This is a genomic window from Micromonospora sp. NBC_00330 (assembly GCF_036136635.1).
Classification (GTDB): domain Bacteria; phylum Actinomycetota; class Actinomycetes; order Mycobacteriales; family Micromonosporaceae; genus Micromonospora; species Micromonospora salmantinae.
In genome coordinates this window covers 5,551,640-5,607,296 of the sequence record NZ_CP108012.1, presented here as the reverse complement: position 1 = coordinate 5,607,296, position 55,657 = coordinate 5,551,640, and the positions used below count along the sequence as shown (strand labels likewise).

At 71.3% G+C, this 55,657-nt stretch carries 57 protein-coding genes and 1 pseudogene (2 of these 58 cut by a window edge); 40 read left to right on the top strand and 18 right to left on the bottom strand.

From position 1 onward, the window contains the following. On the bottom strand, positions 1-71 hold the start of the coding sequence (locus OG598_RS25455; RefSeq protein ID WP_328651396.1) for a hypothetical protein. Its footprint begins 1,291 nt before the window's first position; the window shows 71 of its 1,362 coding nt (coding positions 1-71); the start codon lies at positions 69-71; its stop codon lies off the left edge, out of view. Between the two features lie 349 nt (positions 72-420). On the opposite strand from OG598_RS25455, the gene OG598_RS25450 reads away from it, so the two are divergent. Both OG598_RS25450 and OG598_RS25445 read left to right on the top strand, forming a co-directional pair. Continuing rightward, a complete protein-coding gene (locus OG598_RS25450) occupies positions 421-1,227 on the top strand; it encodes a helix-turn-helix domain-containing protein (protein ID WP_328651395.1) in 807 nt (268 codons plus the stop codon). Beyond that, a complete protein-coding gene (locus OG598_RS25445; RefSeq protein WP_328651394.1) occupies positions 1,218-1,406 on the top strand; it encodes a DUF397 domain-containing protein in 189 nt (62 codons plus the stop codon). The genes OG598_RS25450 and OG598_RS25445 overlap by 10 nt, the downstream gene beginning before the upstream one ends. A gap of 181 nt (positions 1,407-1,587) precedes the next feature. Here the strand turns inward: OG598_RS25445 and OG598_RS25440 are convergent, their stop codons facing one another. Then, positions 1,588-2,064 (bottom strand): MarR family winged helix-turn-helix transcriptional regulator, encoded by a 477-nt coding sequence (locus tag OG598_RS25440; RefSeq protein ID WP_328651393.1) that lies wholly within the window; start codon positions 2,062-2,064, stop codon positions 1,588-1,590. A gap of 83 nt (positions 2,065-2,147) precedes the next feature. Here OG598_RS25440 and OG598_RS25435 point away from each other — a divergent pair, with 83 nt between their 5' ends. Further along, a complete protein-coding gene (locus tag OG598_RS25435) occupies positions 2,148-2,702 on the top strand; it encodes a carboxymuconolactone decarboxylase family protein (RefSeq protein WP_328651392.1) in 555 nt (184 codons plus the stop codon). Positions 2,703-2,725: 23 nt separating this feature from the next. Here the strand turns inward: OG598_RS25435 and OG598_RS25430 are convergent, their stop codons facing one another. Next, a complete protein-coding gene (locus OG598_RS25430; protein ID WP_328651391.1) occupies positions 2,726-3,601 on the bottom strand; it encodes an alpha/beta fold hydrolase in 876 nt (291 codons plus the stop codon). A 265-nt stretch (positions 3,602-3,866) separates the two neighbouring features. On the opposite strand from OG598_RS25430, the gene OG598_RS25425 reads away from it, so the two are divergent. After that, on the top strand, positions 3,867-5,327 hold the full coding sequence (locus tag OG598_RS25425) for a menaquinone biosynthesis decarboxylase (protein ID WP_328651390.1): 1,461 nt from the start codon (positions 3,867-3,869) through the stop codon (positions 5,325-5,327). Then, complete coding sequence (mqnP, locus tag OG598_RS25420; protein ID WP_328651389.1) at positions 5,327-6,238, top strand: menaquinone biosynthesis prenyltransferase MqnP; 912 nt, start codon at positions 5,327-5,329, stop codon at positions 6,236-6,238. The genes OG598_RS25425 and mqnP overlap by 1 nt, the downstream gene beginning before the upstream one ends. 21 nt (positions 6,239-6,259) lie before the next feature. On the opposite strand, the gene OG598_RS25415 is transcribed toward mqnP, so the two are convergent. Further along, positions 6,260-7,246, bottom strand: a complete 987-nt coding sequence (locus OG598_RS25415) for a terpene synthase family protein (RefSeq protein ID WP_328651388.1) — start codon at positions 7,244-7,246, stop codon at positions 6,260-6,262. Positions 7,247-7,398: 152 nt separating this feature from the next. On the opposite strand from OG598_RS25415, the gene OG598_RS25410 reads away from it, so the two are divergent. Next, positions 7,399-8,028, top strand: a complete 630-nt coding sequence (locus OG598_RS25410) for a UbiX family flavin prenyltransferase (protein ID WP_091395700.1) — start codon at positions 7,399-7,401, stop codon at positions 8,026-8,028. A 142-nt stretch (positions 8,029-8,170) separates the two neighbouring features. Here OG598_RS25410 and OG598_RS25405 read toward each other — a convergent pair whose 3' ends face one another. Next, positions 8,171-8,437 (bottom strand): BldC family transcriptional regulator, encoded by a 267-nt coding sequence (locus OG598_RS25405; RefSeq protein ID WP_007454516.1) that lies wholly within the window; start codon positions 8,435-8,437, stop codon positions 8,171-8,173. A gap of 270 nt (positions 8,438-8,707) precedes the next feature. Between OG598_RS25405 and OG598_RS25400 the strand changes: the two genes are divergently transcribed. The 3 genes from OG598_RS25400 to OG598_RS25390 are packed head-to-tail and all read left to right on the top strand — an operon-like array spanning position 8,708 to position 11,171. Further along, on the top strand, positions 8,708-9,166 hold the full coding sequence (locus OG598_RS25400) for an Lrp/AsnC family transcriptional regulator (protein WP_091395696.1): 459 nt from the start codon (positions 8,708-8,710) through the stop codon (positions 9,164-9,166). 50 nt (positions 9,167-9,216) lie between these two features. Next, positions 9,217-10,047, top strand: a complete 831-nt coding sequence (locus tag OG598_RS25395) for an SDR family NAD(P)-dependent oxidoreductase (RefSeq protein ID WP_328651387.1) — start codon at positions 9,217-9,219, stop codon at positions 10,045-10,047. A gap of 32 nt (positions 10,048-10,079) precedes the next feature. Beyond that, positions 10,080-11,171, top strand: coding sequence for a PLP-dependent cysteine synthase family protein (locus tag OG598_RS25390; protein WP_328651386.1), 1,092 nt, complete (start codon positions 10,080-10,082; stop codon positions 11,169-11,171). Positions 11,172-11,207: 36 nt separating this feature from the next. On the opposite strand, the gene OG598_RS25385 is transcribed toward OG598_RS25390, so the two are convergent. The 4 genes from OG598_RS25385 to OG598_RS25370 all read right to left on the bottom strand — a co-directional run bounded on the left by OG598_RS25385 (position 11,208) and on the right by OG598_RS25370 (position 17,380). Then, positions 11,208-11,828, bottom strand: a complete 621-nt coding sequence (locus OG598_RS25385; protein WP_372471488.1) for a putative glycolipid-binding domain-containing protein — start codon at positions 11,826-11,828, stop codon at positions 11,208-11,210. A 102-nt stretch (positions 11,829-11,930) separates the two neighbouring features. After that, positions 11,931-14,003: a DEAD/DEAH box helicase gene (locus tag OG598_RS25380; protein ID WP_442931372.1), complete on the bottom strand. Its 2,073-nt coding sequence runs from the start codon at positions 14,001-14,003 to the stop codon at positions 11,931-11,933. A gap of 197 nt (positions 14,004-14,200) precedes the next feature. Further along, positions 14,201-15,718, bottom strand: coding sequence for a hypothetical protein (locus OG598_RS25375; RefSeq protein WP_328651385.1), 1,518 nt, complete (start codon positions 15,716-15,718; stop codon positions 14,201-14,203). A gap of 114 nt (positions 15,719-15,832) precedes the next feature. Then, entirely contained in the window at positions 15,833-17,380 is a 1,548-nt protein-coding gene (locus OG598_RS25370) for an NlpC/P60 family protein (RefSeq protein ID WP_328651384.1), read from the bottom strand. A 239-nt stretch (positions 17,381-17,619) separates the two neighbouring features. Here OG598_RS25370 and mqnE point away from each other — a divergent pair, with 239 nt between their 5' ends. The 3 genes from mqnE to OG598_RS25355 all read left to right on the top strand — a co-directional run bounded on the left by mqnE (position 17,620) and on the right by OG598_RS25355 (position 19,617). Then, positions 17,620-18,789 (top strand): aminofutalosine synthase MqnE, encoded by a 1,170-nt coding sequence (gene mqnE, locus OG598_RS25365; RefSeq protein WP_210785266.1) that lies wholly within the window; start codon positions 17,620-17,622, stop codon positions 18,787-18,789. Positions 18,790-18,812: 23 nt separating this feature from the next. Continuing rightward, the gene (locus OG598_RS25360; RefSeq protein WP_091395682.1) at positions 18,813-19,250 is read left to right on the top strand and encodes a hypothetical protein; all 438 of its coding nucleotides are present in this window, start codon (positions 18,813-18,815) and stop codon (positions 19,248-19,250) included. Positions 19,251-19,323: 73 nt separating this feature from the next. After that, positions 19,324-19,617 carry a DUF4229 domain-containing protein gene (locus OG598_RS25355; RefSeq protein WP_328651383.1) on the top strand — a complete coding sequence of 98 codons (294 nt, stop codon included), beginning with the start codon at positions 19,324-19,326 and terminating at the stop codon, positions 19,615-19,617. Positions 19,618-19,695: 78 nt separating this feature from the next. On the opposite strand, the gene OG598_RS25350 is transcribed toward OG598_RS25355, so the two are convergent. Then, positions 19,696-21,033, bottom strand: a complete 1,338-nt coding sequence (locus tag OG598_RS25350; protein ID WP_328651382.1) for a C39 family peptidase — start codon at positions 21,031-21,033, stop codon at positions 19,696-19,698. 210 nt (positions 21,034-21,243) lie between these two features. Between OG598_RS25350 and OG598_RS25345 the strand changes: the two genes are divergently transcribed. The 4 genes from OG598_RS25345 to OG598_RS25330 all read left to right on the top strand — a co-directional run bounded on the left by OG598_RS25345 (position 21,244) and on the right by OG598_RS25330 (position 26,389). Further along, the gene (locus OG598_RS25345) at positions 21,244-23,121 is read left to right on the top strand and encodes a M14 family metallopeptidase (protein ID WP_328651381.1); all 1,878 of its coding nucleotides are present in this window, start codon (positions 21,244-21,246) and stop codon (positions 23,119-23,121) included. 355 nt (positions 23,122-23,476) lie between these two features. Further along, on the top strand, positions 23,477-24,406 hold the full coding sequence (locus OG598_RS25340; protein WP_328651380.1) for an ABC transporter substrate-binding protein: 930 nt from the start codon (positions 23,477-23,479) through the stop codon (positions 24,404-24,406). A gap of 154 nt (positions 24,407-24,560) precedes the next feature. After that, positions 24,561-25,589 carry a FecCD family ABC transporter permease gene (locus OG598_RS25335; protein WP_238687154.1) on the top strand — a complete coding sequence of 343 codons (1,029 nt, stop codon included), beginning with the start codon at positions 24,561-24,563 and terminating at the stop codon, positions 25,587-25,589. After that, complete coding sequence (locus OG598_RS25330) at positions 25,586-26,389, top strand: ABC transporter ATP-binding protein (protein WP_328651379.1); 804 nt, start codon at positions 25,586-25,588, stop codon at positions 26,387-26,389. Before OG598_RS25335 ends, OG598_RS25330 begins: the two co-directional genes overlap by 4 nt. 16 nt (positions 26,390-26,405) lie before the next feature. Here the strand turns inward: OG598_RS25330 and OG598_RS25325 are convergent, their stop codons facing one another. The 5 genes from OG598_RS25325 to OG598_RS25305 all read right to left on the bottom strand — a co-directional run bounded on the left by OG598_RS25325 (position 26,406) and on the right by OG598_RS25305 (position 29,918). Beyond that, complete coding sequence (locus OG598_RS25325; RefSeq protein ID WP_091395664.1) at positions 26,406-27,170, bottom strand: VOC family protein; 765 nt, start codon at positions 27,168-27,170, stop codon at positions 26,406-26,408. A gap of 94 nt (positions 27,171-27,264) precedes the next feature. After that, positions 27,265-28,002, bottom strand: a complete 738-nt coding sequence (locus OG598_RS25320) for an ABC transporter permease (protein WP_238679917.1) — start codon at positions 28,000-28,002, stop codon at positions 27,265-27,267. A 10-nt stretch (positions 28,003-28,012) separates the two neighbouring features. Next, the gene (locus OG598_RS25315) at positions 28,013-28,969 is read right to left on the bottom strand and encodes an ABC transporter ATP-binding protein (RefSeq protein WP_328651378.1); all 957 of its coding nucleotides are present in this window, start codon (positions 28,967-28,969) and stop codon (positions 28,013-28,015) included. Next, a complete protein-coding gene (locus tag OG598_RS25310; RefSeq protein WP_328651377.1) occupies positions 28,966-29,277 on the bottom strand; it encodes a transcriptional regulator in 312 nt (103 codons plus the stop codon). Before OG598_RS25310 ends, OG598_RS25315 begins: the two co-directional genes overlap by 4 nt. Next, positions 29,274-29,918, bottom strand: a complete 645-nt coding sequence (locus OG598_RS25305) for a transporter (protein WP_328651376.1) — start codon at positions 29,916-29,918, stop codon at positions 29,274-29,276. Before OG598_RS25305 ends, OG598_RS25310 begins: the two co-directional genes overlap by 4 nt. A gap of 135 nt (positions 29,919-30,053) precedes the next feature. Here OG598_RS25305 and OG598_RS25300 point away from each other — a divergent pair, with 135 nt between their 5' ends. From OG598_RS25300 to OG598_RS25285, 4 genes are read left to right on the top strand one after another with little or no spacing between them, the layout of a single operon-like run. Further along, positions 30,054-30,449, top strand: coding sequence for a type VII secretion target (locus OG598_RS25300; RefSeq protein ID WP_328651375.1), 396 nt, complete (start codon positions 30,054-30,056; stop codon positions 30,447-30,449). Continuing rightward, the gene (locus OG598_RS25295; RefSeq protein ID WP_328651374.1) at positions 30,446-31,372 is read left to right on the top strand and encodes a WXG100 family type VII secretion target; all 927 of its coding nucleotides are present in this window, start codon (positions 30,446-30,448) and stop codon (positions 31,370-31,372) included. The genes OG598_RS25300 and OG598_RS25295 overlap by 4 nt, the downstream gene beginning before the upstream one ends. Before the next feature lie 9 nt (positions 31,373-31,381). Further along, on the top strand, positions 31,382-31,729 hold the full coding sequence (locus OG598_RS25290; RefSeq protein WP_328651373.1) for a YbaB/EbfC family nucleoid-associated protein: 348 nt from the start codon (positions 31,382-31,384) through the stop codon (positions 31,727-31,729). Continuing rightward, a complete protein-coding gene (locus OG598_RS25285) occupies positions 31,726-32,337 on the top strand; it encodes a hypothetical protein (protein ID WP_328651372.1) in 612 nt (203 codons plus the stop codon). Before OG598_RS25290 ends, OG598_RS25285 begins: the two co-directional genes overlap by 4 nt. Here OG598_RS25285 and OG598_RS25280 read toward each other — a convergent pair. After that, on the bottom strand, positions 32,326-34,518 hold the full coding sequence (locus OG598_RS25280; protein WP_328651371.1) for a HelD family protein: 2,193 nt from the start codon (positions 34,516-34,518) through the stop codon (positions 32,326-32,328). The genes OG598_RS25285 and OG598_RS25280 overlap by 12 nt on opposite strands. A 440-nt stretch (positions 34,519-34,958) precedes the next feature. On the opposite strand from OG598_RS25280, the gene OG598_RS25275 reads away from it, so the two are divergent. The 3 genes from OG598_RS25275 (at position 34,959) to OG598_RS25265 (ending at position 37,915) form a co-directional block, all read left to right on the top strand. Beyond that, positions 34,959-35,540 carry a winged helix-turn-helix domain-containing protein gene (locus OG598_RS25275; protein WP_328651370.1) on the top strand — a complete coding sequence of 194 codons (582 nt, stop codon included), beginning with the start codon at positions 34,959-34,961 and terminating at the stop codon, positions 35,538-35,540. Positions 35,541-35,582: 42 nt separating this feature from the next. Further along, the gene (locus OG598_RS25270) at positions 35,583-36,971 is read left to right on the top strand and encodes an MFS transporter (protein ID WP_328651369.1); all 1,389 of its coding nucleotides are present in this window, start codon (positions 35,583-35,585) and stop codon (positions 36,969-36,971) included. Between the two features lie 92 nt (positions 36,972-37,063). Then, positions 37,064-37,915: a menaquinone biosynthetic enzyme MqnA/MqnD family protein gene (locus OG598_RS25265; protein ID WP_328651368.1), complete on the top strand. Its 852-nt coding sequence runs from the start codon at positions 37,064-37,066 to the stop codon at positions 37,913-37,915. A gap of 66 nt (positions 37,916-37,981) precedes the next feature. Here OG598_RS25265 and OG598_RS25260 read toward each other — a convergent pair whose 3' ends face one another. Both OG598_RS25260 and OG598_RS25255 read right to left on the bottom strand, forming a co-directional pair. Further along, the gene (locus OG598_RS25260; protein WP_328651367.1) at positions 37,982-38,944 is read right to left on the bottom strand and encodes a hypothetical protein; all 963 of its coding nucleotides are present in this window, start codon (positions 38,942-38,944) and stop codon (positions 37,982-37,984) included. Then, positions 38,944-39,933 (bottom strand): hypothetical protein, encoded by a 990-nt coding sequence (locus OG598_RS25255; RefSeq protein ID WP_328651366.1) that lies wholly within the window; start codon positions 39,931-39,933, stop codon positions 38,944-38,946. Before OG598_RS25255 ends, OG598_RS25260 begins: the two co-directional genes overlap by 1 nt. A gap of 371 nt (positions 39,934-40,304) precedes the next feature. On the opposite strand from OG598_RS25255, the gene paaA reads away from it, so the two are divergent. From paaA to nuoF, 17 genes and pseudogenes are all read left to right on the top strand, one after another. Next, a complete protein-coding gene (paaA, locus tag OG598_RS25250; protein WP_328651365.1) occupies positions 40,305-41,381 on the top strand; it encodes a 1,2-phenylacetyl-CoA epoxidase subunit PaaA in 1,077 nt (358 codons plus the stop codon). After that, positions 41,378-41,662 carry a 1,2-phenylacetyl-CoA epoxidase subunit PaaB gene (gene paaB, locus OG598_RS25245; protein ID WP_328651364.1) on the top strand — a complete coding sequence of 95 codons (285 nt, stop codon included), beginning with the start codon at positions 41,378-41,380 and terminating at the stop codon, positions 41,660-41,662. The genes paaA and paaB overlap by 4 nt, the downstream gene beginning before the upstream one ends. Continuing rightward, a complete protein-coding gene (gene paaC, locus OG598_RS25240; RefSeq protein ID WP_328651363.1) occupies positions 41,659-42,384 on the top strand; it encodes a 1,2-phenylacetyl-CoA epoxidase subunit PaaC in 726 nt (241 codons plus the stop codon). Before paaB ends, paaC begins: the two co-directional genes overlap by 4 nt. Beyond that, positions 42,378-42,854, top strand: coding sequence for a 1,2-phenylacetyl-CoA epoxidase subunit PaaD (gene paaD / locus OG598_RS25235; protein WP_328651362.1), 477 nt, complete (start codon positions 42,378-42,380; stop codon positions 42,852-42,854). Before paaC ends, paaD begins: the two co-directional genes overlap by 7 nt. Further along, positions 42,851-43,960 carry a 1,2-phenylacetyl-CoA epoxidase subunit PaaE gene (gene paaE / locus OG598_RS25230; protein ID WP_328651361.1) on the top strand — a complete coding sequence of 370 codons (1,110 nt, stop codon included), beginning with the start codon at positions 42,851-42,853 and terminating at the stop codon, positions 43,958-43,960. The genes paaD and paaE overlap by 4 nt, the downstream gene beginning before the upstream one ends. Continuing rightward, positions 43,957-44,358: a hypothetical protein gene (locus OG598_RS25225; RefSeq protein ID WP_328651360.1), complete on the top strand. Its 402-nt coding sequence runs from the start codon at positions 43,957-43,959 to the stop codon at positions 44,356-44,358. The genes paaE and OG598_RS25225 overlap by 4 nt, the downstream gene beginning before the upstream one ends. 73 nt (positions 44,359-44,431) lie before the next feature. Then, a complete protein-coding gene (gene mqnC, locus OG598_RS25220; RefSeq protein WP_328651359.1) occupies positions 44,432-45,622 on the top strand; it encodes a cyclic dehypoxanthinyl futalosine synthase in 1,191 nt (396 codons plus the stop codon). Positions 45,623-45,996: 374 nt separating this feature from the next. After that, positions 45,997-47,052, top strand: a pseudogene (locus OG598_RS33580) (cell wall anchor protein); the annotation flags it as partial. Between the two features lie 780 nt (positions 47,053-47,832). After that, entirely contained in the window at positions 47,833-48,543 is a 711-nt protein-coding gene (locus OG598_RS25210) for a demethylmenaquinone methyltransferase (protein WP_328651357.1), read from the top strand. Between the two features lie 86 nt (positions 48,544-48,629). Beyond that, the gene (locus OG598_RS25205; RefSeq protein ID WP_091395588.1) at positions 48,630-48,854 is read left to right on the top strand and encodes a hypothetical protein; all 225 of its coding nucleotides are present in this window, start codon (positions 48,630-48,632) and stop codon (positions 48,852-48,854) included. 139 nt (positions 48,855-48,993) lie between these two features. After that, positions 48,994-50,271, top strand: a complete 1,278-nt coding sequence (locus OG598_RS25200) for a geranylgeranyl reductase family protein (protein ID WP_328651356.1) — start codon at positions 48,994-48,996, stop codon at positions 50,269-50,271. 135 nt (positions 50,272-50,406) lie between these two features. Then, positions 50,407-50,772: an NADH-quinone oxidoreductase subunit A gene (locus OG598_RS25195; RefSeq protein WP_007454588.1), complete on the top strand. Its 366-nt coding sequence runs from the start codon at positions 50,407-50,409 to the stop codon at positions 50,770-50,772. A gap of 14 nt (positions 50,773-50,786) precedes the next feature. Beyond that, complete coding sequence (locus OG598_RS25190; RefSeq protein WP_124821345.1) at positions 50,787-51,464, top strand: NuoB/complex I 20 kDa subunit family protein; 678 nt, start codon at positions 50,787-50,789, stop codon at positions 51,462-51,464. Beyond that, a complete protein-coding gene (locus OG598_RS25185) occupies positions 51,461-52,198 on the top strand; it encodes an NADH-quinone oxidoreductase subunit C (protein WP_112620361.1) in 738 nt (245 codons plus the stop codon). Before OG598_RS25190 ends, OG598_RS25185 begins: the two co-directional genes overlap by 4 nt. A gap of 55 nt (positions 52,199-52,253) precedes the next feature. Then, on the top strand, positions 52,254-53,579 hold the full coding sequence (locus OG598_RS25180; RefSeq protein WP_210785487.1) for an NADH-quinone oxidoreductase subunit D: 1,326 nt from the start codon (positions 52,254-52,256) through the stop codon (positions 53,577-53,579). Further along, a complete protein-coding gene (gene nuoE, locus OG598_RS25175; RefSeq protein WP_328651355.1) occupies positions 53,576-54,748 on the top strand; it encodes an NADH-quinone oxidoreductase subunit NuoE in 1,173 nt (390 codons plus the stop codon). Before OG598_RS25180 ends, nuoE begins: the two co-directional genes overlap by 4 nt. Beyond that, positions 54,745-55,657, top strand: partial view of an NADH-quinone oxidoreductase subunit NuoF gene (nuoF, locus tag OG598_RS25170; RefSeq protein ID WP_112585688.1) — the 5' portion only. 404 nt of this gene lie beyond the right edge of the window; only the first 913 of its 1,317 coding nucleotides appear in the window; its start codon is at positions 54,745-54,747; its stop codon lies beyond the right edge, outside the window. Before nuoE ends, nuoF begins: the two co-directional genes overlap by 4 nt.

Sequence of the window (55,657 nt, the reverse complement as noted above, 5' to 3'; positions counted from 1 at the left end):
AGTGCGGTGCCGACGACCAGCGCGGTCAGGCCGCGCAAGAGCCTGCCACGCGCAACGTGCACAGATCTCATGGATCTCCTTGGAGAGGGATGAGCCGATCGGAAGAAGCCGGGTTCGCAGCACCCCGACCCGACCGGCATCCATGATCTTAGAGATCACCTGTGACAGTTTTCGATCACGATTTCGGCCGTTGATCGACTCGGCTTTCAGGAAGTCGGGGTGTCGTGCGGCCCCGGACGCCGCGACGTCCTGGAACCCGAGTGGATCTTGTGGTGGCGGCTGTCGAGCCGGAGGGTCAGGCCGGGTCGCGGCTCGCGTTACCGCGATATGCGCGTCACGGCATGACACAGCGTCAGGCGCTCGCTACCGTGCGGCGGACGGGTCGCCTGACCCGACAATCGCGGCGGAAGGTGGGGTGCAGTGACCACAGTGGTGTCCACGGCAGCGCTGATCCGGGAACAGCTCCGGCGGTCCCGGCTCGCGGCCGGGCTGACCCAGGAGGAGTACGGCAAACGGGCGCACTACTCACCGTCCATGGTGTCGGCCGTCGAGCTGGGCCAGACGGCGCCCAACGAGGCGTACCTGATCCGGGCCGACGAGGTGCTCGACACCGGCGGCCTGCTGGTCTCGCTGCGCGAGCTGGGCCGGCGCGACGGCGAGCCGGTCTGGTTCCGCCCCTGGCTGGAGGTCGAACGGGTCGCCACCCAACTGCGCTGCTTCGAGGCGACGATGATTCCCGGGCTGTTGCAGACCGCCGACTACGCGCGGGCGGTGTTCCGGCTCGACCTGGGGCTCACCGCCGACCGGGTGGAGGAGTTGGTGGCGGCGCGGCTGGAGCGGCAGACGATCCTCGACCGGGAGCACCCGCCGCAGCTCACCGCCGTCATCGACGAAGCTGCGTTGCAGCGCTTCGCGGAAAGCTGCGCCGGGGTGCTGGCCGAGCAACTGCGGCACCTGGTGGCGTGCGCCCGCCGCCCGCACATAAGGGTGCACGTGCTGCCGCAGGGCGTGGGCCTGCACGCCGGCCTCTTCGGGCCGTTCATCCTCGGCCGCACCGCCGACGGCAGTTGGCTCGGCTTCCTCGACAACCAGACCGGCGGCACCGCAGTGGACGACATCTTCGAGGTGGCGACCCTGCTCGGAAGGTGGGAGAGTCTGCGCAGTGACGCGCTGCCCCGGCAGCAGTCGATCGACCTGCTCGAGGAGATCGTGAAGCCATGGATCTGACCGGAGCCCGCTGGCACAAGTCCACCCGGAGCGGCAACAACAGTGGCGCGTGCGTCGAGGTCGCCGACAACCTGCCGGGCCGGGTGCACGTCCGCGATTCCAAGGACCGCGACGGCGACCTGCTGACCTTCACCCCGGCCGCGTGGCGGGCCTTCGTCGAGCTGGCCCGCACCCACTGACCGCGCGCTGAACCGGGCAACCGCAAGGTTGTACCGCATCCGGCACGGGTCGCCCGGCAACCGCCACCTCGGCGACATGGCGTCGATCCGGTCCATGACTCGCCACCGGATCATGCCCGCGCAGCAACGACGCGCGCCGAGCCGATCCTGGTCACCACCAGGCCGGAGAGCGGCTCTGGGGTCAGCCGCCGAACCAGCCGGGCACGTCGAGTCGGAACCAGTTGGCCGAGGCCATCGTGCCGAGGTCGTCTTCCATTGCGGCGACCCGTTCCGGGCCGAGCGTCTCGGTCCACTGTGCTCGCAGTCGGTCGAAGATCTCGGCCGAGCGGCGTAGCCCGTCGGCACCGCGCGGGGTCACCCGGACCAGCCTGCGTCGGGCATCGGTGGGGTCGTCGGCCCTCTCCAGGTAGCCGACGGCCACCAACCGGTCGACGGTCTTGCCGGCGGCCTGCTTGGAGATGCCCAGCCGCTGGCCCAGTTCGGTGGCGGTGGTGCCGTCCGCGCCAACGGCCTGGAGCACGAACCCGTGCAGCGGTCGCAGCTCAGGATGCCCCTCCCGGGCCAGCTCGGCGTGCAGGTCGTCGATCAGCGTCCGGAAGCCGGCCAGCAGCAACAGTGGCAGCGCGAAGCCGGGGCGCGCGGGATCAGCGGTTGCCATATTCGACAACCACGTTTACTATTTCGTCAACCACGTTGACTATCGTACCGTCCTCCGCTCCAGGCTCTGGAAAGCAGGTAACCATGTCCGTCTTCACCGCCCACACCGCCGAGACCGCACCCGCCGCCGCCCGTCGGTCCATCGAGGGAGTACGCGGCCGGTTCGGCTGGCTGCCCACCCCGGTGGCGCTGATGGCCGATTCGCCGCAGTTGCTCACCGGCTTCCTCACCGCCAGCACGGGCTTCGAGCAGACCGACCTCGCCCCGCTGGACCAGGAGGTGGTCATCCTGACGGTCTCCACCAGTCACGAATGCCATTTCTGCGTCGCCCTGCACACCGGCAAGCTCACCCGACTCGGCGCGACCCCCGAGCTGATCACCGCGCTGCGTGCCGGCACGGTGCTGCCCGACCCGCGCCTGGAGGCTCTGCGCCGCTTCACGCTGGCCGTGCTCGACCACCGGGGCGCAGTGCCCGACGACGAGCTGGACGACTTCCTGGCCGCCGGCTACCAGCCCCGGCACGCGCTGGACGTGGTGCTCGGCGTCGGCGCGTACACGATGTCCACCTTCGCCAACCGGCTCACCCGGGCACCGCTCGACCCGCCACTGGCCGCTCACGCCTGGACGCCCGCCGCCTGACCGAGGACACCAGCGACCCCTGCTCAGGCCGACTGAAGGAAGTCGCGCAGCAGGGCGAGCATCTCGTCCGGGCGCTCCTCGTACAGCCAGTGCCCGCAGTCCTCGATCACCTCGCCGCGCACCGTGTCGGCGTACCGGCGGACCTGCTCGGCGACCTGCCCGCCGAGGCTGGCCGCCGAGCCGACGGCCAGCACCGGCATGGTCAGCTTGGTGCCCCGGTACGCCGCGTTGTCGGCGACGTCCTGCTCGAACGCCCGGAAGTAGGCGAAGCTGGCCCGCAGGTGCGCGGGGTCGCGCAGGTGGCTGGCGAACTCCTCGATGTCGGGCGCGGCGATGCTGCCCTTTCGCACCATCAGCGCGTCGGTGAACTTGTCCACCCAGAGCGACTCCCGCCCCTTGACCAGCGCCTCCGGGAGCCCGTTGCCGAGGGAGAAGTAGCCGAAGTTCCACACCCCGGGCCCGGCCGAGGTGAGCGCGGGGAACGTGTAGATGCTCTCGTCGGGGATCGGCGCCTCGGTGAGCACCAGCCGACTCACCCGCTGCGGATGGGCGGCGGCGTACGCGTACGCCACCATGGTCCCCAGGTCGTGCCCGACCAGCCGAAGGTCACCGACCAGGCCGAGCTGGTCGAGTAGTCCGTGCAGGTCGGCGGCGACGGTCTTCTTGTCGTACCCCCCGTCCGGGGCGTCGCTGCCGCCGAAGCCGCGCAGGTCGGGCGCTACCACGTCGAAGGAGCGCCCCAACTCGGGCAGCAGGTGCCGCCACATGTACCAGCACTGCGGGTACCCGTGCAGCAGCACCAGCGGCGGGCCGGCCCCGCCACGGACGTAGTTCATGGCGATCTGCCCGACCCGAGCCCGTTGCTCGGTGAACCCCGCCGGAACCCGCTCCCCGCCCATCGCCGCCCCCGTCCGCCGTCCCGACCTCTGCCGCCTGCCCGGCTACCCGCTCAACCGCCCACCATGCCCCTGAGGTGCGCGTTGATCGACTCGCCTTCCTTGAAGTCGCGGTGTCCGGCGGCCTGGGACACCGCGGTTTCCTGAAAGCCGAGTCGATCTCGACCAGCCGCCCGCGCCCGCCGCCGCCACCGCTGCGGCGGCGGGCGGCGGGCGTCACAGCACCCGGCCTGGGCCGTGCGGGAGCCTGTGCGGGAGACTGGGCGACATGGCGGCTCGTGGCTTCCCGTACACCGATCTCAAGGACTTCATCGCGGCGCTGGAGCGCGCGGGGGAGTTGCGCCGGATCGACGTCCCGGTCGATCCGACCCTGGAGATCAGCGAGGTGGTCACCCGCACGGTGCGGGCCGGCGGCCCGGCGCTGCTCTTCGAGCGTCCGACCCGGGGCGAGATGCCGGTGGCGATCAACCTGTTCGGCACCGAGAAGCGGATGGCGATGGCCCTCGGCGTCGACTCGCTGGACGAGATCGGTGCCCGGATCGGCGCGATGATCAAGCCGGAGCTGCCGGTCGGCTGGTCGGGCATCCGGGAGGGCCTCGGCAAGGTCATGCAGCTCAAGTCGCTGCCGCCGCGCAAGGTGAAGACCGCCCCCTGCCAGGAGGTCGTCTACCGGGGTGAGGACGTCGACCTCAACCGGCTGCCGGGGTTGCAGGTCTGGCCCGACGACGGCGGGATCTTCCACAACTACGGGCTGACCCACACCAAGCACCCGGAGACCGGCAAGCGCAACCTCGGCCTGTACCGACTCCAGCAGCACGGCCGCAACACCCTGGGCATGCACTGGCAGATCCACAAGGACTCGACGGCGCACCACGCGGTCGCCGAGCGGCTCGGGCAGCGCCTGCCGGTCGCGATCGCGATCGGCTGCGACCCGGTCGTCTCGTACGCGGCCAGCGCCCCGCTGCCCAGCGACATCGACGAGTACCTGTTCGCCGGGTTCCTGCGCGGCGAGCGGGTGGAGATGGTCGACTGCCTCACAGTGCCGTTGCAGGTGCCGGCGCACGCGCAGATCGTGCTGGAGGGCTACCTGGAGCCGGGTGAGCGGCTGCCCGAGGGGCCGTTCGGCGACCACACCGGCTTCTACACGCCGGTCGAGCCGTTCCCCGTGCTGCACATCGAGGCGATGACCATGCAGCGCAAGCCGGTCTACCACTCGATCGTCACCTCGAAGCCGCCGCAGGAGGACCACGGCCTCGGCAAGGCCACCGAGCGGATCTTCCAGCCGCTGCTCAAGCTGATGATCCCGGACATCGTCGACTACGACCTGCCGGCCGCCGGCGTCTTCCACAACTGCGCGATCGTCTCGATCCGCAAGCGCTACCCGAAGCACGCGCAGAAGGTGATGAACGCGATCTGGGGCGCGCACCTGATGTCGCTGACCAAGCTGATCGTGATCGTCGACGAGGACTGCGACGTGCACGACTACAACGAGGTCGCCTTCCGGGCGTTCGGCAACGTCGACTACGCCCGCGACCTGCTGCTCACCGAGGGCCCGGTGGACCACCTCGACCACTCGTCGTACCAGCAGTTCTGGGGCGGCAAGGCCGGCGTCGACGCGACCCGCAAGCTGCCCACCGAGGGCTACACCCGCGGTTGGCCGGAGGAAATGACCATGAGCCCGGAAGTCGCCGCCCTGGTCGACAAGCGCTGGAAGGAGTACGGCATCTGATGGCCGTCATCGACGCACCGACGGCGAAGCCGGGCCGGACCAAGTCCTTCCTGAAGCTCGTCGCCGTCGAGCATTCCGTCTTCGCGCTGCCGTTCGCGTTCCTCTCCGCGCTGGCCGCGATGCAGGGTTCCGGCGGGCGGGTACGGTGGCTCGACCTGCTGCTGATCACCGTGGCGATGGTCGGGGCGCGGACGTTCGCGATGGCCGCCAACCGGATCCTCGACCGCAAGATCGACGCCCGGAACCCGCGTACCGCCGGTCGGGAACTGGTCACCGGAGCGGTGAGCGTGCGGACGGCCTGGACCGGCGCGGCCGTCGCACTAGTGGTCTTCCTCGTCGCCGCCGCCCTGCTCAACCCGCTCTGCCTGGTGCTCGCGCCGCTCGCAGTGGTGCCGCTGGTCGTCTACCCCTACGCCAAGCGGTTCACCAACTGGCCGCACGCCATCCTCGGGATCGCCCAGGCGGTCGGCCCCGTCGGCGCCTGGCTGGCGGTCACCGGCACCCTGGACGGCTCCGGGCCGGCCTGGCTGCTCGGCGCGGCAGTGGGGCTGTGGATCGGCGGCTTCGACCTGATCTACGCCTGCCAGGACTCCGAGATCGACCGGGAGATCGGCGTGCACAGCGTGCCCGCCCGGTACGGCCGGCGCTTCGCGCTGCACGCCTCCTCTGTCGCGCACGTGGTGACCTTCGCGCTGTTCGTCTGGTTCGGTGCGCTGATCGGTCTCGGCTGGCTCTGGTGGATCGGGCTGGCGCTGACCGCTGTGGCGTTCGCCTACCAGCACCTGGTGGTCACCCCGACCGACCTCAGCAAGGTCAACCGGGCGTTCTTCACCGCGAACGGGTTCGTCGGCATCGCGCTGTTCCTCTTCGCCCTGCTCGACCTGGTGGTCCGGCTCGGCCTACGGCCCTGAGGCTGGGTGGTCTGGCTCGGCCTACGGCCCTGAGGCTGGTGGGCTGGTGCTGACCGGGTAGCGGGCGCTCTCGAAGGTCCAGTCGACGGTCCCGCGCACGGCGTTCGCGATCCCGTCGAGATGGTCGGCGACCGCCTCGTCCAACGACGGGCCGAACGACGGCACCGCGGCTCGCAACGCGACGAAGCGCCGCATCGCCTCCCGCCAGTGCTCGGCAGCCCGTTCGGCCGCCTCCGCCTCGGGAACGCCCAGTTCGGCCTCGATGGCGAGGACCAGGTTGTGCCCGCCGGCGGTCACCCGGTCCCGTTCCAGCGAGGCCAGGTCGTTGTACCAGGAGAGCAGGTCGTTGCCGGTGCGCGCGATCTGACGCAGCAGCGGGTGGTGGTAGACCGGGTCGGGCAGTGGCCGGCCGCTGACGAACTCCACCAGCGGGTACGACACCTCCGCCGCCGAGGTCGACCGACGTAGCTCGACGTACTCGTCCACGCTCGGACGGCGGCCGGCCTCCTTGGTGACGGCCTCCTGCCAGGTGCCGTCGAGGTGGCGGGCCACCGCGTCGGCGAAGCGCTGCCGCCACCGTGCCGGCATCCGGCGGCGCGGCTCCCGCCAGGCCAGCACCAGCAGTCGCCGCAGCGGGCCGGTCAGCCCGGGCTGCCGCAGCCGCGTGCCGTCGTGCAACAGCGCCAGGGTGCCGTTGCGCAGCGCCCGGATCTGCTCGGGCGTCAACCGACTCGGCCCGTCGCAGGCGTCGTCGACAAGGAAGAACCAGGTGAACAGCGCGGCCAGCACCCGCAGGTCGGTTTCGGTCGCCCCCGGGTAGAGCCGCGCGGCGTACCGGGCGAAGGCGCCCCGGGACAGCCGGTGCAGTGCGGCGTCGTCCAGTGGAAGGCCAAGCTCGGGCAGGAGACCGAGCAGCCAGTCCTGCACACGGTCGGCGTGTGGTGGTGGAAGCCGGGGTGGGATCGGACATTCGGCACGCAGCGCCCGGAGGATCTCGCCGGTCGTCACCGATGCCTCCTCTTCGAGATGGTTCCGGTGCGAATCGCCAGCGGCAGCATGTCAGGTCGGTGGGATGCGCGGGTACCCCGTCCGACATGTCGGACCCGACCAACCCGGGGGTGCCCACCAGCGGACCAGCCGGACCAGGCAGGCTTGGGGTCATGCGGGAACCATGGGTGGTCGGGGTCTCCGGTGCCTCCGGTACGCCGTACGCGGCTGCCGTCATCGGCGGACTGCTCGACGCGGGCGAGCCGGTGGACCTGATCGTGTCCCGGGCGGCACGACTCACAGTGCTCGACGAGACCGGCCGACCCTTCCGTGACGGGCACTGGGCCGAGGACCTCGCCGCCTGGCTGGATCGGGACCTGACCACGGCGGATGTGCGGCACTGGCCGGCCGGCGACCTGGCCGCCGGGCCGAGCAGCGGCTCCTACCGGGTACGCGGGATGGCGGTGGTCCCGGCCAGCACGGCCGCCTGCGCGGGCATCGCGATCGGGCTCTCCAAGGACCTGTTGCAGCGCGCCGCTGAGGTCAACCTCAAGGAACGCCGTCCCGTGGTGCTGGTCCCCCGGGAGACACCGGTGACCCGCAGCCATCTGGAGCACCTCATCGCCCTGCACGACGCGGGCGCCGTGGTGCTGCCGGCCAGCCCCGGCTTTTACGGCGCCGGGGCGGCGGCCAGCGCGCAGCAGCTTGTCGACTTCGTGGCCGGCAAGGTGCTGGACGCGCTCGGCGTCCCGCACACCCTGTTCCGGCGGTGGTCCGGCCAGCTCGGCGCAGCCCGAAGCTGAGCCGTCCGCTCGTGCTGAGCCGTCCGCTCGCGCTGGGCACAATTGTGCTGCTCAGCACGAGCGGTGTTGCCGCCCGGCGGTTGGCCGAAGCGGGACGCGGACCGGACTGGTGTCCGGTCCGCGTGGCGTTGTCCGCACCAGTTCAGTACATGCCGGCGTTGGCCGGACCCGGCCCCGTGGATGCCGCCGGCCCCACATTGCGTGGCTTACCGACCTCATCCACCTCGTCCAGCATGCCCTCCCCCTCAAGCAGGGCTCGCACCTCGGATTCCCGAAACCGGCGATGCCCGCCTGGAGTCCGGATGCTTCCTATCCGGCCGGCCGCCGCCCATCTCGTCACAGTTTTCGGGTCTACCCGAAACAGCGCGGCGACCTCACCCGGTGTCAGCAGGCGATCTCCAGTGTCCACAGCCCCCTCCTCGCGTCGACGAAGCCCCCGGCTGAACACACTGCCCCCGGCTGGTGCGTAGCCCAGAGCCGTCATGAGGGACGTATGGCAATTACAGCACCAGGGACATGGCCTGTCCGCCCAAACGCGAAAAATGCACTGAGTGGGGAGTTAGTAATGTTACTGGTGCTACCTCGGCCCTGACCGGCGGTTTATGAACAGTGACTCACCGCTCAGTCCAACGGGTGCCGAAGGCCGCACGTTACGCGTCAGCGGTTAAGGTCACTCTCTGTGGATGCCATCGACCTGAGCCTCGTCGACCTGCTGCGCGGCAACGCCCGCCTGTCGTACGCCGAGTTGGCCCGACAGGTGGGCCTCTCGGCCCCGGCCGTGCACGAGCGGGTCGGCAAGCTGGAGAGCAGCGGCGTGGTCCGGGGTTACCGCGCGGACGTGGCCCCGGAGTCGATCGGACTGGGTGTCACAGCGCTGATCGGCATCGTCGAGGACTCCGGTGCCGACAGCGACGACATGCTCGAGTCGCTGCGGGTGCTGCCCGAGATCGAGTCCTGCTACTTCATGGCGGGCGTGGAGTCGTTCCTGCTCAAGGCGCGGGTCGGCACGATCGCCGAGCTGGAGCAGTTGATCGTGCGGTTGAACCGGACGCCGGGGGTGGCCTCCACCCGTACCGCCATCGCGCTCTCCACCAAGTGGGAGAACCGCCCCCAGCCGGTCGGCCCGCCCGCGGCCTGACCGCCGCGTACCCCTGGTGTCGCCCGGGCGGCCGGCGGTAGCGTGCGCCGATGACCCCGCCGGCGCGTCCCGTGGCCGTGGTGACCGGCGCTGCCGGCGGCCTGGGCCGCGCCATCGCCACCGCGCTGCACACCGACGGTTGGTCGGTGCTGCTCACCGACCTCGACCCGGTGGCGGTGCAGAGCGCCGCTGCGCCGCTCGGCGGCTGGTCGGCCGCCCTGGACGTCCGGGACGAGGATGCCTGCGCCGCCATCGCCGCGAACGCGGCAGGTCGGGGCGACCTCGCCCTCTGGGTAAACAACGCCGGCATCCTGGTCACCGGGGCGTCGTGGGAGCACGACGCCGCGACCCGCCGTCGGGTGCTCGACGTGAACACCCACGGCGCCATGAACGGCACCCTCGCCGCGCTGACGGTGATGCGCGGGCAGGGCCACGGCCACGTGCTCAACGTCGTCTCGTTGGCCGGGCTGGTCGCCGCGCCCGGCGAAACGGTGTACGCGGCCAGCAAGCACGCCCTGCTGGCGTTCAGCCTCGGCACCCTGTCCGACCTGCGGATGGCCGGGCACCGGCGGGTGCACGTCTCCTGCCTCTGCCCGGACGGCATCTGGACCCCGATGCTGCACGACCGGCTGGACGACCCGGGGGCGGTGGCCTCGTTCACCGGATCGATGCTGACCGCGCAGCAGGTGGCGGCCCGGGCGGTCCGGCTGGCCCGCCGGCCACGTCCGGTGGTCAGCCTGCCCCGCTGGCGGGGAGCGCAGGTACGCCTGTTGGACGCACTGCCCAGGCTGGCCGTCGCGCTCACCCCGATCGTCCGGGCCGCCGGTCGCGCCGGTCAGCGCCGCCAACGCCGCAGGTCAACGCCGCCGGACCCGCGCTGACCACCGCTGGCCCGCTTGCTAGGTTTCCGAGCGTGACTCATCTCGACCGGTGCGACGAATCCAGCCGAACCTGGGTGACCGAGGCGATCGCCGCCGTCGAGGCAGACGCGAACCGGTCCGCCGACACCCACCTGCTGCCGTTCCCGCTGCCCCGGGAATGGGGGATCGACCTCTACCTCAAGGACGAGTCGTCACACCCCACCGGCTCGCTGAAGCACCGGCTGGCCCGTTCACTGTTCCTCTACGGGCTCTGCAACGGCTGGATCGGGCCGCGCACCACGATCGTCGAGGCGTCGTCGGGTTCCACCGCGGTCTCCGAGGCGTACTTCGCCCGGATGCTGGGCCTGCCGTTCATCGCGGTGATGCCCGCCTCCACCTCGCCCGAGAAGATTACGCAGATCGAGTTCCAGGGCGGTCGGTGCCACCTGGTGGACGACCCGGCGAGCGTGGTGGTCGAGGCCCGGTGGCTCGCCGAGGACTCCGGCGGGCACTTCATGGACCAGTTCACCTACGCCGAGCGGGCGACCGACTGGCGGGGCAACAACAACATCGCCGAGTCGATCTACGCGCAGTTGGAGCTGGAGCGGCACCCGATCCCCGCCTGGGTCGTGGTGGGCGCCGGCACCGGTGGCACCAGCGCGACCATCGGCCGCTACGCCCGATACCGCCGGCTCGCCACCAAGCTCTGCGTCGTCGACCCGGAGAACTCGGCGTTCTACCCGGCCTGGTTGGCCGCCGACTGGTCGGTACGCACCGGGAAGGGCTCCCGCATCGAGGGGATCGGCCGGCCCACCGTGGAGGCGTCGTTCCTGCCCTCGGTGGTGGACCGGATGGTCCAGGTGCCGGACGCGGCTTCCCTGGCCGCCATGCGCGCCGGATCGGCGCTGCTCGGCCGCCGGGTGGGCGGCTCCACCGGCACCAACCTGTGGGGCGCGTTCGGCCTGATCGCCGCGATGCTCGCCGAGCGTCGGACCGGCTCGGTGGTCACCCTGATCTGCGACCCGGGCGACAGGTACGCGGACACGTACTACGCCGACGACTGGGTGGCCGCCCAAGGCCTCGACCTGACCCCGCACCTGGCCACCATCGACAGCTTCCTGGCCAGCGGGGCCTGGCCCGCCTGAGCCCGATCGGCCGGGCCTGGCCCGCCGGGGCGCTGATCAGCGCGGGTCGATCCGCTCGGCCAGCCCGGGGTAGCGCACCACGTAGCCGCTGTCGTCCAGATCGATGTCGGCAGTGAAGGTGCCGCTGGCGAAGCGCACCCGACCCGGCCCGAGCCCGGTGTAGATCTGCTCGGCCGGCACCACCTCCAGGCCGGGCAGCAGAACCCAGGCAACGGTGATCCGGTGCGCCACGTCGGCCGGCTCGGCCGCCATCCGAAGCCGGTGGACGGGCAGAGTGTTGAACAGCGGCGAACCGCTCAGGTCGACGTCGAGCGCGTCGGCCAGCCGGTCCGGGTCGTCAGTACCCGGCAGACCGGCCCGGCGGTGACCGGCCGCGACCAGGGCCGCGTCCAGGTCGCCCTGTTCGGCGGTGGTCACCCGCCAGCGGCCCGCGGCCCGTTCCAGCTTCACTCGGCGCAGCCAGCCGAGACCCTCGGCCTCGACCTCGACCCGGGTGGTGGCCCAGTCCGGCGTGGTGGTCAGTTGGTAGCGGGCGGTCCACGGGATCGGGTCCACGGCGAGCAGGGTGCCCCGGGCCGCCAACCCGTGGCCGTCGTCGAGCAGAACCTGCTCGCTGCCGGCGGTGTCCGTCCGGGACCAGAAGATTGACTTCGGCATGGTCGGCATGAGCCGGACGTTACGCGACCTGCTCGGTATCGGCAGGGCATGCGCGAACGCCGCCGCGAAGCCTGGGCTTCACGACGGCGTTCGGTGGATCAATCAGTGGGTACGCGCTGCCGGTCGTCCGCCGAAACCACGCCGATCGTCACGCGGGCGGTCCTCGCGGGGCCGGTCGTCGCGGGGCCGGTCGTCCCGGACCCGGCTCTCCGGGCGGAACCCACCGCGAGCGTCGCGGTCGCCGAAGCGCCGCTCGCCCTGCGGCCGGTCGCCGAAGCGCCGCTCGCCGGTCGGTCGGTCGCCCCGACCGTCCCGGTCGCCGAACTGCGGCCGGTCGCCGAACCGACGCTCGCCCTGCGGCCGGTCGCCGTAGCTCCGGTCGCCCTGCGGCCGGTCGCTGTGCTGCCGGTCGCCCCCGAAGCGCCGCTCGCCCTGCGGGCGGTCGCTGTAGCTCCGGTCGCCCTGCGGGCGGTCGCCGAAGCGGCGCTCGCCGGTGGGCCGGTCGCCGTAGCGCCGCTCGCCCTGCGGACGGTCACCGTAGCCCCGGTCGCCCTGTGGGCGGTCACCCTGCGGACGGTCACCGTAGCTCCGGTCACCCTGCGGACGGTCGCCGAAGCGGCGCTCGCCGGTGGGCCGGTCACCGTAGCTCCGGTCGCCCTGCGGACGGTCGCCGAAGCGGCGCTCGCCGGTGGGCCGGTCGCCGAAGCGCCGGTCACCCTGCGGACGGTCGCCGTAGCGGCGCTCGCCTCCGGTGCGGTCACCGAACCGACGCGGGCCGCCGGAACGGTCGTCGAACCGGCGCGGCCCGCCGGAGCGGTCGCCGTAGCCCCGGGGCTCCGGCTCGAGGCGGATCGGGACGCCACTGGGCTCGCGGGCGCCGACCAGCTCGGCCAACGCCGCGTCCCCGACCCGGACCCGGGTCTCGGCCGGCGCGACGCCGGCCTTCTCCATCATCGCCAGGGTGGTACGGCGCTGCTTGGGCAGCACCAGCGTGGCGACCGCGCCCGACTCGCCGGCCCGGGCGGTACGCCCCGCGCGGTGCAGGTAGTCCTTGGGGTCCTTCGGCGGGTCGACGTGCAGCACCAGGGTGACACCGTCGACGTGGATGCCTCGCGCCGCCACGTCCGTGGCGACCAGCACGTTCATCCGGCCCTCACGGAACTCGGCGAGCGTCTTGGTGCGCATCCGCTGGGTCTTGCCGCCGTGCAGCCCGCCGGCGCGTACGCCGACGGCCGCGAGCTGCTCGACCAGCCGGTCCACCCCGAGCTGGGTACGGGCGAAGACCATGGTCCGGCCGTCCCGGGCGGCGATCGAGGCCGCCACCGGGAACTTCTCGTGCGGCGGGATCAACAGCATGTGGTGGTCCATGGTGGACACCGAGGCGGTGGACGGCGCCGTGGAGTGGGTGACCGGGTCGGTCATGAACCGCTTGACCAACGCGTCGACGTCACCGTCCAGGGTGGCCGAGAAGAGCAGCCGCTGACCGTTCGCGGGCGTCTTCGCCAGCAGATCGGTCACCTCGGGCAGGAAGCCCATGTCGGCCATCTGGTCAGCCTCGTCGAGCACCGTGACCTCGACGTCGTCGAGCTGGCAGATGCCCCGCTCGATGAGGTCGCCGAGCCGGCCCGGGGTGGCCACGATGATCTCCACGCCGCGGCGCAGCGCGTCGATCTGACGGTCGTACGGGACGCCACCGACGGCGGTCTTGAGGAAGATGCCGACGGACTTGCCCAGCGGCACCAGGGCGTCGTTGACCTGCATGGCCAGCTCGCGGGTGGGCACCAGGACCAAGGCGCGCGGACGCATCGGCCGGGCCCGGTTGCGGGTGGCCAGCCGGGCGATCATCGGCAGACCGAAGGCGAGCGTCTTGCCCGAACCGGTCTGCCCGCGGCCCAGCACGTCGCGGCCGGCGAGCGCGTCCGGGACGGTGGCCCGCTGGATCTCGAACGGGCTGGTGATGCCCTGCTGAGCCAGCGCGCGGACCAGCGGCTCGGGCAGGCCGAGAGCGGCGAAGCTCATCGGCTCGGTGGTCTCGGTCGGCTCGGCCTGCGCGGTCGCCACCGGCGCGGTGCCGGCCTCGCTCAGCGGGACGTCGAGCTGCTCCCGGGTGGCATCGGCCGCCGGGACTGAGTTGAAAACGGACGTAACGGTGCTGGGGTCAGCAGAGGTGGTCAACAAAAACCTTTCGAGCGGGGCGCATCTTCGCGATGGCCTGCCGCGGCTGTACCGCCGGATCGCCCGCAAGATCGCCCAGGGGCGCACACCACGCGCGCCGGGTCAGTGATCTCAGCCAGTGTACGGCGGTCTGGCGAAGCCGCCAGCCGGTTGACCGACCGTAGTGGGCGGACTCACCATCGCTGGCGCTCGCTGGCTCACCCGTTGAGCACGCTGCCCACCAGACCGTCCAGGGCGTCACCAGCCAGCAGAACGACCATGACACTGATCGCCACCAGCAGCCCCAGAGCGGCGGCCAGGACGATCATCACCCGGGCGTTACTGGACCGCTCGGCCGGCGTGTCGGACCAGCCCTGGGCCAGGATGTGCCCGGTCAGCGAGCCGGAGGTCTCCACAGCGTTGGCGGGTATCGCGACAGTGGTGAAGCCGGCACCCTCGCCGTTGCCGTAGACGGTGCCGGCCAGGTCGGTGCGACTGTCGTGCCGCCCACCACGGGCGCCGGCGGCGTCCCGTGCGGCGGAACCAGCCGGTGGGCCGCTCGGCGGCGCGGTCACGCGGGAGTTTCCGGCGCTGTTCCCGGTCGGCGAAGGGGCCCCGGCGGTGGACGGTGGCCAGCTCGGCAGGGCTGGTGCGGGCACCACCGGCGGCGCGGAGGCAGCCGGCCCGGCCCATCCGGCACCGGACGTCGGGCGGGTCGCCCCACCGGGGGACGACCACCCGGCCGGTGGTGCGGAGACCGAAGCGCTGGCCCGTACGCCGGGCGTGTCGGCCATCGCCGGCGGCGGCGGAAACGGCGGTGCCGGCATCGGGCCGGGCGGGGCCGGTGGCGCCGGCATCGGCGGACCGGGTGGCGGCAGCGGCGGGCTCGGAACGGGCGGCGTCGGCGGGCCGGGGATGGGCGGCACCGGCGAGGGCGGCGGGGTGGGCGGGCCCGGAACGGGCGGGACCGGACCGGGCGGCGGCGTGGGTCGAGGACCCGGCGTCGGCACCGGACCGGGCGGGTACGGACCCGGGGCCGGCGCGGGCTCCGGTTCCGGTGGCGACGGCTGGGTCGGCCCGGGGCCAGGTGGCGTGGGGTCCGGCTCCGGCTCCGGGGTCGACGGCGTCGGAGGCTGGGCCGGCTCGGCACCCACCGGCGAGGCTCGATAGACGGCGGGCGCGCTCTCGCGGCGGTCCGGGGTGCCCAGGGCGCTGGCAGTGCCCCGGCTGCTGCTCGGAACCGTGGCGCTGGCCCGGGCCGGCGCGGAGGAGTCGCTTCGCTGGCCCGGCAACGACACGTCGGCGGGGCTGGCCGAGCCGCTCGCACGGTAGGTGGTCGCGGTGACCGGAGCGCTGGCCGGAAGGTCACTGCGGAGAGCACCGGCGGTCACGACGCTGGCACGTGCGCGTACCGGTGCGGCGGCCGGGCTCTGGCGCTCGCTGCCAGCGGATGCGTCGTCGTCGGCGTCGGTCGAGGCGTCCTCGACGGCCGCTGCCGTGCCACTGCCGACCGGGCCACTGCCGACCGGGCCACTGCCGACCGTGCCGCTGACAGCCGGGGCGGCGTCGCCGTCAGCGGAGCCGGCGTCCGCCGAGCTGGTGTCACTGACTGTCGAGCTGGTGGCAGCCGGGCTGGCGTCGCTGGCGGCCACCGGGTCGGCGGTGCCCGGCCCTGGTGGGCCGGCCTGGTCGACCACGGGGTCGACAGTCTCCGCCGGATCTCTCTGCTCGGCCATTTCCGCCCTCCGCGCCATGCTCGCACCCGGACCCGTGACGTCGAGTCGGATGTGCCTGGTTGTCACGGTGCCACAGATCTTCCCGAGCGGACAGCCGGAGCCGGTCGTGGCGGATCAGCCCGTGGCGCTGGGGCTGCCCGTCGCGCTGCCACTGCCCGTCGCGCTCGTGCTCGCCTTCGGCGTGGTCGTCGGAGACGCGCTGGTCGGCGCGTTGGTCGGTGCCGAGGGCAGTGTCGTCGGAGTGTTGCTCGGGGTGTTCGACGGCTTCGGCGTGGTGCTGACCGTCGGGGTGGGCGTCGGGGTGGTCGTCAGCGTCGGCGTCGGCGTGGGCGTCGGCTTGGTGGTCTTCGTGGGCGACGGGGTCGGCGTCGGCTTGGTGGTCTTCGTGGGCGACGGGGTGGGCGTCGGCTTCGGGGTCGCGACGGGCGGGGTCGGGTTGGTCACGACCGGTGCCGGCACCGCGCCGATCACCCGGGTGGCGGCGTACAGCCGGGACCAGCGGACGACCGAGATCTTGACGACGTCGCCGGTGGTGGGCGCCTGCACCATCTTGCCGTTGCCGATGTACATGCCGACGTGGTGGATCGTCGTCCAGCTGCTGCCCGAGGCGAAGAAGAGCAGGTCGCCGGGGAGCAGCGCGCTCTGCGGAACGGTGCGGCCCCGGGTGGCGGCGTACTGGTCGCGGGAGACCCGGGGCAGGTCGAAGTAGTCGGCGCCGGGGGACCGGTACGCCGCCCACATCAGGCCGGAGCAGTCGAACTGGTTCGGCCCCTCCTCGGACCACTTGTACGGGTCGCCGAGCTGGGCGAGCGCGTACCGGACCGCGGCCAGTGCCCGGGGGTGCGCGGCCATGCCGCTGATGCTCTGGTTGGAGACGTAGCCGGCGCCGATCTGCTGCTCGGCGGCTTCCTGCTGACGTTCGATCTCGATCAGCGCGGCGGCGTTGTCCCGGCGCAGCTTGAGCAGGCTCGCCTCGGCGGTGCGGAGCGCCGTCTCACCGGCGGTGAACTCCGCCTCGGCGGCGGTGAGCAGCTCCTTGGCCTGGCTGTGCTTCTGGTACGCGGCCTGTTCGCCGGCGCGGGCCCGGGACAGCTCCCCGGCCACGCCGGTGGTGCCGCCGTCGACCTTCTCGCCACGGGTGATCGCCTGGAGGCGGCTGAGCCCACGGATGTCCTGGGCGAAGTCGCCCGGCGGCAACGCGGCGGCGGCCTTGACGGCCTCGGCGGCGGCGGTGTCGGCCGTCTGCTGGGCCCTGAGCAGGGCGTCCTGCGCGGTCGCCAGCGCCTTGCCGGCCGCGTCGAGCTGCGCCTGAGCGTCGACGCGTTTCTGCCGCTTCAACAGCAGATCCTCGCCGAGCGCGCCGACCTGGGCCTCACCGGCGGAGATCGCGGTGGCCAGCGGACCGTTGCCGATGTTGACCACCGGAGGGGCGGGCACGCCGGCGACCGGTGCGCCGCCGGGCAGCTGGAGCGAGCCGGTGACCGCCGGGCGCGAGCCGGTGTCCGGCACTGTGGTCGGCACGCCGGGCTCCGCGTACGCGGGGGTGGCCAGCACGGCCGCGGCGATCGCTCCGAGCAGGGCGGCCCAGAGCTTCGGACGCAGGACCGGCGAGATCACCGGGCTCCGTCGTCGCTGCCGTCGCCCGCGCCCGCTGTAGATCATGCCGCTCCCCGTCCAACCGCTCGTCGCCGCGCTCGGTGGGCGCGACCGCCGGGACGGTACCAGTGTGTGTGTTCCGCCCCACCTTGTTACTACCGCACCGCGCCACTCATGTCGATGCGTTGGCGGGTTACGGGAGGCTGAGAGTCTGGTGAAGTGGGTCGCTGCCGGCGACCGTGCCGCCGGGCCCGTCGGCGCCGCGACGTACGCTCGATCCGGACCGCAGGTGGAAGGGACGTGCCATGGACGCCGGACTCAAGCGTGAGCTCGAAGCGAAGGTGTACGCCGGTGAGCGGCTGACCCGGGAGGACGGGGTCGCCCTCTACGAGAGCGACGACCTGACCTGGCTGGGGCGGCTGGCGCACCACAAGCGCACCGAGCTGAACGGCGACCGGGTGATGTTCAACGTCAACCGGCACCTCAACCTGACGAACGTCTGTTCGGCGTCCTGTGCGTACTGCTCGTTCCAGCGCAAGCCGGGCGAGAAGGACGCGTACACGATGCGCATCGACGAGGCGGTCCGTAAGGCCAAGGAGATGGAGGACGAGCAGCTCACCGAGTTGCACATCGTCAACGGCCTGCACCCCACGCTGCCCTGGCGCTACTACCCGAAGGTGCTGCGCGAGCTGAAGGCGGCGCTGCCGAACGTCAAGCTCAAGTGCTTCACGGCGACCGAGGTGCAGTGGTTCGAGAAGATCAGCGGCCTGAGCGCCGACGAGATCCTCGACGAGCTGATGGACGCCGGTCTGGAGTCGCTGACCGGTGGTGGCGCGGAGATCTTCGACTGGGAGGTCCGGCAGCACATCGTCGACCACGCCTGCCACTGGGAAGACTGGTCGCGCATCCACGCCCTGGCACACAGCAAGGGCATGAAGACCCCGGCGACGATGCTGTACGGGCACATCGAGGAGCCCCGGCACCGCGTCGACCACGTGCTGCGGCTGCGCGAGTTGCAGGACGAGACCGGCGGCTTCGCGGTCTTCATCCCGCTGCGCTACCAGCACGACTTCGTCGACTCGGCGGACGGCAAGATCCGTAACCGGATCCAGGCGCGCACCACGATGGCCTCGCCGGCCGAGTCGCTGAAGACGTTCGCCGTCTCCCGGCTGCTCTTCGACAACGTGCCGCACCTGAAGAACTTCTGGGTGATGCACGGGCTGTCGGTGGCTCAGCTCTCGTTGAACTTCGGCGTAGACGACCTGGACGGCTCCGTCGTCGAATACAAGATCACCCACGACGCCGACTCGTACGGCACCCCGAACACGATGCACCGGGACGACCTGCTGCACCTGATCTGGGACGCCGGCTTCCAGCCCGTCGAGCGGGACACTCGCTACAACGTGGTCCGGGAGTACGACAAGGCCCCGTCGCTGGCGCAGCGGCGCGCCGAGCCGCAGCAGGTCTGGGCCTGAGCCACCACGTACCCTCGCAGTCGATGACCGAGCAACGAGGACCTGAGCAGCAGAGCGGCTTTCCCCGCCGGGACGCCGAGGGCCGCATCCGTACCCTGGGCGATCTGCTCGGGGTGTGCCTGGCCGGCCTGGTCATCGGCGTGCTCGCGTTGGTGCTGTTCGACTGGGCGTTCGCCTCGATCGGCGCCGGCGACTTCGGGCACACGAACGGTTGGCTGGCGGTGATCCTGCCGGCCTGGCTGTTCTGGGACGACTTCCGGGCCTGGGAGTTCGGCGCGGCCCGGGTGGTGGCGGCGGTGGTCGCCGCTGCCGTCGGGGTGTTCGCCGGGCTGCTGATCGCCGGGCTGGGCGCGGGGTTGCCGCCGCTGCTCTCCGGCGCGTTGGCGGCGGGGGCGTTCACTGTGGCGTACGCAGCCCTCTGGTTCCCGGGTGTCCGCTGGCTGGCCCGCCGGACCGGCTGACCACGACCGCCCGTCGGGCGGTTCGACCCTTCCGCCGGCAGTGGCGGGCGACGGAGAGAACGGAGTGGTGCGGGTGAGCGCCGCGCTCAAGTACACGCTGGGCCGGATCGGGCTGTTCGTCGCCGTGCTGGCGGGCCTCTGGCTGGTCGACATGAACGTGTTTTTGAAGCTGATGCTGGCGTTGGTGTTCTCCGCCGCGCTCTCCTTCTTCCTGCTGCGCGGTTGGCGGGACGAGATGGCCGGGGAGATCGCCGAAGCAGCCGAGCGCCGCCGCACCGAGAAGGAACGCCTCCGCTCGGCCCTGGCCGGCGAAGACCAACCCCAAACCCCCAACTCAGACCCCCAAACCCCCGACTCCCAGCGTTGATCAAGAGGTTTGCGTCACCAGGACGGCTTCCGGTGACGCAAACCTCTTGATCAACATGTGCTCGAGCGGGCGTTGGGCCTACCAGTTGGTGGAGCCGGGGACCTTGGGCCAGGGCTTTGTGGTGGGCTTGATCAGGTACGCGATGCCGCCGGAGCCGCCGGAGACGCCACCGCTGGCGTTTGTGCGCTTGGTGCGCAGCCAGATCTGTTCGAACTGCGCACGCTTGTAGACGTTGCGCACCACGTCGTTGCTGGACGAGGCCGGGTCGTTGACGATCACGTCGCCGTCGGCGGTGAAGCCGACCACCACGAAGAGGTGCCCGGAGGTGCCGTAGTTCGCCCCGTCCAGCTCACTGGCGAGGAAGGACTGGCTGGTCACGACGGGGATGCCGGCGGCGATGAAACGCTCCAGCTCGTCCAGCGAGTGCAGCCGGGTCACCCGGCCCTCCAGCCCCGGGAAGCTTGCCGCGTACGCGGTGTTGAACGGCCAGTTGCCCGCGCCGTCGTACGCGTAGTCGTAGGTCATCCGGGCGGCGTGGTTGACCGTCGGGTCGGGGTAGGTCGGGTCCACCCAGGAGGTGTCGGCCGCCGACGGTTGGCGTCCCCAGTACTCGACCACCATCTCCGTCGAGGTGGGTGAGCACCACGCCTCGCCACCGCCGTCGTACTCGGGGTAGTGTCCGGAGTGCACGTTCTGCGAGTAGCGCGGCACCGGCAGTTCCCGGCCCCAGGCGATGTGCCCGGCGCTCGGCGGCACAGTGAACCGGTCCGGCACCGTGGAGCTCATCGCGCCCAACATCCGGACCACCGGGGCGGCGCTCTGCCCGGGTGCGCGGTAGAGGGTCAGCTTGAGCTGGTACGACCGCAGCAGCACCCCGGCGGTGGCGTCGTCGATGCTGAAGGTGTCGGTCCAGATCGTCGACCAGGGGTCGCCCTGCCGGTTGACGCTGGTCCGCAAGATGTCGGTGTCGCCGGACGCCCAGCGACCCAGGACGTACCACGGGGTCTGGTCGCCGCTGGTGTAGCTGCCCTGCATTTCCACCTGGATCCAGGTGCCGGCGGGGGTCTCCGCGTTCCAGGAGGCGATCAGCTCGGTGGCGTCGAACCCGACCGGGGTCACCGGCGAGGTCCAGGTGCCGTACTCCCAGGTGCGGGTGGCGCCGGTGTGCGGGTCCGCGTACTCGATGGTGCCGGCCGGGCGGGCCAGGGTGACGCCCGCTCGGGCGCCGGGCACGACGCGGGTGCCGGCCCGGCTGCCCCGGTGCCAGTCGGCGGGCCCGGACCAGTCCTGGTAGGTGATCTGCTCGTCGTGGGCGGGGGCGGGCGGGTGGGCCGCCAGCGCGGGCGCGGCGCTGGTGAGCAGGGTGAGCGTGGTGACGCCGGCGAGGGCGGCCGCGCACAGGCGGGATCTGGCCATGGGTGCTCCGCGGTGTCGAGGGGGCATCGTCGCTGGTCAGTTTTCCGCTTGGAGGGAAGTTTCGCCAGACGTTGATAGGTGGAAAATCATTGCCGCCATGATGATCCGCCTGGGATGGCCAACGCAGCGATCAATGTTGATATGACCATGTGACAGGTGGTGAAGTGTCCTTCACCGAGCGGGATCTCCCGCCCATCGAGGAGGTAGTCCATGGCCCTCCGCACGCCCACCCCCCTCCGCCGTGTCCTGGTGCTCGCTGTCGTCACCGGGCTGGGCATCGTCACCGTCGCCGCCGGCCCGGTCGCCGCCCGACCGGCACCGGACCGCACCGCTGAGCAGGCCGCCGCCGGCTACCGGGTGCTCGGACCCCGGACCCTCGCCGACCGCAACGCGGTGGCCCGCACCGGAGCCGCCATCGACTACTCCGAACACGGCGTGCTGCACATCTCGGCCACCGCGGTCGAGGCCGCCGCGATCGGCAAGCTCGGCTTCCGGCTGGAACCGCTCGCCCCGCCACCCAACGCCGAGCGCGGCGCCGGCGACTTCGGCGCGCTGGCCTTCCCGCCGGCCGACTCGAACTACCACGACTACGCGGAACTGACAGCCGTCGTGAACCAGGTCGTCGCCGACCACCCGGCGATCGCCCGCAAGATCAGCATCGGTTCGTCGTACGAGGGCCGCGACCTGATGGCCGTGAAGATCTCCGACAACGTCGGCACCGACGAGAACGAGCCGGAGATCCTGTTCAACTCCCAGCAGCACGCCCGTGAGCACCTGACCGTCGAGATGGCGATCTACCTGCTCAACCTCTTCACCGACAGCTACGGCAGCGACTCCCGGATCACCAACATCGTCAACGGCCGGGAGCTCTGGATCGTGCCGACTGTCAACCCGGACGGCAGCGAGTACGACATCGCCACCGGGTCGTACCGGTCCTGGCGCAAGAACCGGCAGCCCAACAGCGGCTCGTCCAACGTCGGCACCGACCTGAACCGCAACTGGTCCTACAACTGGGGATGCTGCGGCGGCTCGTCCGGCACCACCTCGTCGGAGACCTACCGGGGGCCGTCGGCGTTCTCCGCGCCCGAGACGCAGGCGCTGCGCAACTTCGTCAACGGCCGGGTGGTCGGCGGCGTGCAGCAGATCAAGGCCAACATCGACTTCCACACGTACTCGCAGCTGGTGCTCTGGCCGTACGGCTACACCACAGCGAACACCGCGACCGGGATGAACGCGGACCAGTACAACACCTTCGCCACCATCGGCCAGCAGATGGCGACCACCAACGGCTACACCCCGGAACAGTCCAGCGATCTCTACATCACCGACGGAGACAGCCTCGACTGGATGTGGGCCACCCACAACATCTGGGCGTACACCTTCGAGATGTACCCGGGCTCCTCCGGCGGCGGCGGCTTCTACCCGCCCGACGAGGTGATCGGAGCGCAGACCTCGCGCAACCGGGAGGCGGTGCTGATCCTCAGCGAGTACGCCGACTGCCCCTACCGGGCCATCGGCAAGCAGGCGCAGTACTGCGGCGGCGGTGGCGGCACCACCGTCTGGTCGGACACCTTCGAGACCGCCACCGGCTGGACCATCAACCCGGCCGGCACCGACACCGCCACCCTCGGCGCGTTCGAGCGGGGCGCCGCCCAGGCGACCACGTCCTCCGGAGCCAAGCAGCTCACCCCGTACGCCGGGTCCAACGACCTAGTCACCGGCCGGCTCGCCGGCTCGGCGGCCGGTGACTACGACCTCGACGGCGGCGTGACCAGCGCCCGATCGCCGGCGGTGACCCTGCCGTCGTCCGGCACGCTGACCCTCTCGCTCGCCTGGTACCTGGCGCACGGCTCGAACGCCTCGTCGGCGGACTACCTGCGGGTGAGCGTCGTGCACAACGGCGGCACCACGGCGCTGCTCACCCAGGCCGGCGCGGCCAGCAACCGTAACGGGAGCTGGGCGGTGGCGAACCTCAACCTCACCCCGTACGCCGGCCAGTCGGTCCGCGTGCTCGTCGAGGCGGCGGACGCTTCCGGAGCCAGCCTGGTGGAGGCGGCTGTGGACAACGTCACCATCACGTCCTCCTGATCGGGTGGGGCCCCGCCCCGCCCCGGCGGGGCTCCACCACCCGTTCCCGAGCCTCTGAATCCAGGACATATCCCTCGGCGCGTGACGGGCCACCGATCGTGCCGGATCGATCAACCCTTGATCGATCCGGCACGTCCTGGCGGTGCGCTACCGTCTTAGCGACCAGTCCGCAGCGAAGCCGGTGCTCATCCCGGCGCTGTCCCGCAACTGTGATGCCCCACCGGTCGGTGGGGACGAGCCAGGTCGCCTACGGATCGGTCGCGAAACGCGCTCTCGAGGAAGGGCGCCTCGTGGGCGGGCGTACGAAAGTCCCTGTCGGCGAAGCACCACACTCCTCGACCGACAGGAGGCCCCCATGTTCAGACGTACCCCTCGGCTCTTCGCGGCGACCCTCGCGGTCACCGCGCTCGCCCTCGGCGCCTGCGCCGAGAAGGCCGACGACCAGCCGAGCACCGGCACCGCTGCCGCCGCCTACCCGGTCACCGTCGGCGCGCTCACCCTCGACAAGCGCCCAGAGAAGATCGTCGTGCTGTCGCCCACCGCCACCGAGATGCTCTTCGCGATCGGTGCCGGCCCGCAGGTGACCGCCGTCGACGACCAGTCGAACTACCCGGCCGACGTGCCCAAGACCGACCTCTCCGCCTTCCAGCCGAACGCCGAGGCGATCGCCGGTAAGAACCCCGACCTGGTGGTGCTCTCCGACGACCGCAACAAGATCGTCGAACAGCTCGGCAAGCTGAAGATCCCGGTGTACCAGACCCCGGCGGCGGTCACGCTCGACGACTCGTACCGGCAGATCACCGAGCTGGGCACGCTGACCGGGCACGCCGACCAGGCCACCGACGTCGCCACCCGGATGAAGGACGACATCGCCAAGCTGGTCAAGGACCTGCCGCAGCGCGCCGAGAAGCTCACCTACTTCCACGAGCTGGGCCCGGAGCTGTACAGCGCCACCAGCAAGACCTTCATCGGTTCGCTCTACGGCCAGGCCGGCCTGACCAACATCGCCGACCCGGCCGACGCGGACGGTAAGAACTTCGGTTACCCGCAGCTGTCCCAGGAGTTCATCGTCAAGGCCGACCCGGACTTCGTCTTCCTGGCCGATGCCAAGTGCTGCCAGCAGAGCGCCGACACGGTCAAGGCCCGTAGTGGCTGGGCCGGCCTCACCGCTGTGAAGAACAACCAGGTCGTCGCCCTCGACGACGACATCGCCTCCCGCTGGGGCCCACGGGTCGTGGACCTGCTCCGGGTCATCATCGACGCGGTCGCCAAGGTGCCCGCGTGACCGTCGTCCGTCGGTGACCGGGCCGCGACAGGTGTCCGATCCGGCACCAACCGGTCAGCCGGCCGAGCCGCCGCCGTCGTCCCGGCGGGCCGAGCCACGTTCCGCGGCCCGGCCCGCCGGGCTGCCGTCCGGGGCCCGGCCCGCCGGGCTGCGCATGCGGTGGCTGGTCGCGGGGTTGGTCGCGGTGCTCGTCGCGCTCGTCGTCGGGGTGTCGCTCGGCCCGGTGAGCCTGCCCCCGGGCAGCGTCGCCGCCGAGCTGCTCAACTTGTTCCCCGGGGTGCACCTCGACAGCGGACTGACCGAGCGTGAGATCGCGATCGTCACCGAGCTGCGCCTGCCCCGGGTGGTGCTGGGCCTGCTCGTCGGCGGTCTGCTCGCCCTCGCCGGCGGTTGCTACCAGGGCGTGTTCCGCAACCCGCTGGCCGACCCGTACCTGCTCGGTGTGGCCGCCGGCGCCGGCCTCGCTGTCACCGCGGCGATCGCCCTCGGCGGCGCCGGCCGGCAGGGCACACTCTCCGGGTTGCCGATGACCATTCCACTGGCCGCGTTCGCCGGTTCGCTGCTCGCCGTCACGATGACCTACGTGCTCGGCGCTGCCGGTGGGCGACGCGGGTCACCGGCCATGCTGATCCTGGCCGGGGTGGCGGTCTCCGCGTTCCTCTCCGCCGGGCAGACGTACCTCCTGCAACGACACGCCGACAGCATCCAGCCGGTCTACTCCTGGTTGCTCGGCCGGCTGGCCACCGCCGGTTGGCACGACGTGCTGCTGGTGTTGCCGTACGCCGCCCTGACCACTGTCGTGGTGCTGCTGCACCGCCGCGAGCTGGACGTCCTCGCGGTCGGCGACGACGAGGCGAGAAGTCTGGGCCTGCACCCGCAGCGCACCCGATACCTGTTGATCGCCGCTGCCTCGCTGGGCACTGCGGCGGCGGTCTCCGCGACCGGCCTGATCGGCTTCGTCGGCATCATCGTGCCGCACACCGTCCGGCTGCTCGCCGGGTCCAGCTACCGGGTGATCCTGCCGATGTCACTGCTGTTCGGCGGCGCGTTCCTGGCGCTCACCGACGTGGTGGCCCGCACCGTCGCCGCTCCGTCCGAGCTGCCGATCGGAGTGGTGACCGCCCTGCTGGGCGGCCCGTTCTTCGTCCTCGTGCTGCGGACCGCCCGGCGAGTGCTCACGTGAGCCGGGAACCCGCCGCCGGCACGCCGGCCGTCGAGGTGCGTGGACTGCACGTCGCCCTCGGTGGCACGCCGATCCTGACCGGCGTCGACCTGACCGTCGCCGTCGGCGAGTGGGTCACAGTGATCGGCCCGAACGGCGCCGGCAAATCCACACTGTTGCGCGCCGTCGGCGGCCTGCTGCCCGCGCCGAAGGCGATCACCCTCTTCGGTACGCCGAGTGCCGCACTGCGCCGTCGGGACCGCGCCCGGATAGTGGCCACTGTGGCGCAGTCCCCGGTGGTGCCGCCCGGCATGTCGGTGCTGGACTACGTGCTGCTCGGCCGCACCCCGTACATCCCCACCCTCGGCCGGGAGTCGACTGCCGACGTCGACGCCGTGCACGAGGTGCTGGGGCGGTTGGACCTCGCCGGCTTCCACCATCGCGAACTGGCCACCCTCTCCGGCGGGGAACGGCAGCGGGTGTTCCTCGCCCGCGCGCTCGCCCAGGGCGCGACGCTGCTGCTGCTCGACGAGCCGACCAGCGCGCTCGACATCGGCCACCAGCAGGACGTGCTCGAAGTCGTCGACCAGCTACGCCGCGAGCACGGCCTGACCGTCCTGGCCACGATGCACGACCTCTCGCTGGCCGGTGAGTACGCCGACCGGATGGTGATGCTCGCCGCCGGTCAGGTGGTGGCCGCCGGGACTCCGCCCGAGGTGTTGACCGAGGAACTGCTCGCCACCCACTACCGGGCCAGCGTCCGGGTGGTCCCCGGCGCCCACGGCCCGTTGGTGGTCCCCGTCCGCCCCACCCGCCCCTGAGCACGCAGGCGGTTGGTCAGGGGCCCAGGTCGATGACGGAGAAGAGGGCGCCCTGGGGGTCGCGGAGGGCGGCGAAGCGGCCCGCCGGGATGTCGCGGGGCGGGACCAGGATCGTTCCGCCCAGCTCGGCGGCGCGGGCCGCGGCGGCGTCCGCGTCGGCCACCGCGAAGTACACCGTCCAGTACGCGGGCAGGTCGGCCGGGAAGTCGTCGGCCAGCGGCGGCATCATCCCTGCGACGATCTGCGTCCCGAGCCGCCACCCGGTGTACGTCATCGCGCCCACCGCCTGGTCGTCGGGCTGCCAGCCGAACACCAGCTCGTAGAAGACCTTCGCGCCCTCGGGGTCGGGGGTGACCAGCTCGTTCCAGCTCATCGCGCCCGGCACGTTGAACACCTCGGCACCGGCCATGGCCAGCGGCTGCCAGACGCTGAACGTGGCCCCGGCCGGGTCGGCGAAGACCGCCATCCAGCCCCTGTCGAAGACCTCGAACGGGGGTACGACGACCTGCCCGCCGGCCCGTTCGACCCGACCGGCGACCAGTTCCGCGTCGTCGGTGGCGAGGTACGTCGACCAGATCGGAATCTGGTCCGGTATCGCGGGCGGGCCGGCGCCGGCCACCGGCTTACCGTCGAGCAGGAAGACCGTGTAGCCGCCCGCCTCGGGCTCCGGGGTGACCTGGCCGGTCCACCCGAACAGCTCCGGGTAGAAACGCCGCGCGTCGGTCAGGTCCGGGGTGGCCAGGTCGGCCCAGCAGGGCGTACCCGGCGGGACGGTGCTCACGTCAAGACCCCTCTCGGCCCGGGCGGCCACGGCGGCCCCCTGCCGGAATCCTGGCACCGTCCCGCAGCGGCCCGGGGCGGAAACGGACGAATCGTCAGCTGAACCGGCGACCCTCGTCCCGCCGGTACGCCCACCCGGCGAGCGCGGCGAGCAGCACCACCCAGACACCGAGCATGATCACTGCCAGCGGCTCCACGTCGTAGTCGGCCGCCGCCGCCCACATCAGTTCGGCAGCGCCCCGGGTCGGCAGGTACGGCGCGATCGTCTCGATGAACCCGGGCGCGTCACCCGGCGCGGAGAGCAGGCCGCCGCCGAAGGCCAGCGGCAGGAAGAGCACCTGCGCCACCACGATCGCCGCCTTGCTCGGCAGCGAGTAGCCGATGGCGAGGCCCATCAGCGTGAACGGCACCGAGATGACGGCCACAGTGCCGAGGGCCAGCAGGAACGCCGCCGGGGTGACCTGGGCCGCGGTCAGCGTCGCGCCGATCACCACGACCGGGATCAGTGAGAGGTAGGTCAGCGCCAGGCCGGCCAGCACCCGGCCGGCGAACCGCGGGGCCGGCCCGGCCGGCAGGGTCCGGGTGTACGGGTTCCAGGGCTGGTCGCGGTCCTCGGCGACACCGACGCCGTACTGGAAGATGTTGGCGCTCATCACCGAGAAGGTGACCATCGACGCGGTGGCGTAGGTGGCACCGACCGGATCGTCACCGGCGAACGGCACCACGAAGAAGATCATGGCGGCGGCCGGAAAGAAGGCGCTGCCGAAGACGGCCACCGGAATCCGGATGATCTCCAGGAGTTGGTAGCGGGCGTGGACCAGGGCGAGCTGCACTGTCGCCTCCTCAGACGGTGGTGGGTCGGCCGCCGGCAGCGGCGGTGGTGGGTCGGCCGGTGCCGGCGGGCGTGTCGCCGCTGGCTGTGTCGCCGCCGGGCGCTTCTCCGCTGGTGATGGCGAGGAACGCCTCCTCCAGTGAGGTCGGCCGTACCTCCAGGTCGGTGAACGGGGTCTGGGTCGTGACCAGCGCTCGGACCAGCTCGTCGGCGTCGGTGGTGAGCAGGTGCAGCCGACCGTCGACCCGTTCGGTGCGCACCACCCCGGGCAGGTCGGGCAGGTTGTCGGCGACCAGGCTGACCCGGCGTACGCCCACGATGCCGCGTACCGCGTCCACTGTGTCGTCGGCGAGCACCCGGCCCTGCCCGATGACCACCACCCGGTGGGCGAGCGCCTCCACCTCCTCCAGGTAGTGGCTGCTCAACAGCACTGTGCCGCCGTCGTCGTGGAATGCCCGGATCGCCTCCCAGAGGGTGTGCCGGGCGGCCACGTCCAGGCCCGTGGTCGGCTCGTCGAGCAGCACCAGTCGGGGCCGGCCGACGAACGCCAGCGCCACCGCCAACCGGCGGCGCTGCCCACCGGAGAGCCCACCGGTCTGCCGTCGGGCGAGGTCGGCGAGGCCGAAGCGGTCGAGCAGCTCGGCCCGGGGCACCGGGTCGGGGTAGTGCGCGGAGACGAAGTCGACCACCTCGCCGACTCGCAGCGTGCCGGGCAGACCGGTTTCCTGCGGGGTGACCCCGATCTGCCGCCGGCTCGCCGGGTCGCGGGGGTCGCCACCGAACAGTTCCACCCGCCCGGAGGTGGGGCGGCGCAGGCCCACCAGCAGGTTCATCAGTGTGCTCTTGCCGGCGCCGTTCGGCCCGAGCAGGCCGACCAGCTCACCGGCCCGGACTTCCAGGTCGACACGATCGAGGGCGAGGACGTCGCCGTACCGGCGGCTGGCCTGTTCGGCGCGGGCGAGGGTCATGGCTGCTCCTTCGACGGGGCGGGGTCGAGCAGGGCGCGGATAGCTTCGGTGTACTCCTCGAACGCCAGCCGGCCTCGCCGGCTGAGCCGGACCAGGGTCGCCGGGGTGCGTCCACGATGGGTCTTGCTGATCTCCACGTAGCCGGCGTCCTCGAGCTTGCGCAGGTGCACCGAGAGGTTGCCGGCGGTCATCGCGAGCAGCTCCTGTAGGCGGGGGAACGCGATCTTGTCGCCGACGTTGAGAGCGGAGAGGCTGGCGACCACCCGCAGCCGGGCCTGAGCGTGGATGACCGGATCCAACTCGGTCATGGCTGCTGTCGCTGCCGCTGGCGCCGCCGGGCGAGCGCGCCGACCACCAGCATTCCGCCGCCGCCGGCGACCGCCACGACGAGCGCGTGCCAGCCCGGCCCGGCGATCGCACCGATCAGGTTGATCACGCTGACCCAGACGCCGAGGCGGAACAGGTCCCGGTCCAGCCAGACCGCCCCGCCGGCCATGTGCAGCGCGCCGGTCAACCCGACGGCGGTCGCCGACCAGAGCAGCGCCGCCAGGTCATGCGACAGGTGCTCCGAGATCCGGCCCAGCCCCGCGTAGACGCTCACCGAACCGAGGGCCCAGGCGTACCCGTACCACTGCCCGCGACGGGCGGAGTCGCCGGTCACCTGGCCGTAGGCCCGTACGCTGACCACCGCCTGGGTCGCTCCGGCAGCCGCGAGCAGTACGAAGAGGACTGTCAGTGGCAGCCAGCTCGGAAGGTCGACCAGCGCCCGGTCACCCGGGGGGAATCGCAGGAAGAACAGCCCGAAGCCGACCAGCCAGGCGACCCCCCACGGCCAGTAGAGCAGGCGGGCGTCGGGATCGAGCCGGCGTGCCGTCGCCGACCGCTGGTCCTGGATCAGCCGGAGCGCCGCCGCCGCGTCGGTGGGGGGTGAATCATCGTCGGGGTCCACGCAAACTACTTTAAGGCACAAAGTCGAGTTGGGTGACCCCGCCATCACCGATCTGACCCCCCGATCGCGACGAGCAGTGCCTATGGTGGTCAGTCGTGGCGACTGATCCGTCGCACAGGCCACAGGGGAGGGTTCGTGTCAAGCCCGAGTAATGAGCTGGAGGTCCAGCCGGAGGCTCTGACGGCGTACGCCGCCGGGTCCAAGGATCGGGCCGCCCGTTTCCGCGAGCTGCACCGCGCCTTCGGCGACGGGCACGTGCCACGGCACGCCTTCGGGGTGATGCCGGCGTCCTTCAACCTCGCCGCGACGTACGCCGAGCAGTTCGAGGCGTGCCTGCAAGGGCTCGCCGACGGCGCCGAGATGATGGCGGACATCGCCGAAGGGCTCACCGACACCGCCGCTGCCTACACCGGCACCGACGCGGCCAACACCGACCTCTTCGTGCCCGGCCGCCCGCCCGCTCCCGACGTCATCGCGCCCGGCCCCTGGTCGGGTGGCACCGGCGCTCCGAACGGCTCGGTGCCGGCGTGAGCACCGAGGCGTTGCAGCGCAACAAGACCTACTTCGAGCAGATCGTCGCGGGCACGCCCGAACCCTTCAAGCCGCTCTCCAACGCGGTGCTCTGGCCGTTCGAACAGCTGCTGGAGCTGGTCGCTGGCGAACCGGACGACCTGATGCGGGCCGCGCAGCTCTGCCTGGACACCGGCGCGGCGGTACGGGAGATCGCCGGTGACCAGATCGCCGACCGGGCCCGGTTGCGCGGCGCCTGGACGGGCGACGCCGCCGAGGGCTTCCATGCCTCGATGGAGTCGGTGGAGGCGGCGATCGAGGAACTGGCCCAGGGGCTCGACGGCACCAAGGACGTGCTGGTCGAGGCGGCGAACGCGGCGGTGGACGCGTTCAACCTGCTGGTCGAGCTGATCCTCGAGTTCCTGCTCTGGTTCCTCACCGAGGTGATCATCGCGGCGGTGGCAGCGGCGCTGAGCGCCGGCGTCTCGTTGGCCGCCACAGTGGTGCGGGTGCTGGCCCGGCTGGCCACCACAGTGGGTCGGATGGTCAAGATCGTCGCCCGGTTCGCCGAGGTGCTCACCCGCCTCGCCGCCCGGCTCGGCAAGGTCGCCGGGCAGCTCCGCAAGTACGCGGACACCGTCATGGAGCTCAAGCAGCGGAAGAAGCAGTACAAGCTGCTCAGCAAGGGCGGTTGGACGCCCGAGGGGCGTGCCTTCCAGGTCGAGAAGTTCAAGACCCTCTTTCCGGGCAAGTTCGTCATCAACCAGGTCTCGCCGGTCAACATCCCCGGTTTCGGCGGGGCTCTGCTGGACACCGGCGTGGGCCTGCACGACATCGCCGACGGGCAGAAGGACCGCAACTACCTGGTGGACGGCACGTACAGCGAGGACCTGGGCCCGTACACGGTGGGTGTGCAGAATGTCTTCGACTCCATCGTGAACTGAGAGGCAGCCATGACCTTCCCCGCTCTGGACCGAATCGAGGCGCTGGCTCGCAACCTGGACGGATGGCAGCGGCAACTCGCCGACCGGATGGCGGAGCTGGAGCAGACCAGCGCCGAGGGCGTGAGCGACTCCGGCCTGGTGCGCGTCACCGCCGCGGCCGACGGCAAGATCGTTTCTACTGAGCTGAACGCGCGGGCGATGCGACTGGACTCCTACAGCCTGGCCGAGGAGTTCACCGCAGCCGCCAACCGGGCGCAGGAGGCCGCCGCGGCCCGGGTCCGGGAGTTGGTCGGCGAGGTCATCGGCGACCCGGGCGCCGGTCCGCGCCGGTCCGCCGACCACGAGGAACGCCGATGACGGCCGACGAGAGTCAGGCACGGTACGTCGAGGGGATCACCCGACTGCTGACGGCCGGCGAGCAGGTGCGCGCGGTGGCCCAGGTGCGAGCGGGCGGCGGGCTGACCCCGGCGCCGCCCTCGCAGCCGTCGGCCCCACCCGCCACCGGTGGGCCGGGCTTCCTGGGTGTCCTGCTCAACGTGCTGTCGCCGAACATCACCTTCGGTCGGGCGGACAACGCCGTCGACTGGCTCTTCTTCGGTGTCGGAGGTCGAGGCGCCCCGGACTCCCAGGCATCAGTGCTGCACCATGCCCTGACCACGGCGGCGAAGGGCCCCGGCCTCCGACACCTCGTGCTGGGGGTCACCGACCAGCGACTGCTGCTCGGCGCGACAGCACCAGTCGGGCTGCTCTCCAACTCGGCGGCGGACGAACAGGCGCAGGCCGACATCGAATTGCTCGGCTCCGTTCCGCGAACGACAGTCGCCGCCCGGGTCGGCAGGTACCGGTTGAACTGGAAGCGGCTGCGGATCGACTTCGCCGACGGGTCGTGGCTGTCGTTCCACGTGCCGCTGGCCGACTCCAGCCGCCCGCTGCGGGAGGTCGCGGCAGCCCTGTCAGCCGACTGACCCGCCGACGAGCGGGGCGGGCAGCGGCGCAACGTGCAGCACCGCCAGCCGGGACACCGCCCGGGTGAGCACCACGTACAACCGGTGCAGCCCACGCGGCTCGGCCGCGACGATCGCGGCCGGCTCGACCACCACCACGTGGTCGTACTCCAGGCCCTTGACCAGCGTCGCCGGCACCACAGTGACCCGCTGCGCGGCCGCCACGTCGTCGGCGGTCGCGGTCTCGACACCGGCCTCGGCCAGCGCCGCGCGCAGGCCGTCGACCGCGTCGTCCGCGGCGATCACACCGACCGAGCCGTCGTGCGCGAGCGCCGCGCGCACCTCGGCCACCGTCGCCGAGGTCAGGTCGGTCACCGTACGCACGTCCAGGCCGCCGTCGTGGCGCAGCGACTCGGCCGGCGGTACGTCCACCGCGAGCGCCGGGAGCAGCAGGTTCGCGAATGCGACGACTGCGGCGGGCACCCGGAAACCGACTGTCAACGGGACCACCACCGCGTCCGGCTTGCCCAGATGGGCGAGGGATTCCCTCCAGTCCGTCGCCGCCCACGGCGCGGTGCCCTGGGCGAGGTCACCGAGGAGCGTGACCGAGCCGTGCTCGCTACGCCGAGCGATGGCCCGACACTGCATCGGAGAGAGGTCCTGCGCCTCGTCCACCACCACGTGCCCGAACCCGGAGAGCCGCTCCAGCAACCCGGTCGCCTCGTCGATCAGCACCGCGTCGGCGGCGGTCCAACGGGCCGCCTTCGGCGTGCGGGCCGGCTTCGCCCATGTCAACTGCGCCTGCTCGGCGTCGCTGAGCAGCCCGTCCGCCGCGGCTGCGAGCCGGTCCTTATCGGAGAACAGGCCGTGCACCAGCCCTTCCGGGGTGAGCGCCGGCCAGACCGCGTCCAGGAAGTCGAGCACCGGCCGGCAGCGGCTCATCCGGCGCAGCCAGGCATCGCTGGGCGACTCCGCACGGCGTGCCTCGGCCTGCCGTTGCAGCAGACTCACCACCCGCGCCTGGACACGTTCCCGACCCGTGCCGTACGGCAGCCCTTCCCGGCGGGTCTCCTCGACGATCCGGTGCAACGGCTCCACCCCGATCCGCCAGCGGAACGAGCCGTCCGACACGGTGATCGATTCGGTCGGGGCGCCGATCTGCCCCTGCACCGCGCGCCGCAGCACGCTCGCCATCCGTACGTCGTGTTTGAGCGCGGCCACCGCCGGCGCCTCGACCGCCCGAACCACCACCCGGGAGATCAACTCCTCCACCGTGGCCTGCTCGACCTCGACCTCACCGAGCGCCGGCAGCACCGCCGCAATGTACGACAGGAACGCCCGGTTCGGCCCGACGATCAGCACACCCGCCCGCCGCAACCGCTCCCGATGCAGGTAGAGCAGATACGCGGCCCGGTGCAGACCCACAGCCGTCTTCCCCGTACCCGGCGCGCCCTGCACACAGATCGAGTCGGCGAGGTCAGCCCGGACCAGCTCGTCCTGCTCCGGCTGGATCGTCGCGACGATGTCCCGCATCGGCCCGACGCGTGGACGCTCGATCTCGGCGGTGAGGATCCGACTGGTGGTACCGAGCTCTTCGCCCCGATCCAACCGCTCATCCTCGAAGCTGGTCAGCACACCATTGCTGAACCCGAACCGCCGCCGAACCGCCACCCCCTGCGGATCCCGCACGCTGGCCCGGTAGAACGAACGGGAGACCGGAGCCCGCCAGTCCAGCACCAACGGCTCGCCACGGTCGTCGGTGACATGCCGCCGCCCCACGTGATACCGCCGACCGTGATGATCACCGCTGGCGTCGGGCGCGGTCGGGCCGTTGGCGGGCCTGCTGGCCGTGGCCCTGTCGCTCGTGGTGCCGCTGTCCGTGGGCCTGCGGTTGGTGCTGCCGCTGTCCGTGGTGCTGCTGTTTGGGGCGTCGGCGAAGTCGAGGCGGCCGAAGAAGAGCGGAGTGGTCGGGTCGTCGGCCAGCTCGGCGACCCGGCGGGCCAGGGTGCGGCCGAGCGTTTCGGCAGCGTACGCGTCGCCGGCCACCTGGTCACCGGTGGCGAAGAGAGACTCGGCACGTTCCCGCATCCGACCCAGCGCCGCCCGCGAGGTGGTGAGGTGTGCGCGTTCGGCGGCCAGGTCCGCGTCGAGGTCGGTGTCGGTGGCGGTGCTGAGCTGGGTGTCGAGGTCAAGTGCGGGCATGCTGACGTCCCATCGTTCACATCTGCTGCGCGCTCGCGTGTCCGGGGGCGGATGGCCGGCCGCCCGGCGCGAAGACGTCCGTTCCGGTGCAGCTCACCTCGGCCGTCAAGCGGGCTGCAACCCTACGCTCCCCAACCCGCCGCATCCAGCGAATTACCGACGCGACCACCCGTACGAGACGGGGTGTCGCCCGGTCGGGTGGCGCTGGGCGATCACGCCCCGCGCCGCCCCGGGCTTTCTCACGCCGCAACCGCCGTGACGCCGTGATCGACTCGGCTTTCAGGAAGTCGCGGTGTCCGGGCCGGTGGGACGCCCCGATTTCCAGGAAGCCGAGTCGATCACCGGGAGAAGCGGCTTGGTGCGGCAGGGACAGCAGGGTCGGGGCCGAGCGGAGCCCGGGGGTGATGGCAGGTTGGCGGGGCTGCCGGGATCATGGGTGTATGACCGAGGCCCGCTCCGATTCGCGCCGGATGACGATCAGCGACCCCCAGGTGATGCGGGCGATGGCTCATCCGGCCCGGATCGCGATCATGGAGTACCTGAACAGTCGCGAGAGCGGTGGGACCGCCACCGAGTGTGCGGAGATCGTTGGGCTGTCGCCGAGCGCGACCAGTTACCACCTGCGGGCGCTGGCGAAGTTCGGGCTGGTCGAGCAGGCGCCGAGCCGGGGGGATGCGCGCGAGCGGCTGTGGCGCGTACCGAGTGTGAGCGTGCTGGTCGAGGCGGGTCGTGACGCCGGGCCCGAGGCGCGTGCGGCCGAGCAGGCGCTGGTGGAGGCGCATGCGGTCCGGGCCATGGAGCGGACCCGGGACTGGTTGCGGCGCGCCGGGGACGAGCCCGCCGAGTGGTACGACACCGCCCTGTTCAGCGACACGCTGTTGCTGCTCACCGCCGAGGAGTTGGCCGAGCTGAACGAGGCGGTGTTGGCGCTGCTCCGGCCGTACCACCCGCGGCGGCGGGGTGAGTCGCCGCCGGGGGCGCGCACTGTCGCTGTGCAGTACCGGACGGTGCCGCTGGCATAGGTGGGGTTGCATGAATCAGGTGTGAAGGATTATTTTCGAAGTATGTCCTTCACATCTGACGAGTCGCGCTGGGCGGATGTCTGGCTCGCCGCTGCCGCCCGGGGCACCACCATTTGCGGTGACTTCCTCGCCGCGACCGCGCTGGCGCTGGCCCTACAGGGCGCTGGCGCCAGCGGGCTGGCCGTATCGGGGCTGCTGCTGGCCGCCACGCTGCCGCGGGTGGTGCTCGCCCCACTCGCGGGCCGACTCGCCGACCGGATCGACAGCCGCACGTTGCTGGTGACGATCGGGTTCGGGCAGGCCGCGATCTGCGCGCTCCTCGCCGTCGTCGAACAGCCGGTCCTGGTGGTCGGGCTCGTCGCCCTGTTGGCCTGCGGGCTCGCGGTGACGCAACCCTGCCTGGCGGCGCTGCTGCCGGCGATGGTCCGCCCAGCCGACCTGCCGCGAGCCAGCGCGATCAGTCAGAACGCCGTCTCGCTCGGTGCGCTCGGCGGCCCGGTGCTGGCCGGCCTGTTGGTGGGGCAGTTCGGCACCCGCGTACCGCTGCTTCTCGATGCGGCGACCTACCTGGCGCTCGTGGTCGCGGGCCTGCTGCTGCGGACCCGACGCGGCGGCCGCCGGCCCGCCGCGAGTAGCCGGGCCGTCGCCGGGAGCAGCGAGGCCGCAGTTGCCAGCCCGGCCGCCGCGAGCAGCGAGGCCGTCTCGGGTGGCCCGGCCGTGTCGGGCGGCGTGGCAACCCCTGGGGGTACGGACATCGGCTGGCGGCTGCGCCGCGACCCGCTGATGCTCGTCATGGTGGTGACCACCGCCGTGGTGATCGCGGCGATCGGCGGTATCAACGTGATCGAGGTCTTCTTCATCCGGGAGACGCTGGGGGATTCGGCTACCACGTACGGCCTGGTCAGTGCCGCATGGATGGCCGGCATGCTGCCGGGGAGCTGGCTCGCCGTACGACTCGCCAGGCGGCTCGACGACGACGGCGGGTTGGTACGGGGGGTGCTGGCGACTCTGGCCGTGTGCAGCCTGATGGTGTTGCTCGCGGCGACGGTGCCGGCGGCGGGCGTGTTGGTGCCCCTCTGGCTGGTGGGGGGAGCGGCCAACGGCGGCGAAAACGTCTTCGCCAACCTGCTCACCGCTCGGCGGGTGCCGGAGGCGATGCGCGCTCGGGCGTACGCCACCTACGGCGCCGCGGTGCAGGGTGGCTCGATGGCGGGCTTCCTGATCGGCGGGGCGTTGCTCGCGGTCGTTCCGCCTCGGCCGCTGATCGCCGGCGCCGGTGTGGTCGGGCTGCTGGTGGTGCTGGCCTTCGTGCCGGTCGTGACCCGGGCGGTACGACGGTCGTCGCTGACCGACCTGCCGGTAGGCGACCGGCAGGCAGCCGACGCGCCGGTAGGCGACCGGCGGGCAGCCGACGCGCCGGCAGGCAGTTAGGCCAGCCGACGAGCAGCCCGGTCAAGTGCGGGGTTGGCCACTCGGGGCCGGCCCGCTGAGCCGGAGCCAGCCGCCGGGGATACGGTCGGGCCATGGCTGAGCGCATCGCACGCCCGCGGGTCGGGCACATCCAGTTCCTGAACTGCCTGCCCATCTACTGGGGTCTGATGCGCTCCGGTGCCCTGCTCGACGTCGACCTGCACAAGGACTCGCCGGACCGGTTGAGCGCGGCGCTGGTCGCCGGCGACCTCGACATCGGCCCGATCACGCTGTTGGAGTATCTGAAGCACGCCGACGAGCTGCTACTCCTGCCGGACCTGGCGGTGGGCAGCGACGGGCCGGTGCTCTCGGTCAACATGGTCTCCACCCGGCCGCTCGCCGAGCTGGACGGCGCCCGGGTGGCGCTCGGCTCGACCTCGCGGACCGGCGTCATGCTGGCTCAGCTTCTGCTGGCCGAGCAGTACAACGTGCGGCCCGAGTACTTCCGCTGCCCGCCGGACCTGACCCAGATGCTGCTGGAGGCCGACGCCGCCGTGCTGATCGGGGACGTGGCGCTGCGGGCGTACTACGAGGCACCGCGGAAGGGCCTCACTGTCACCGACCTCGGGCAGGCGTGGCGGGAGTGGACCGGGCTGCCGATGGTCTTCGCCGTCTGGGCGGTCCGCCGCGACTTCGCCGCCGCCCACCCGGGCCTGGTGAAGGAGGTGCACGAGGCTTTCCTGCGCTCGCGGGACCTCTGCCTGGCGGAGTTGGACCAGGTCGCCGAGGCGGCTGCCCGCTGGGAGACCTTCGACGCGGAGACGCTGACCACGTACTTCCGGACCCTCGACTTCTCCCTTGGCGACCGGCAGGTCGCGGGGCTGCGCGAGTGGGCCCGGCGGGCGGCGGCGATCGGCGAGGCTCCGGCGCTGCCGGACGGCGGTCCGGAGTTCTTCGCCGGCTGACCGCTGCCAGCCGGGCCGGCGAAGCCAGCCGGGCCGGCGAAGCGCCGGGCGGTCAGCCTGCGGGGATCAGGTGCCGGGGCGGAGCAGCGCCTCGGTGATCTTCTCGCAGTTCTTCATGCCGTAGTCGTAGCCCATGTTGATCGGGTACTTGACCATCACGCCCATCGTCCAGGTGTCACCGATGGCCAGGCAGTTGATGTGCATCTCCTGCTCCTTGGTCCGGTCGATCCACCCGTTCTTGATGGCGATCTTCTTCTGCTCGGCCGCCGGGAATGCCTTGCGGATGCCGAAGTCGCCGGCGCCGCGAACCAGTTTCATCTCGTTGAGCAGCCACTTGGTCCACTTCGGCCCGGCGGCGGTGCCCGTGACGATGCAGTTTCCCATCCGGGCGGTGTCCCGGGGGGAGAGCGCCGTCCGGCTCCAGCCGCCATCGGGGGCGACGCTGCTGTCGGTCAGTTTGCACATGGAGATGAGCCGCTTGATCGAGGCGTCCCGGTCGACCTGGTTGTAGAACTGTTCGGCCCGGGTGTTGTCGCTGTCCCGGATGATCCGCGTCGCGTCGGCGAGCTTCGCGTCGCTCGGGGTCTGGCCGGCGTCGGCAGCGCGACGCAGGTAGTCGGCGACGATCCAGGCCTTGATCATCGAGGCGGTCGTGCTGGTCTCGCCCATGTTCTTCGAACCGATGATCTTTCCGGTTCGGCGGTCGAGGACGCTCCAGGAGTACCAGCCCTCGATGTTCAGATCGAGGTCCTTGGCCACGAAGGGCAGCGGCTCCAGCGACGGGCTGGGCTTCGGTGACGGCGAGGACGGCTGGCGGGCGCTGCGGTCGGTGCCGGAGCCGGTGGGGCGGTCGCTGGTGCTGGAGCCCGCGTCGCCCCACTTCGCTGCGGCGGACGACTCGAACGGCGAGCCGGGCAGCAGCCGCAGCGACACCAGGACCAGCCCGATGAGGATGACCGCGACGGCGATCAGCCGAACCGGGGATGCCTCGCCGCCGTTGCGCCGGTCGACCCGACGGTTGCCGGCCATCAGAGCTTCCCGACCGGCTGCTGCGGCACCTTGAGCGCGGCGCCCGGCTGCGGGGTGACCAGTTGGGTGGCCACACTGGCGCAGACCTTCGCGCCGTAGTCCAGACCGGTCCTGATCGGGTAGCGCAGCATCACCGCGAGACTCCACTTGCTGGTGACGGCGAGGCAGTTGACGTGCCAGTTGCCGTCGCTGTAGATGGGGGTCCATCCGTTCTTGATGCTGACCGGCCCCTGAGCGGTGATCGACTTGGGTAGACCGTCGATGATTCCCCAGCGGCCACCACCGGACGAGACCCGCTGGTCCTTGGCCGCGGTGGTGCCCTTGACCTTGCTCATCTGGTCCAACACCCACTTGGTCCACTTCGGGCCGGCGGCCTTACCGTCGGCGATGCAGTCACCGACCCGGGCCGCGTCGCGGGGGGACATCCGGGTGAAGCTCCAGTAGCCGGTGTACGGCTTGACGTTGCCACGCTTGGTGTCGGTCAGCCCGCAGATCTTGATCGCTCGTTGGATCACCGCGTCGGGAATGCTGCTCGACGAGGGCTTGTAGGAGCCACCCGCAGCGGCGTGGACCTTGTTGGCCGCTCCGTCGTTGCTGTCGACGATGGCGAGTCGAGCCAGCTCCTTCATCGCTGCGGGCGGCTCCTTGTCGCCGAGCTGCCGCAGGTAGTCGGAGACGATCCACGCCTTGATCATCGATTCGGTGGAGCTGGTCGCTGTCATGTTCGGCGACCCGGAGATCTTGCCCGTCTTCCGGTCCAGCAGAGCCCACGAGAAGAACTCACCCTTGAAGCTCACCGACACCGGGCCGGCGGCCAGGGTGGGCGGCGGTGGTGGGGTGGGCGCGGGCGCGGCGACGCTCGACGTACCGCCTCCGCCGCCTCCGCCGCTGTCGTCGCTGGCGAGCCGGGCGTACGCGGTGGGGACCAGTAGGACGCCGCCGAGCACGACCGCCGTGATGGCGAGCACCAGGGTCACGCGAGATCGCATGAGTGGGTGAACTCCAGGTGTCAGGGCCGGGGGGACCGGCTTGTCGTCGGGACGAATCGGGTGCGATCGCCGAGGCCGGGGGAGGTGGCCTCTGTGGAGATGTCGATGTCGGCAGCCGATCGGTTGTCCGGCAGAAGTCTACGTCCGGACCGGCAGACCGCCAGGGTTCGACACTAGGCATCCTGCGATAAAGGCGGGATATGGGGCCGGTATGAGGTTTTTGCAGGGATTCACCTTTGTTTCGTGGCCTAGGTCACGGCGAGATGGCGGCGTCCAAGTAGCGCAAAGCGCTCATCCGCTCACAGATGGGATGCGCGGATTCCTGTTACACCCCCTGGTGCAACGTGGCGCAAGCTGTAACACTTAGCGTCATGTATGGCAACGACTTCTCCGCCCCGGACGGCGCCACCGACGAGGCGCCCGGCGGCCTGCTGGGCGAGGTCGAGGCCGCCGAGGCCGAGCTGCGGGCAGCGGCGGCGCGCGGGCGGCGCGGCGCGCCCGCGCCGGACGAGGACCTGGCGGCGTACTTCGCCGAGGTGGTCGACGCCGAGCAGAAGATCGAACCCCGCGACTGGATGCCCGACGCGTACCGGCGGACGCTGATCCGGCAGATCGCCCAACACGCCCACTCCGAGATCATCGGCATGCAGCCGGAGGGCAACTGGATCAGCCGGGCGCCGTCGCTCAAGCGCAAGGCGATCCTGCTGGCCAAGGTGCAGGACGAGGCGGGTCACGGCCTCTACCTCTACGCCGCCGCCGAGACCCTCGGCATCAGCCGCGACGAGCTGGTCCAACTGCTGCTCGACGGCCGCCAGAAGTACAGCTCGATCTTCAACTACCCCACTCTGAGCTGGGCCGACGTGGGCGCCATCGGGTGGCTGGTGGACGGCGCGGCGATCGTCAACCAGGTCCCGCTCTGCCGCTGCTCGTACGGCCCGTACGCCCGCGCGATGATCCGGGTCTGCAAGGAGGAGTCGTTCCACCAGCGGCAGGGCTACGAGATCCTGCACACCCTGGCGCACGGCACCCCCGCGCAGCAGGCGATGGCCCAGGACGCGGTGGACCGTTGGTGGTACCCGTCGCTGGCCATGTTCGGCCCGCCGGACGGCGACTCCACGCACTCCGCCCAGTCGATGGCCTGGAAGATCAAGCGCTTCTCGAACGACGATCTGCGCCAACGCTTCGTCGACATGTGCGTCCAGCAGGCCGAGATCCTCGGGCTGCGCATCCCCGACGCGGACCTGCGCTGGAACGACGAGCGGCAGGCGTACGACTACACCCAGCCGGACTACGACGAGCTGATGCAGGTGATCTCCGGCGACGGGCCGTGCAACCGGGAGCGGATGGCCCACCGCCGGGCCGCGCACGCCGACGGCAGCTGGGTACGCGAGGCCGCCGCGGCATACGCCGCGAAGCGGGCGGGACAGAAGGAGACGGTCGCAGCATGACGCAACACACCCCGCTCTGGGAGGTCTTCGTGCGGGCCCGGCGCGGGCTGTCGCACACGCACGTCGGCAGCCTGCACGCCCCCGACGCCGAGCTTGCCCTGCGCAACGCCCGCGACCTCTACACCCGCCGCCAGGAGGGCGTGTCGATCTGGGTGGTGCCGGCCGGCGCGATCACCGCGTCCAGCCCGGACGAGAAGGACTCCTTCTTCGACCCGGCCGCCGACAAGGTCTACCGCCATCCCACCTTCTACGAGGTGCCGGACGGGGTGGCCCACCTGTGAACGGCCCCTTCGACTTCACCCTCTCGCTCGCTGACGACGCGTTGGTCGCGGCCCAGCGGCTGGCCGAGTGGACCACCCGCGCGCCGGAGATGGAAGAGGACATCGCGCTGGCCAACATCGCCCTCGACCAGCTCGGCGCGGCGCGCCTGCTGCTGTCGTACGCGGGCGAACTGGAGGGCGCCGGCCGCGACGAGGACGCCCTGGCGTACCTGCGCGACGACCGCGAGTTCCGCAACGCGCTACTGGTCGAGCTGCCCAACGACGACTTCGCGGTGACGATGGCGAAGCTGTTCTTCCTGGCGGCGTACCAACTGCCGTTGTACACGGCGCTGGCCGGCTGCGCGGACGAGCGGTTGACCGCGATCGGTGCGAAGGCGCGCAAGGAGTCGGCGTACCACCTGGACCACGGCGCGCTGTGGGTGAAGCGGCTCGGTGACGGCACCGAGGAGTCGCATCGGCGGATGCAGGCAGCCGTCGACCAGATGTGGCCGTACACCCACGAGTTGTTCGCCGCGGACCCGGCGGCGCCGGTCGACCCGGCTACCCTGCGGCCGGCGTTCGACGAGGTCGTCGGCCCGGTGCTGGCCGAGGCGACGCTCACCCGGCCGGACAGCGCCTGGGCCCCGGCCGGTGGGCGGGCCGGTGTGCACACCGAGCACCTGGCCTACCTGCTCGCCGAGATGCAGGTGCTGCACCGCGCCCACCCCGGAGCGAAGTGGTGAACCCCAGGGACGCGGCCGCGTCGGTGGTGGACCCGGAGATCCGGGTCATCACCATCGACGAGCTGGGCATCCTGCGGGCGGTCGAGGAGGATCCGGCCAGTGGCCGGGTCACCGTCACCATCACCCCGACCTACACCGGCTGCCCGGCGATGGACGTGATCCGGGCCGACATCCGCCGCGCGCTCACCGCCGCCGGCCACCCGGACGCGCAGGTCCAGACCGTCTACAGCCCACCGTGGAGCACCGACTGGATCTCCGAGGGTGGGCGGGCCAAGCTCGCCGCCGCCGGGATCGCCCCGCCGGCCCCGGTGCCCACCGCCGGCGTCGTGTCGCTGACGCTCGCGGTCCGCTGCCCGCAGTGCGGCTCACCGGAGACCGAGCAGGTCAGCCGGTTCGGCTCCACCGCCTGCAAGGCGTTGTGGCGGTGCCGTTCCTGCTCCGAACCCTTCGACCACCTGAAGGCGCTGTGACTGTCACCATCACCCGCCCGGTTCGCCGCCGGCCGGTCTTCCACCCGTTGTCTGTCGCCGCCGTCGACCGGCTCACCGACGACTCCGTGGCGGTGACCTTCGCCGTACCCGAGGAATTACGGGAAACCTTCGCGTTCCGCGCCGGTCAGCACCTCACGGTGCGGCGAGCCGCCGAGGACGGCACCGACGTGCGCCGGTCGTACTCGATCTGCTCCACCCCCGACGACCTGGCCCGACACGGCCGGTTGCGGATCGGGGTGCGGGAGATCCCCGGCGGCGCCTTCTCGGCGTTCGCCTGCGGGGCGCTGCGCGGTGGCGACACCGTCGAGGTGCTGCCGCCGCTGGGCACCTTCACCACGGCGTTCGCGCCGGACCGGGTGCGGCACTACGGCGCTGTCGTCGCCGGCTCCGGCATCACCCCGGTGCTCGGGCTGGTCGCGACCGCCCTGGCCGTCGAGCCGGCCAGCACCTTCACACTGGTGTACGGCAACCGCACGGCGAACACAGTGATGTTCGCCGAGGAGTTGGCCGACCTGAAGGACCGCTACCCCACCCGGCTGCACCTGGTGCACGTCCTCTCCCGGGAGCAGGGCGAGTCGCCGCTGCTCTCCGGTCGGATCGACGCCGAGCGGCTGGGCCGGTTGCTGGGCACCATCGTGCCGGGCGACCTGGTCGAGGAGTGGTTCCTCTGCGGCCCGTACGGCATGGTGGTCGACGTTCGGGACGTGCTGACCGCACGCGGGCTGCCCGAGTCGGCGGTGCACACCGAGCTGTTCCACGTCGACACGCCGCCGGAGCCGGTGCGCCGACCCGTCGACCAGGCGGGCGTCGGGGCCGAGGTGACCATCGTGCTGGACGGCCGGTCGTCGAGCTTCACGATGGGTCGCGAGGAACGGGTGCTGGACGCCGCGTTGAAGGTGCGCGGCGAGCTGCCGTACGCCTGCAAGGGTGGCGTCTGCTCGACCTGCAAGGCGAAGGTCGTCGACGGCGCTGTCACGATGGCCCGCAACTACGCGCTGGAGCCCGACGAGCTGGCCGCCGGCTACGTGCTGACCTGCCAGTCCAGCCCGACCACCGACAAACTCACCGTCGACTACGACGCGTGACGACGCCGAACGACAGGGAGTTCGTCGAGCGGTTCGCCGAGGTCACCGGGGGACGACTGCCGACCGGCTACGTGGAGGGGTGGGAGCAGCTCGTCGAGTTCTGCGAGGAGGGCTACGACGACAACCTCGACGAGTACTGGTCCGACCTCAGCATCCGGGAAGCCATCGAGCGGGTACTGACCGACGAACGGTTGGTCGGCTTTCCGCAGATGGGGTGGGTCCGGGAGCGGATCGAGGCGGCGGACGAGCGGTTCCGGGCGGTGCTCTCCGAGCAAACGATGCCGGGGCTCTCCGAGCGGCCGTGGTGGGAGGCGTACCTGCCGGCGTGGGCGGGGCCGGAGTTCGCGGCGGAGCTGCGGGACACCTACGGCATACACGTCGAGGTACGCGAGAGCTGACGGCGGCTGTGGGACGTGCCGCACCCGCCGGGGTCCGGCGGTCGAGTCGGGTGGGCCGACGTAGGCTCGGGGTGTGACGGTGAGCCGGGAGATCGACGACATCCTGCAGCGCGGCGCGGACGGCGGGCGGATCACGCCCGAGGAGGCGCTGCTGCTCTACACCGAGGCGCCCTTCCACGCGTTGGGCGAGGCGGCGGACGCGGTGCGTCGGCGACGCTACCCGGACAACGTCGTCACCTACCTGATCGACCGCAACATCAACTACACGAACGTCTGCGTGACGGCGTGCAAGTTCTGCGCGTTCTACCGGGCGCCCAAGCACAAGGAAGGGTGGACCCACCCGACCGAGGAGATCCTGCGCCGGTGCGGCGAGGCGGTCGAGCTGGGCGCCACCCAGGTGATGCTCCAGGGCGGGCACCACCCGGACTACGGCGTGGAGTACTACGAGGAGCTGTTCTCCTCGGTCAAGCAGGCGTACCCGCAGCTGGTCATCCACTCGATCGGCCCCAGCGAGATCCTGCACATGGCCAAGGTCTCCGGGGTGAGCCTGGACGAGGCCATCGCCCGGATCAAGACCGCCGGCCTGGACTCGATCGCCGGCGCCGGCGCGGAGATGCTGCCCGAGCGGCCCCGCAGGGCCATCGCCCCCCTCAAGGAGTCGGGCGAGCGCTGGCTGGAGGTCATGGAGCTGGCCCACCGGCAGGGCATCGAGTCGACCGCCACCATGATGATGGGCACCGGCGAGACGCACGCCGAGCGCATCGAGCACCTGCGCATGATCCGTGACGTGCAGGACCGCACCCGCGGCTTCCGGTCGTTCATCCCGTGGACGTACCAGCCGGAGAACAACCACCTCAAGGGCCGCACCCAGGCGACCACGCTGGAATACCTGCGTCTGGTCGCGGTGGCCCGGCTCTTCTTCGAGACCGTGCCGCACCTGCAGGCGTCCTGGTTGACCACCGGCAAGGACGTCGGGCAGCTCTCGCTGCACATGGGCGTGGACGACCTCGGCTCGATCATGCTGGAGGAGAACGTCATCTCCTCCGCCGGCGCCCGGCACCGCTCCAACCTGCACGAGCTGATCGGCATGATCCGCTCGGCGGACCGGATCCCCGCGCAGCGCGACACCCTCTACAACCGGCTCGCCGTGCACCACACGCCGGCCGACGACCCGACCGACGAGCGGGTGGTCTCGCACTTCTCCTCGATCGCGCTGCCCGGCGGTGGCGCGGGGAAGTCCCTGCCCCTGGTGGACGTCAGCTGACCGTCGACACCCGGCCGTTCGGCTGATCGACGCTCATGCTCCCGCCGGATCACCCCGGCGGTACGGGTGGTCCCCGCCGCCGCAGCGTCAGCCTCTCCGGTGCAGGGCTGGTGGAGATGATCGCCGGCCGCTAGCGTCCCGGCTCATATTCGTCGCCATCGTCGACGGACGACGCTGTCCTCCATCGGCCCGCTGCGGGTCGTTCATATAACGCACGGCAGTACGGGCGGGATGGGTGACCATCCCGCCCGTACTGTCTGCGCAGCTCGGACCGGACGGACGAAAACGGCTCCGCCTGCTGGCGTGGAAGATCGGCCTCCGATAACGTCCGCTCGTTCCGCAACCATTCTTTCTTCCCTACCCCCGGGGGACTGATGACAGCGTTCCACCGCTCGACGCTGGTGCGCGCCAGTGTCGTGGCGCTGCTCGCGGCCGGCGGCATCGCCGCCGTTGCCGCTCCGGTGCTGGCGGCCGAGGAGGCCGATCTGGCCCTGGTGCCGCTCAGCTACAACCTGGCCAAGGGTGTGACGGAGGCCAAGAGCAAGCCGTTCAAGTTCTCCGTCGACAACACCCGGAGCAAGGAAGACGCCAAGGGTGTCAGTTACACGGTGGACACCAGCAAGCTGAAGACGAACAAGGTTCGGGTAGTGGTGCCCGACGGCTGCCGGGTGAACGGCAAGAAGTTCACCTGCCGCCTCGGCGACCTGGCCGCCGGCACCAGCGAGGACTTCGGCATCCCGATCTTCTCCACCGGTGGTAAGGGCGCCGCCGGCACTCTCGTGGTCACCATCCGCTCGGCCACCGAGGACCCCAACGAGGACGACAACAAGGTCGAGCACGACATCACCGTCACCGAGCCCGGGTACGACCTGACCAGTTGGGTGCAGGACGTCAACGCGAACGTCGTGGTGAACGGCGTCAACGGCGACGACCCCGACCTTCGGCCGGTGCGGCCGGGCGAGACGGTTCCGGTCGACTGGGCGGTCTACAACGACGGCAGCCGCAAGGCCACCGGCCTCGCCTACGTGCTCACCCTCCCGGCGGGCGTCACCTTCGACACCCTGCCGGACACCTGCACCACGCAGACGTTCGGCGTCGCTCAGGCGCTCTGCCAGGACGACGGCGCGGTGATCCGGCCCGGTGACTACTACACCGCGGACATCAAGGTGACCGTCGGCACTGACGTCACCGAGCCGGTGCTGCGGGTCGGCGAGCTGGTGGCGCACGGCCTGGACGCGGCGGCCGGCAAGCCCGAGGAGCAGCCGCGGCGGGCCAACACCGCCCAGCGGAAGTCCTTCACCGAGATCGACGAGGGCGACAACCAGGCGATCTTCGACGTCTTCGTCGACCAGGCCGTCGACCCGACGCCGACGCCCACGCCGACGGCCACCCCGACGGGATCGCCGACGCCGACGCCGACGGTCACCCCGACGCAGACGCCGACGCCGACGCCGACGGTCACCCCGACCGAGACGCCGACCCCGACGGAGACGCCTACGCCGACGCCGACGGTCACGCCGACGGAGACGCCTACGCCGACGCCGACGGTCACCCCGACGGAGACGCCTACGCCGACGCCGACGGTCACCCCGACCGAAACGCCGACCCCGACCCCGACGGAGACCCCGACCCCGACGCCTACCCGGACGCCGACGGTCACGCCGACACCGACGGTCACTCCGACGGAGACGCCCACGGTCACGCCGACCCCGACCGCGACGGAGACGCCGACCGCGACGCCGACCGCGACGGTCACGCCGACCGCGACGGCCACTCCGACGCCGATCCCCGGCGGTACGACGACGCCGGGCACCACCGTCTCGCCGGGTGCCGGTGATGGCTCCGCCGGTGGTGGCTCGGGCGGTGGCGGCCTGCCGGTGACCGGTGTGCAGGTCGGCCTGATCGGCGGCATCGGCGTGATCATCCTGCTGGTGGGTGGGGCGCTGCTGGTGCTCACCCGTCGCCGCAAGGTGGTCCTGGTCTCGCCGACCGACGAGAAGTCGACCGACTGACACCGGTGCCCTGACCAGCGGCGCGCACGCGAGGCGCGACCGCGACGGGTGCGATGGCGACAGGCGTTCTGACAGTGGTGTCACGGACGCCGGCACGACGCGAGGGCGGGGTGGGCGACCACCCCGCCCCTTCGCATACGGGGTGCGTGCCGCCCACCCAGCGAACGTCGGTTGGCGGGCGGCTGGCAGAGTGAGGGGGTGAGCCGTACCCCGCAGGGCCAGCGCGCCAGTCTGGACAAGCAGCCGCACGAGGTCGCCGCGATGTTCGACGGCGTGGCAGAGCGTTACGACCTGACCAACACGGTGATCTCGCTGGGCCAGGACCGCTCCTGGCGGCGGGCCACGCGGGCGGCGCTCGGGCTGCGACCGGGCGAGCGGGTGCTGGACGTGGGCGCGGGCACCGGCGTCTCGACGCGCGAGCTGGCCCAGTCCGGGGCGTACGCGGTCGGGGTCGATCTGTCGCTCGGCATGCTGTACACGGGCAAGCGGGCCCGGCCCGAGGTGCCGCTGCTGGCGGGAGACGCGCTGCGGTTGCCGTTCGCCGACGCCAGCTTCGACGCGGTGACCATCTCCTTTGCGCTGCGCAACGTCAACGACACCGACGCCGCGCTGCGTGAGCTGGCCCGGGTGACCCGGCCGGGCGGCCGGCTGGTGGTCTGCGAGTTCAGCACCCCGGTCAACCCGGTCTTCCGGACCGTCTACCTGTCGTACCTGATGCGGTCGCTGCCGGCGGTGGCCCGCACGGTGTCGAGCAACCCCGAGGCGTACGTCTATCTCGCCGAGTCGGTCCGGGCCTGGCCGGCGCAGTCCGCGCTGGCCGGCCGGGTGGCCGCGGCCGGGTGGGGGCGCGTGGCGTGGCGCAACCTGACCGGTGGCGTGGTGGCCCTGCACCGGGGGATCCGCGAGTAGCGGGCGGACCGCGCCAACCGCTACGGACATTATTCAGGTTCCGTAAATATCGGACTTCGTCCACTTTGCCCGGTACGCTCGATCGCATGACCGGAGCAGACCCGGCGGACCCGGTGGCCGCCACCGACGACGACGCGGCCGAACTCATCTCCCAGTTGCGAGAGTTGGCCGGGGCCGACCCGGTGGAGGTCCGGCAGGTGGTCGCCGAGGTGTTGGCGGCACTGGACCGGGCGGCGGGTGGGGCGCTCCGCGAGCATCTACCGGAGACAATTCGGGTCGACGCGGGCCTGGACGCCTCCAGCCCGGCCTGACACCTGACCGCTGTGGACGGTGATGAGCTGTCACATCGGCGAGTTAGGTACCCCTGATCCTGCGCTGGTATGACGCCGGTCATACACTCGTCCCGTCTGGCTTGTGAAGCATTTCACGAGCGTGCGGGAGGAGGCGCGAATGACCGCGGTGGAACACGACGCCGACGTCATTGTCGTGGGCGCCGGTCCCGGTGGGTCAGCGACTGCGTACCACCTGGCTCGGCACGGCGTACGGGTGCTGTTGTTGGAGAAGACCGAGTTCCCCCGGGAGAAGGTCTGCGGCGACGGGTTGACCCCGCGCGCGGTGCGCCAGCTCATCCGGATGGGTGTGGACACCTCGCCCGAGGCGGGCTGGCTGCACAACCGCGGCCTGCGGGTCATCGGCGGCGGGGTGCGCCTCGAACTGGACTGGCCGGAGCTGGCCAGCTTCCCCAACTACGGTCTGGTGCGCACGCGCCTGGACTTCGACGACCTGCTGGCCCAGCGGGCGGTGGCCGCCGGCGCGAAACTGCGGACCAGCGTCAACGTGCTGGGCCCGGTGCTCGACGGCGACGGCCGCGTCACCGGCGTCGAGGCGGAGGTCGGGCCGGGCAAGGAGCCCACCACCTTCCACGCCCCGCTGGTCGTCGCGGCGGACGGCGTCTCCGGCCGGTTCCCGCTCGCGCTCGGGCTGGCCAAGCGGGAGGACCGGCCGATCGGTGTCGCCGTCCGCCGCTACTACCGCTCGCCGGCCAAGCACGAGGACAACTACCTGGAGTCCTGGCTGGAGCTGCGCAGCAAGGACAGCGGCGACAACCTGCTGCCCGGGTACGGCTGGATCTTCGGCCTCGGTGACGGGCGGGTCAACGTCGGGCTCGGCGTGCTCAACTCGTCCTCGGCGTTCGGCAAGACCAACTACCGCCGGCTGCTCACCGACTGGCTCGCCAACACCCCGGAAGACTGGGGGATGACCGACGAGACCAACGCCGACGGCCCGATCCTCGGCGCCGCGCTGCCGATGGGCTTCAACCGGGTGCCCCACTACACCCGGGGCGTGCTGCTGGTCGGCGACTCGGGCGGCATGGTCAACCCGTTCAACGGTGAGGGCATCGCGTACGCGATGGAGTCCGGCGAACTGGCCGCGGAGGCCATGGTCCAGGCCCTCGCCCGGCCGGCCGGCCCGGAACGCGAGCGCGCGCTGATGGCGTACCCGAACGAGCTGAAGGCCCGGCTCGGCGGCTACTACCGGCTGGGCGGCATCTTCGTGAAACTGATCGGCCGCCCCGAGATCATGCGGATCGCCACCAAACACGGCATGCCGCACCCGACGCTGATGCGTTTCGTGCTCAAGCTGTTGGCCAACCTGACCGACCCGCGCGGCGGGGACGCGATGGATCGGGTCATCAACGCGATGACGAAGGCCGCACCAGCCGTATAAGTAGGACGGCATCGGCGCTGGTCACGGCGCCGATGCCGACAAAGATCGACCCCCGCCGACTGCCACTGCGAGGGACGTGAATAGTGTGATTTTCGTCAAGCACCGAGGGCAGGGAAGGACGAGCAGGAGAAAACGATGTCGCTCTCGCCTTACGCACCGATCATCGGGCTGTTCGCCCTCGCCGCGGCGTTCTCGCTGTTTTCCGTCGGCGCCGCCCGCTTCGCCGGTCCCCGTCGCTACAACAAGGCCAAACTCGAGGCTTACGAGTGCGGCATCGAGCCCAGCCCGCAGCCGGTCGGCGGCGGGCGGTTCCCGATCAAGTTCTACCTGACGGCGATGCTCTTCATCGTCTTCGACATCGAGATCATCTTCCTCTACCCCTGGGCGGTCTCGTTCGACGCTCTGCCGATCTTCGGCTTCGTGGAGATGGTCCTGTTCATCGTCGCGGTCTTCGTTGCGTACGCCTACGTGTGGCGGCGCGGCGGCCTGGACTGGGACTGAGGAAGGAACGTCAGATGGGCATCGAGGAGAAGCTTCCCGCCGGCGTCCTGCTCACCTCGGTGGAGAAGCTGGTCAACTGGTCTCGGAAGTCGTCCGTGTGGGGCGCCACCTTCGGCCTGGCCTGCTGCGCCATCGAGATGATGGCCGCCGGTGGTCCGCACTACGACATGGGCCGCTGGGGCATGGAGGTCTTCCGGGCGTCGCCCCGGCAGGCCGACCTGATGATCGTGGCCGGCCGGGTGAGTCAGAAGATGGCCCCGGTGCTGCGCCAGATCTACGACCAGATGGCCGAGCCGCGCTGGGTGCTCTCCATGGGCGTCTGCGCCAGCAGCGGCGGCATGTTCAACAACTACGCCATCGTGCAGGGCGTCGACCACGTGGTGCCTGTCGACATGTACCTGCCCGGCTGCCCGCCCCGGCCGGAGATGCTCATCGACGCGATCCTCAAGCTCCGCGAGAAGATCATGTATGAGCCGCTCGGCCCGAACGGCCGCAAGATGCTCGCGGCCCGCCAGGAGCGCGGCGACGTCCCGATCGTGCCCTACGGCTCGATGCCCTCCTCGTACCGCAGCGACAAGGCCCGGCGCGCCGAGTGGACCCGGGCGGTCCGCGAGGGCCGCGAGGAGCAGCTGCGCATCGAGAACTGGATGAACGCTCAGAACCACCTCCACCCGCAGGCAGGCCCGAAATGACGTCACCCACGGACAAGCCAAACGACGGCGGCGTACCGCTGCCGGTGGTGCCGGCCGGTGCCACCAGTGGTGCCCCCGCCGAGTTCCCGCCGGCCAGCCCGGCCGGTCGCGGGATGTTCGGCAACCAGGGCACCGGCGACGTGTCCGGCTACGGCGGCCTGGTCCGCCAGCGCCAGCCCATCGAGGAGGCGTCCCGACCGTACGGGGGCTACTTCGACGAGGTCCGCGACGCGCTGGAGGAGGCGTACCCGGCCTTCAACGACGCGATCGAGAAGGTCGTCGTCGACCGGGGTGAGCTGACCCTGCACGTACGCCCGGAGCGGATCGCCGAGGTGTGCCAGGTGATGCGGGACGACCTGGCGCTGCGGTTCGAGCTGTGCTCCTCGGTGTCCGGTGCGGACTACCTGGGCGCCGACGAGCGCCGGCTGCACGTGGTCTACCTGCTCACCTCGATGACGTACCGGCGGCGGGTCCGGCTGGAGGCCGCGGTCTCCGTCGAGGCCCCGCACCTGCCCAGCGTGACCGCCATCTACCCGACGGCGGACTGGCAGGAGCGCGAGGCGTACGACATGTTCGGCATCGTCTTCGACGGCCACCCCAACCTGACCCGGATCCTCATGCCGGACGACTGGGAGGGCCACCCGCAGCGCAAGGACTACCCGCTCGGCGGCGTGCCCGTCGAGTACAAGGGCGCGGAGATCCAGCCGCCGAACGAGCGGAGGTCGTACCAGTGAGCGCGAGGAGTGCAGCGGAGCGGAGCCCCGCAGTCGCGATCGGAGGGCCGGCACTGTGACGACGTCGAACTACGCCAGCGAGCGCGAAACCGACGAGGGCCGGGTCTTCACCGTCACCGGTGGGGACTGGGACACGATCGTCTCGGGCACCGACCCGATCAACGACGAGCGGATCGTCGTCAACATGGGTCCGCAGCACCCGTCCACGCACGGGGTGCTGCGGCTGATCCTGGAGCTGGAGGGCGAGACGGTCCGCGAGGCCCGCTCGGTCATCGGCTACCTGCACACCGGCATCGAGAAGAACCTCGAATACCGCAACTGGGTCCAGGGCTCGACGTTCGTGACCCGGATGGACTACCTCGCCCCGATCTTCAACGAGACGGCGTACGCCCTCGCGGTCGAGAAGCTGCTCGGCATCACCGACGACATCACCGAGCGGGCCACCACGATCCGCGTGCTGATGATGGAGCTCAACCGGATCTCGTCGCACCTGGTCTGGCTGGCCACCACCGGCATGGAGCTGGGCGCGATCTCGATCATGCTGTACGGCTTCCGCGAGCGGGAGTACATCCTCGACATCTTCGAGACCATCACCGGCCTGCGGATGAACCACGCGTACGTGCGGCCGGGCGGTGTGGCGCAGGACGTGCCGGACGACGCGATCGTCAAGATCCGCGAGTTCCTCAAGATGATGCCGAAGAAGCTCAAGGAGTACGAGGACCTCCTCTCCGGCCAGCCGATCTGGACCGAGCGGACGAAGAACGTCGCGGTGCTGGACGTCACCGGCTGCGTGGCGCTCGGCATCACCGGCCCGGTGCTGCGCTCCGCCGGCCTCGCGTGGGACCTGCGCAAGACCATGCCGTACTGCGGCTACGAGACGTACGAGTTCGACGTGCCGACCCACCCCGACGGTGACGTGTGGGGTCGCTACCAGGTCCGGCTCGCCGAGATCCGGGAGTCGATGAAGCTTGTCGAGCAGGCGCTGGACCGGCTCCGTCCGGGCCCGGTGATGGTCGCCGACCGCAAGATCGCCTGGCCGGCGCAGCTCGCCATCGGCGTGGACGGCATGGGCAACTCGCTGGAGCACGTCGCGAAGATCATGGGTCAGTCGATGGAGTCGCTGATCCACCACTTCAAGCTGGTGACCGAGGGCTTCCGGGTCCCGCCCGGCCAGGTGTACGTCGCCATCGAGGCGCCTCGCGGCGAGCTGGGCGTCCACGCGGTCTCCGACGGTGGCACCCGGCCCTACCGGGTGCACTACCGGGAGCCGAGCTTCGTCAACCTGCAGGCCCTCCCGGCGATGGCCGAGGGCGGTCTGATCGCCGACGTGATCGCCGGCGGCGCCTCGTTGGACCCGGTGATGGGTGGGTGTGACCGATGACGACGACTTTCACTGACGAGACCCGGGAGCGGGCGCGCGACATCATCGCCCGTTACCCGGCGGACCGGTCCCGCTCGGCGTTGCTGCCGCTGCTGCACCTGGTGCAGGCCGAAGAGGGGTACGTCTCCCCGGCCGGGGTCGCGTTCTGTGCCGAGGTGCTGGGGCTGAACAAGGCCCAGGTCGGCGCGGTGGCCACCTTCTACACGATGTACAAGCGCAAGCCGACCGGTGACTTCCTGGTCAGCGTCTGCACCAACACGATGTGCAACGTGCTCGGTGGCCAGGAGGTCTACGACACCCTCGCCGAGCACCTCGGCGTCGGGCACGACGAGACCACAGCGGACGGCACGATCACGCTGGAGCACGCCGAGTGCCTGGCGGCGTGCGACTACGGCCCCGTGATGACAGTCAACTACGACTTCTTCGACGGCGTGGACGCCTCCACCGCCGTCGGTGTGGTGGACGAGCTGCGGGCCGGCGGTCGGCCGATGCCGACCCGTGGTGCCCGGCTCTGCACCCTCAAGGAGATGGCGGTGCAGCTCGCCGGTTTCGCCGACGAGCGCGACGGCGCGGTCGCCGACGGCGGGCCGGGCGAGCCCACCCTGCGCGGGCTGCGGCTGGCCCAGCAGCACGGCGTCTCGGTGCCGGGCTTCGACCCGAACACCCCGATCCGCAGCAAGGCCGAGGCCGACAAGGCCGCCGCCGAGGCGAAGGCTAAGGCGGAGGCCGCCAAGCCGGCGCCCGTCGAGGCCAGCGCGGCGCCGGTAAAGGGTGGCGACGGGGCGTCCGCCCCGACGGGAGCGGCCGGAGTCGCCGAGCCGGCGAAGCCCGAGGCCGCCAGTGGCAGCACCACCCGGGACGTCAAGGCACCGGACGACAAGTCGCCGCAGGTGCGTACCGCCGAGACCCGGCAGCCGGACGCGGGCACGGCAGTGCCGGACGCCCCTGGCACGAAGGTCCCGACGGACGGCACCGGCACCGCGCCCGCGGCCGGCGACGCGCGGTCGGCCGAGGCCGCCGGCGTGGCGGCCAACGCGCCGGCCGGCGACGGCAAGCCCGCCGGCGACGAGGCCGGGGCGCAGGAGCGCAACCTCACCGAAGCGAAGGCTGCGACGGACGCCGACGGCGCCGGACCGGCGGACGCGAACGAAACGGGGGCCCAGAAGTGACCACTCCCCGCCCGGAGACGCTGGCCAAGCTGACGCCGGTGCTGACCAAGCGCTGGCTCTCGCCGGACGCCTGGCGCATCGGCACGTACGAGCAGTTGGACGGCTACGCCGCGCTGCGCAAGGCGCTCAAGGCCCACCCGGACGACCTGATCCAGTTGATCAAGGATTCCGGGCTGCGGGGCCGAGGCGGCGCCGGCTTCCCCACCGGCCTCAAGTGGGGCTTCATTCCGCAGGGCGACGGCAAGCCGCACTACCTGGTGGTCAACGCCGACGAGGGCGAGCCGGGCACCTGCAAGGACCTGCCGCTGATGACCCACGACCCGCACGCGCTGGTCGAGGGCGTCATCATCGCGTCGTACGCGATCCGGGCCGCCCGCGCCTACATCTACATCCGGGGCGAGGCGGTGCACGCCGCGCGTCGACTGCGTAACGCGGTCCAGGAGGCGTACGACAAGGGTTACCTGGGCCGGAACATCCTGCGCAGTGGCTACGACCTGGAGCTGGTGGTGCACTCCGGCGCCGGGGCGTACATCTGCGGCGAGGAGACGGCGCTACTGGACTCGCTGGAGGGGTTCCGGGGTCAGCCCCGGCTGCGCCCGCCGTTCCCGGCCACCCACGGCCTGTACGCGAGCCCGACGGTGGTGAACAACGTCGGCACCATCGCCAGCGTGCCGCCGATCGTGCTCGGTGGGGCCGACTGGTGGAAGAGCATGGGCACCGAGAAGTCCTCCGGGCCGATGATCTACTCGCTCTCCGGCCGGGTCGCCAACCCCGGGCAGTACGAGTGCTCGATGGGTGTCACGCTGCGCGAGCTGCTGGAACTGGCCGGTGGCATGCAGCCGGGCCACAACCTGCGGTTCTGGACCCCGGGCGGCTCGTCCACCCCGCTGCTCGCCGCCGAGCACCTGG

Bases quoted from the DNA above. Each gene is read 5' to 3' on its own strand.
- OG598_RS25445 (WP_328651394.1), top strand. From the start codon at position 1,218: ATGGATCTGACCGGAGCCCGCTGGCACAAGTCCACCCGGAGCGGCAAC.
- OG598_RS25440 (WP_328651393.1), bottom strand. From the start codon at position 2,064: ATGGCAACCGCTGATCCCGCGCGCCCCGGCTTCGCGCTGCCACTGTTG.
- OG598_RS25435 (WP_328651392.1), top strand. From the start codon at position 2,148: ATGTCCGTCTTCACCGCCCACACCGCCGAGACCGCACCCGCCGCCGCC.
- OG598_RS25430 (WP_328651391.1), bottom strand. From the start codon at position 3,601: ATGGGCGGGGAGCGGGTTCCGGCGGGGTTCACCGAGCAACGGGCTCGG.
- OG598_RS25425 (WP_328651390.1), top strand. From the start codon at position 3,867: ATGGCGGCTCGTGGCTTCCCGTACACCGATCTCAAGGACTTCATCGCG.
- mqnP (WP_328651389.1), top strand. From the start codon at position 5,327: ATGGCCGTCATCGACGCACCGACGGCGAAGCCGGGCCGGACCAAGTCC.
- OG598_RS25410 (WP_091395700.1), top strand. From the start codon at position 7,399: ATGCGGGAACCATGGGTGGTCGGGGTCTCCGGTGCCTCCGGTACGCCG.
- OG598_RS25395 (WP_328651387.1), top strand. From the start codon at position 9,217: ATGACCCCGCCGGCGCGTCCCGTGGCCGTGGTGACCGGCGCTGCCGGC.
- OG598_RS25385 (WP_372471488.1), bottom strand. From the start codon at position 11,828: ATGCCGAAGTCAATCTTCTGGTCCCGGACGGACACCGCCGGCAGCGAG.
- OG598_RS25375 (WP_328651385.1), bottom strand. From the start codon at position 15,718: ATGGCCGAGCAGAGAGATCCGGCGGAGACTGTCGACCCCGTGGTCGAC.
- OG598_RS25370 (WP_328651384.1), bottom strand. From the start codon at position 17,380: ATGATCTACAGCGGGCGCGGGCGACGGCAGCGACGACGGAGCCCGGTG.
- mqnE (WP_210785266.1), top strand. From the start codon at position 17,620: ATGGACGCCGGACTCAAGCGTGAGCTCGAAGCGAAGGTGTACGCCGGT.
- OG598_RS25360 (WP_091395682.1), top strand. From the start codon at position 18,813: ATGACCGAGCAACGAGGACCTGAGCAGCAGAGCGGCTTTCCCCGCCGG.
- OG598_RS25350 (WP_328651382.1), bottom strand. From the start codon at position 21,033: ATGGCCAGATCCCGCCTGTGCGCGGCCGCCCTCGCCGGCGTCACCACG.
- OG598_RS25345 (WP_328651381.1), top strand. From the start codon at position 21,244: ATGGCCCTCCGCACGCCCACCCCCCTCCGCCGTGTCCTGGTGCTCGCT.
- OG598_RS25340 (WP_328651380.1), top strand. From the start codon at position 23,477: ATGTTCAGACGTACCCCTCGGCTCTTCGCGGCGACCCTCGCGGTCACC.
- OG598_RS25335 (WP_238687154.1), top strand. From the start codon at position 24,561: ATGCGGTGGCTGGTCGCGGGGTTGGTCGCGGTGCTCGTCGCGCTCGTC.
- OG598_RS25315 (WP_328651378.1), bottom strand. From the start codon at position 28,969: ATGACCCTCGCCCGCGCCGAACAGGCCAGCCGCCGGTACGGCGACGTC.
- OG598_RS25310 (WP_328651377.1), bottom strand. From the start codon at position 29,277: ATGACCGAGTTGGATCCGGTCATCCACGCTCAGGCCCGGCTGCGGGTG.
- OG598_RS25290 (WP_328651373.1), top strand. From the start codon at position 31,382: ATGACCTTCCCCGCTCTGGACCGAATCGAGGCGCTGGCTCGCAACCTG.
- OG598_RS25285 (WP_328651372.1), top strand. From the start codon at position 31,726: ATGACGGCCGACGAGAGTCAGGCACGGTACGTCGAGGGGATCACCCGA.
- OG598_RS25280 (WP_328651371.1), bottom strand. From the start codon at position 34,518: ATGCCCGCACTTGACCTCGACACCCAGCTCAGCACCGCCACCGACACC.
- OG598_RS25275 (WP_328651370.1), top strand. From the start codon at position 34,959: ATGACCGAGGCCCGCTCCGATTCGCGCCGGATGACGATCAGCGACCCC.
- OG598_RS25270 (WP_328651369.1), top strand. From the start codon at position 35,583: ATGTCCTTCACATCTGACGAGTCGCGCTGGGCGGATGTCTGGCTCGCC.
- OG598_RS25265 (WP_328651368.1), top strand. From the start codon at position 37,064: ATGGCTGAGCGCATCGCACGCCCGCGGGTCGGGCACATCCAGTTCCTG.
- OG598_RS25260 (WP_328651367.1), bottom strand. From the start codon at position 38,944: ATGGCCGGCAACCGTCGGGTCGACCGGCGCAACGGCGGCGAGGCATCC.
- OG598_RS25255 (WP_328651366.1), bottom strand. From the start codon at position 39,933: ATGCGATCTCGCGTGACCCTGGTGCTCGCCATCACGGCGGTCGTGCTC.
- paaA (WP_328651365.1), top strand. From the start codon at position 40,305: ATGTATGGCAACGACTTCTCCGCCCCGGACGGCGCCACCGACGAGGCG.
- paaB (WP_328651364.1), top strand. From the start codon at position 41,378: ATGACGCAACACACCCCGCTCTGGGAGGTCTTCGTGCGGGCCCGGCGC.
- OG598_RS25205 (WP_091395588.1), top strand. From the start codon at position 48,630: ATGACCGGAGCAGACCCGGCGGACCCGGTGGCCGCCACCGACGACGAC.
- OG598_RS25200 (WP_328651356.1), top strand. From the start codon at position 48,994: ATGACCGCGGTGGAACACGACGCCGACGTCATTGTCGTGGGCGCCGGT.
- OG598_RS25195 (WP_007454588.1), top strand. From the start codon at position 50,407: ATGTCGCTCTCGCCTTACGCACCGATCATCGGGCTGTTCGCCCTCGCC.
- OG598_RS25190 (WP_124821345.1), top strand. From the start codon at position 50,787: ATGGGCATCGAGGAGAAGCTTCCCGCCGGCGTCCTGCTCACCTCGGTG.
- OG598_RS25185 (WP_112620361.1), top strand. From the start codon at position 51,461: ATGACGTCACCCACGGACAAGCCAAACGACGGCGGCGTACCGCTGCCG.
- nuoE (WP_328651355.1), top strand. From the start codon at position 53,576: ATGACGACGACTTTCACTGACGAGACCCGGGAGCGGGCGCGCGACATC.